A 55051-nucleotide genomic window follows, 5' to 3' on the forward strand; every position below is an offset into this window, starting at 1 on the left:
TCCCGCGCGGCGGGGCACTGGGGTTCGGCGGCGATGTACGCGTTCAACACCATCGGCAAGCTGGAGGAATGCGGTATCCGCGACCGCAACCTCTGGCAGATCCAGAAGCTGATGGCGGTGGAGTTGCGCAAGCTGCATGCGAGCGGGTGACACCGGCGGGAGCGCCGCCATGCGCGCGAATCGCGGGCAAGGTCCGCTCCTGCAGGGCCGGCGCATCCTGGCCGTCGCTGCGCTTTCTTCAGGTGGTGCCGTTGGGCGCAATGGCATCGGTCTTTCCTCTTGCGCCAGCACGCGCAGGCAAAGCGCATTCCTGCTTGTTGATGCCGATCAAGAACGCAGGGTTGGCCGTCGGTAGTATCGAAGATGCACGGAACGGACTGGATGCCTGCAAGTGCAGGGCGGTGGTTCCCCGCACTGCCGTCCTCGTGTGCCCCGGTTCATCCGGGGTGCACTGCTTGCCGCAGCACAGCCGTTCTTTCGCCGCGCAAAGCTCCATGCATCGCGTGCCCGTGGATCCGGTACGCGCTCGCGCAAGGCCAGCGGATGGCATTCGCCACAAGGTCCGGAGGCCTCCCATGAAAGCCACCTGTCTTGCTCTCGCAGTGCTGTTCAGCGCGCCTTTCTGCCTTGCGGCCTCACCGGATGGGGCCACCCTCTACCGCGACAACTGCAGCCAGTGCCATGGGGCGGGCGGCATGGGCGGCAGTATCCAATTGGGCATTGCAAAGCGCGGCGCGGGCGGCCTGATGAATGGCCCGGACACCCCGTCGGCAACGGGCCCGGGCAAGATGCCGATCCAGGGACCGAAACTGGTCGGCAAGGCCTCCGACTGGACGACGGAACTCTTCGAGCGTGCCGTGCTCAAGGGCGTCGACGACAACGGCAACCCGCTGAGCGGGGAGATGCCGCACTGGGGCTCGTCGGGATTCAGCCAGGACCACGGCAAGTTGCCGACCAAGTCGGAAGTCGAGGCGATCCAGAAGTACCTGCAGGTACTGAACTAGCGCACGCGGCAAACTCGTAGCCACCCCGTAGGAGCGGATCTCATCCGCGAAATCACCCGCACAGAGCGCCGTGCCTGCGGTGCGCAGAGCCCATGCAGCATGGGATTCGCTGCGCCCATCCCATCCTACGGCGCCAGCTTGCTGCCTGGTTTGCGGCGTTGGCCCTTGCGCTCCAGGGCCTTGCTGGCTGCAGCCCTGACCAGGCGCTGGAAGGTCGGGCATTCGGCGTGGCTGGGCGCCGGGCAGGCGGCGGCGTGGCGCAGGCCGCGGCTCATGGCTTGCAGGCGGCGGATGCTGGCGTCGAGTTCGTCGGCCTTGGCCGCGAGCAGCTTGCGGTCGAGGTCCGGGGTGCCGCCCGGGCCGAACATCGCGCGGATTTCCTCGAGGCTGAAGCCGGCCGCCTGGCCGAGGGAGATCAGCGCCAGCTGGTCGAGGATGTGCGGGCCGAAGTAACGCCGCTCGCCGGGCTTGGCGAGGGAGACGATCAGGCCCTTTTCCTCGTAGAAGCGCAGGGTCGAGGCCGGTACTCCGGAGCGTCGGGCCACCTGTGCGATATCCATCGAATACCTCTTGACCTCAAGTTCACTTGAACTTGTAGCTTGATCCCGAAAGCCCGCAACGGTCAATCGGAACGAGGTGTCCCATGGCTTCCATCATGCAATTCATCCTGCATTCCACACTCATCGGCATCGGCGCCACCGCTGTCATGGACGCCTGGCTGATGTTCCTCAAACGCGTCGGCGTGCAGACACTGAGCATGGCCTTCATCGGCCGCTGGGTCGGTCACGCGCTGCGCGGCCAGGTACGGCACACCGCCATCGCCCGCGCCGAGCCGGTGCGCGGCGAGCTCGCGCTGGGCTGGCTGATGCACTACGTCACCGGCATCGCCTTCGCCGCCCTGCTGCTGGCCATCGAAGGCCTGGCCTGGGGGCGCAGTCCGACCCCGTTGCCGGCTCTGATCGTCGGCCTGGCCACTGTCGCCGTGCCGCTGCTGCTGATCCAGCCGGCCATGGGCGCCGGCCTGCTCGCCCGCAAGACGCCGACGCCACGCGCCAACTGCCTGCGCAGCCTGGCCAACCACGGCGTGTTCGGCCTCGGCCTGTACCTCGCCGCCCTGCCCTGCGCCTGGTTGCTGGCCTGAACCCTCGCTCGTCCCACCCCATCGGAGTTTCGCCATGAAGCAAGTCGCCGTGATCTACCACAGTGCCCAAGGGCACACCCAGCACATCGCCGAACACATAGCCGCTGGCCTCGAGGAAACCGGCTGCGTCCGCGCACACCTGTTGCCGGCGCAGGCCACCGAAGCGGATGCGCTGCTGCGCTTCGACGGTTTCATCCTCGGCTCGCCCACCTACCTGGGCGGCGTGTCCGCACCGTTGAAGGCCTTCATGGACTCCACCGGGCGCCTGTGGAGCAAGCAGCTGCTGCAGGGGCGGCTGGCCTCCGGCTTCACCGTTTCGGCGCTGCCGGCCGGTGACAAGCAGTCGACGCTGATGTCGCTGTTCACCTTCTGCATGCAGCACGGGATGCTCTGGGTCGGCAACCCGATCCTGCCCGAGCAGCACCTGGGCGTGCCTTACGAGGAAGCGGCCAACCGCCTCGGTTCCTGGACCGGGCTGATGGCCCAGGCCGACAAGGGCTCGCCGGGGCATGCCTTCCCCGCCGGGGATATCCGCACGGCGCGGCTGTTCGGCCGCAACTTCGCCGACACCTTGATGCGCCTGCACCAGGGCCAGCCCGCCGGGATCGCCCAGGAGGTGCTGGCATGATCGCCCGTCGCTACGCGCCGCTGCTGTTCGCGCTGATTCTCTCGGGGGTGATGTCGCTGATGGTCAGCGGCGTCGCCACCTTCCGTACGATGGGCCTGGTGCCGAACTTCGCGAGCCTGTGGATGGGTGGCTGGCTCTCGGCGTGGGCGCTGGCCTTTCCGCTGGTGCTGCTGATCTCGCCGCTGACCCGGCGGCTGGTGGAGAGGCTGGTGCGGCCGGCGTGAGGCGGGTTGGCGCATAACGCATAGCGTTATTCGCCCTACGGAAGCACCGGTGCTGCGTAGGGCGAATAACCACGAGGTGGTTATCCGCCTTCCGTGGACATTGTAGGAGCGCGCCATGCGCGCGAATCACGGGCATGGCCCGCTCCTACAGCGAGGGTTCAACGCGCGATCCCACAGGGAGATTCAGGCGCCGCCCTTGGCCTGGTCTTCCAGGTGCGCCTGCAGCGTCGGGTCCAGCCCCAGCTGGTAGGCCAGTTCGTCGAGGTAGTTGCGTTCGGCGTCCTGCTGGTCGTCCACCAGCATCACGCTGGCCAGGTACATCTCGGCGGCGAGGCCCGCTTCGCCCTGTGCGGCCTGGGCCACGTCGGCGGCATCGAGGGGCTTCTGCACTTCTTGATCGAGCCAGGACTGCAGTTCGGGCTCGCCGGCATGGCGGTTGATCTCGGCGTAGATCGCCTGTTTTTCCTTGTCGTCGATGCGCCCATCGGCTTTGGCGGCGGCGATCAGGGCGATAAGGATGGCGTGGCTGTGGGCTTCGGCGTCGTCGCCGGAAAGTTGGTCGACGGTGCGTGGCGCCTGTTGCGGCGCGGCCGACTGCTGTTGCCGCTGCCAGCTCTGGTAGGCCTGGAACGCCATCATGCCTAGGGAGGCGAGCATGGCGTAGTTGGTGCCACCGCCTGACGAGCGCCCCTGTGGGCTGCCACCTCCGCCCAGCACGCTGCCAAGTACGTCGCCCAGCCCTCCGAGGCCGCCACTCGAACCGCCACCGCCGGAAGCGCCGCCCAGCAAACCACCGAGCAACCCGCCAAGGCCGCCCATTCCGCCGCCTCCGCCGCCCTGTTGCGCCATCGAGCCCTGGCCGGCTTGCAGAAGTTGTTCGAGCAGATCGGTGGTGTTCATGGCGGCGCCCTCGCCGTGGTTGCGGTCAGGCAACGATAGTCCCGGCTGGCGTTTGCGCCATGACCGTCCAGCCGGGGCTCGCAGCTCAGCCCTGGGCGGCTTGCAGGGCGCGGCTGGCCTGGCTTTCCAGCTCGGCCTTGAGGGCCGGGTCGAGGCTCAGCTGGCGCGCCAGTTCGTCGAGGTAGGCGCGCTCCATGTAGCTTTCCTCGTCGACCATCAGCAGGCTGGCCAGGTACATCTCGGCGGCCATTTCGCCGCTGCGCGCGGCACGCGCCACCTCGCGCGGGTCGAGCGGCTTGGCCAGCTCGCGGTCGAGCCAGTCCTGCAGTTGGCCGTCGCTGGTGAGCTTGGCGATCTCGCCGTCGATGAGCTGGCGTTCGCGCGCGTCTATATGGCCGTCGGCCTTGGCCGCTGCCACCAGCGCAGTGAGGATCGCCTGGCTGTGCACTTCCACTTCCGCCGGCGGCAGGCGGTCGAGGGTCTGCGGTTCGCCGCGCGGCGCGCTGGCCTGCTGGCGCTGCCAGTTGCCGTAGGCCTTGTAGGCAAGCACGCCCAGAGCGGCCAGGCCGCCGTAGGTGACGACCTTGCCGCCGACCTTGCGCGCCTTCTTGCTGCCCAGCAGCAGGCCGAGGGCGCCAGCCGCCAGGGCACCGCCACCGGCCCCGGTGAGCAGGCTGGAAACATCCAGGCCCTTGCCTGGCGAGCGGCGGTCCTCGGACTGGCCGAGGGCCTTGTTCTGCAGCAGGTCCTGGCCGGATTTGAGCAGTTGGTCGAGCAGGCCACGGGTGTTCATGGCGATCTCCTGGGTCGAGGGTCGAAGCCTTCGACTCTAGCCGCCACCACGGCATGCCCCCAGGCGCAGTGTGCTTCGGGATATTGCTGATAGGGGCTTAGGCCCATTCAGACGCATCTCTGTAGGAGCGAGGGGGACGCCCAGTTCTTGCTCGCGAACCTGGGCCTGGCAGCGCGACCGTTCGCGAGCAAGCTCGCTCCTACGAAGAGCAAACCCGCCGCGATATGCGGACGGAAGCGCTGCTCGGAATCAGCGCTTTCATTCGATTAAAAAGAATGCTCCTATAGATTTTCGATAAAGCCTAATAACCAAGCCTGGAGTGCCGCCCGCGATGGCGGCATTCTGCCCACACCTCGTCAGCGGCCCCGCCACCATGATGACCCTGCGCCAGATCCGCCATTTCATCGCCGTCGCCGAGACCGGTTCGATCTCTGCCGCCGCGCAGGCGGTGTTCATTTCCCAGTCGACCCTGACCCTGGCCATCCAGCAGCTGGAGGAAGAGATCGGCGTCCGCCTGTTCGAGCGCCACGCCAAGGGCATGACCCTGACCCACCAGGGTCACCAGTTCCTGCGCCAGGCGCACCTGATCCTCGCCACGGTGGAGAACGCCAAGCGCAGCCTGCAGCAGAGCACCGACCAGGTCGCCGGGCACCTGACCATAGGCGTGACCAGCCTGGTCGCCGGCTATTACCTGGCCGACCTGATCAACCGCTTCCAGCGTGCCTACCCCAACGTGCAGACCCGCGTGGTAGAGGACGAGCGCCCCTATATCGAACACCTGCTGGTAAGCGGCGAGATCGACGTCGGCGTGCTCATCCTTTCCAACCTGGAGGACCGCCACGCGCTGCAGACCGAGGTGCTGACCCACTCGCCGCACCGCCTCTGGCTGCCGGCGCAGCATCCTTTGCTGGAGCGCGACAGCATCAGCCTGGCGGACGTTGCCGGCGAACCGCTGATCCAGCTCAACGCCGACGAGATGGGCCTGCACACCCAGCGCATCTGGTCGCGCGCCGGCCTGATCCCGCAGGTGACGCTGCGCACCGCCTCCGTGGAAGCCGTGCGAAGCCTGGTGGCGGCCGGCCTGGGCCTGTCGATCCAGCCCGACATGACCTACCGCCCCTGGTCGCTGGAAGGCGACATCATCGAGGCGCGCCCGCTGGTGGACCTGAGCGAACCGCTGGACGTGGGCCTGGCCTGGCGTCGCGGCACCGCGCGCCCGGCACTGGTCGACCCCTTCCTTACCGTCGCCCGAGAACAACCGAACGCCAAGCGGCCTTCGATCTAGCAGCATTCGATTTAATCGAAGGCCACTTTCAGTATTTAGAATTTGTCGACCTCAAGCCCGGACTCTAGTCTCTCGTTCCATATAAAAGGGCCTATTCCGGGCAGCCCGACCGGAGCACAAGCATGGCCCCCGACAACAAGACCGAGAAGAAAAGAGCCGCGAAGATGAATGCCGCTGCGACTATCCCGACCCTGCACACCGAGCTGCTGATCGACGGTCAGCTGACGGTCGGCCAGGGCATGGCAGAGGCCATCCTCAACCCCGCCAGCGGCGACACCCTGGTCGCCGTCGCCGACGCCTCGCTGGAGCAGCTGGAAAGCGCCATCGAAGCGGCGAACCGCGCCTTTCCTTCCTGGTCCCGCACCACCCCCGCACAACGCTCCGCCGCGCTGCTGGCCATCGCCGATGCCATCGACAAGCGCGCCGACACCCTCGCCCGCCTCGAAGCCCTGAACTGCGGCAAGCCGCTGCACCTGGCGCGGCAGGACGACATCCCCGCCACCGCCGACGTGTTCCGCTTCTTTGCCGGCGCTGTGCGCTGCCAGCAAGGCCAACTGGCCGGCGAATACATTCCCGGGCACACCAGCATGGTGCGCCGCGACCCGGTCGGCGTGGTGGCCTCCATCGCGCCCTGGAACTACCCGCTGATGATGGCGGCGTGGAAGATCGCCCCGGCCCTGGCCGCTGGCAATACGCTGGTGTTCAAGCCGTCCGAGCACACTCCGCTGTCGATCCTGGCGCTCGCGCCGGCGCTGGCCGACATCCTCCCGCCCGGCGTGCTCAACATCGTCTGCGGCGGCGGCGAGAGCGTCGGCAGCCACCTGGTCAGCCACGCCAAGGTGCGCATGGTCTCGCTGACCGGCGATATCGTCACCGGGCAGAAGATCCTCCAGGCCGCCGCGCGCACCCTCAAGCGCACCCACCTGGAACTGGGCGGCAAGGCGCCGGTGATCGTGTGCAACGACGCCGACCTCGAAGCCGTGGTCCAGGGCATCCGCACCCACGGCTACTACAACGCCGGCCAGGACTGCACCGCCGCCTGCCGCATCTATGCCCAGGCCGGCATCCACGACCGCCTGGTGGCCGAACTCGGCGACGCCGTATCGGGCATCCGCTTCGCCCGCAAGCGCGACCAGGACAACGAGATCAGCCCGCTGATCAGCGCCCGTCAGCGCGACCGCGTGGCCAGCTTCGTCGAACGCGCCCTCGGCCAGCCGCACATCGAGCGCGTCACCGGCGCCGCCGTGCATTCCGGCCCCGGCTACTACTACCAGCCGACCCTGCTGGCCGGCTGCAAGCAGCAGGACGAAATCGTCCAGCGCGAGGTGTTCGGCCCGGTGGTCACCGTGACCCGCTTCGACCAGCTGGAACAGGCGGTGGACTGGGCCAACGACTCCGAATACGGCCTGGCTTCCTCGGTGTGGACGCAGAACCTGGACAAGGCCTTCCAGATCGCCAACCGCCTGCAGTACGGCTGCACCTGGATCAACACCCATTTCATGCTCGCCAGCGAGATGCCGCACGGCGGCCTGAAGCGCTCGGGCTACGGCAAGGACCTGTCCAGCGACTCGCTGCAGGACTACAGCGTGGTGCGCCACATCATGGCCCGCCACGGCGACCGCCTGGATTGAACGACCCGGCGGGCACGCCCGCCGGCACACAAAAACGCCCGACGGCCCGGCCGGACGAGGCGAGTTGCTCGATTGATCACTGCCCCACCAATAGAGACAACAACGAGGGAGTTCCACATGCGCAAGACAGCACTGCTCAGCGCCATCACCACCGCCCTGCTGGCCAGCGCCGGCGTACAGGCGGCCGACGCCGCCAAGGCCGTCGGTGCCGGTGAAGGCCGCCTGGACATCATCGCCTGGCCGGGCTACATCGAACGCGGCCAGTCCGACAAGGCCTACGACTGGGTCACCCAGTTCGAGAAGGACACCGGCTGCCAGGTCAACGTGAAGACCGCCGCCACCTCCGACGAGATGGTCAGCCTGATGGCCAAGGGCGGCTACGACCTGGTCACCGCCTCGGGCGACGCCTCCCTGCGCCTGATCTACGGCAAGCGCGTGCAGCCGATCGACACCTCGCTGATCCCCAACTGGAAGAACGTCGACCAGCGCCTGCAGAACGCGCCCTGGTACACCGTCAACGGCAAGACCTACGGCACCCCGTACCAGTGGGGCCCGAACGTGCTGATGTACAGCACCAAGGTCTTCCCGAAGGCGCCGGACAGCTGGGCCGTGGTCTTCGAGCCGCAGAACCTGCCTGACGGCAAGCCGAACAAGGGCCGCGTGCAGGCCTACGATGGCCCGATCTACATCGCCGACGCCGCCCTCTACCTGAAGGCCACCCAGCCGGCCCTGGGCATCCAGGACCCCTACCAGCTGACCGAAGCGCAGTACAGCGCGGTGCTCGACCTGCTGCGCAAGCAGCACTCGCTGATCCACCGCTACTGGCACGACGCGACCGTGCAGATGAGCGACTTCAAGAACGAAGGCGTGGCCGCTTCCGGCTCCTGGCCGTACCAGGTCAACTCGCTGAAAGGCGAGAAGCAGCCGATCGCTTCGGTCTTCCCGAAAGAAGGCGCCACCGGCTGGGCCGACACCACCATGATGCACGCCGAAGCCGCACACCCGAACTGCGCCTACAAGTGGATGAACTGGTCGCTGGAACCCAAGGTCCAGGGCGACGTCGCCGCCTGGTTCGGCTCGGTCCCGGCCGCGCCCGAAGGCTGCAAGGCCAGCACCCTGCTGGGCGCCGAAGGCTGCGCCACCAACGGCTTCGAGCAGTTCAGCAAGATCGCCTTCTGGAAAACCCCGCAGGCCGAGGGCGGCAAGTTCGTCCCGTACAGCCGCTGGACCCAGGACTACATCGCGATCATGGGCGGCCGTTAAAAGTCATCCAGGTAGCTGCTGTGCGGCCCTGATCCGCGCCCGGGCAGTGCTCGGAATCCTCACGTACTGAAGTACGCTGCGGTTCCTGTGCGCTGGCCGGACGCGGCTGAGGGCCTGCTCGCGACGCTCCCTGAACGACTTTTCGTCTCTCCGATTCAATTCGTTTCACCCGTAATCAGATTCACGGGCAGGGCCTTCGCGCGCCGACGTCCTGCCCCTTGGAGCGTGCACCATGACCACCCCCGCTGTTCAATTCACCCAGGTCTCCCGCCAGTTCGGCGACGTGAAGGCTGTTGACCAGGTGTCCATCGACATCAAGGACGGCGAGTTCTTCTCCATGCTCGGCCCTTCCGGTTCCGGCAAGACCACCTGCCTGCGCCTGATCGCCGGTTTCGAGCAACCCACCGCAGGCTCCATCCGCATTCATGGCGAGGAGGCCGCCGGCCTTCCGCCCTACCAGCGCGACGTCAACACCGTGTTCCAGGATTACGCGCTGTTCCCGCACATGAACGTGCTGGAGAACGTCGCCTACGGCCTGAAGGTGAAAGGTGTCGCCAAGGCCGAGCGCCTGGCCCGCGCCGAAGAGGCCCTGGGCATGGTCGCCCTCGGCGGCTACGGCAGCCGCAAGCCGGCCCAGCTCTCCGGCGGCCAGCGCCAGCGCGTGGCCCTGGCCCGCGCCCTGGTGAACCGTCCGCGCGTACTGCTGCTGGACGAACCGCTCGGCGCACTGGACCTCAAGCTGCGCGAGCAGATGCAGAGCGAACTGAAGAAGCTGCAGCGCCAACTCGGCATCACCTTCATCTTCGTGACCCACGACCAGGGCGAAGCGCTGTCCATGTCCGACCGCGTGGCCGTGTTCAACAAGGGCCGCATCGAGCAGGTCGACACCCCGCGCAACCTCTACATGAAGCCGGCCACGCCCTTCGTCGCCGAATTCGTCGGCACCTCCAACGTGCTGCGCGGCGACCTCGCCACCCTGATCGCCGGCAACCCGCAGCCCTTCTCCATCCGCCCCGAGCACATCCGTTTCGCCAGCGGCGAGCGCAGCGCCTCGGACGTGGAGATCAGCGGCCTGCTGCACGACATCCAGTACCAGGGCTCGGCCACCCGCTACGAGATCCGTCTCGACAACGGCCAGAACCTCTGCCTGAGCCAGGCCAACAACCAGTGGAACGCCGCCACCCTCGCCCACCAGCCGGGGCAGCGCGTGACCGCACGCTGGGCGCGCGAGGCCATGGTGGCCCTGCACGAGGGCGCGTGAGATGGAACTGACGCTCAACGCCGAGCGGCCAGTAGCGGGCAACGGCCCGCTGCGCCGGCTGTCGAACCTGCTCTACCGCAAGCCCAACCTGTACCTGTCGCTGCTGCTGGTGCCGCCGCTGCTGTGGTTCGGCGCGATCTACCTGGGCTCGCTGCTGACCCTGATGTGGCAGGGCTTCTACACCTTCGACGACTTCACCATGACGGTGACGCCGGACCTGACCTGGGCGAACTTCGCCAACCTGTTCAACCCGGCCAACTTCGACATCATCCAGCGCACCCTGGTGATGGCGGTCGCGGTGTCCATCGCCAGCGGCGTGGTGGCCTTCCCCATCGCCTACTACATGGCGCGCTACACCACCGGTAAAACCAAGGCGTTCTTCTACATCGCCGTGATGATGCCGATGTGGGCGAGCTACATCGTCAAGGCCTACGCCTGGACCCTGCTGCTGGCCAAGGGCGGCGTCGCCCAGTGGTTCATCCAGCACATGGGCCTGGATGGCCTGCTGAACCTGCTGCTGGGCCTGCCGGGCGTGGGCGGCAACACCCTGTCGACCTCGCACCTGGGACGCTTCCTGGTGTTCGTCTACATCTGGCTGCCGTTCATGATCCTGCCGATCCAGGCCTCCCTGGAGCGCCTGCCGCCGTCGCTGCTGCAAGCCAGCGCGGACCTCGGCGCGCACCCGCGGCAGACCTTCTTCCAGGTCATCCTGCCGCTGTCGATCCCGGGCATCGCCGCCGGCTCGATCTTCACCTTCAGCCTGACCCTGGGCGACTTCATCGTGCCGCAGCTGATCGGCCCGCCCGGCTACTTCATCGGCAGCATGGTCTACGCCCAGCAGGGCGCGATCGGCAACATGCCGATGGCCGCCGCCTTCACCCTGGTGCCGATCGTGCTGATCGCCGTCTACCTGTCCATCGTCAAACGCCTGGGGGCCTTCGATGCACTCTGAGAAAGCTTCCTTCGGCCTGAAAGCGGCCGCCTGGGGCGGGCTGGTGTTCCTGCACTTCCCGATCCTGATCATCTTCATGTACGCCTTCAACACCGAAGACGCCGCGTTCAGCTTCCCGCCGCAGGGCTTCACCCTGCACTGGTTCAGCGTCGCCTTCGCCCGCCAGGACGTGCTGGAGTCGATCACCCTGTCGCTGAAGATCGCCTGCATCGCCACGCTGATCGCCATGGTGCTGGGCACCCTGGCCGCGGCCGCGCTGTACCGCCGCGACTTCTTCGGCAAGGAAGGCATCTCGCTGATGCTGATCCTGCCGATCGCCCTGCCCGGCATCATCACCGGCATCGCGCTGCTGTCGGCGTTCAAGACCCTCGGCATCGAGCCGGGCTTCCTGACCATCGTCATCGGCCATGCGACCTTCTGCGTGGTGATCGTCTACAACAACGTGATCGCGCGCTTCCGCCGCACCTCGCACAGCCTCATCGAAGCCTCGATGGACCTGGGCGCCGACGGCTGGCAGACCTTCCGCCACGTGATCCTGCCGAACCTCGGCTCGGCGCTGCTGGCCGGCGGCATGCTGGCCTTCGCGCTGTCCTTCGACGAAATCATCGTGACCACCTTCACCGCCGGCCACGAACGCACCCTGCCGATCTGGCTGCTCAACCAGCTGACCCGCCCGCGCGACGTCCCGGTGACCAACGTGGTGGCCATGCTGGTGATGATGGTGACCATGCTGCCGATCCTCGGCGCCTACTACCTGACCAAGGGCGGCGAAGGCGTGGCCGGGAGCGGCAAGTAAGAACCCCTCAGGTTGGCCGGTCAGTTGTCCGGCCAGCCCCCTACAAGAACGATAACGACGACCTTGCACCCTGCTCCTGAAAGAGGACCGATCCCATGCAAACCAAACTGCTGATCAACGGCCAACTGGTCGCCGGCGAAGGCGAGAAACTCGCCGTCCTGAACCCCTCCCTGGGCACCGCCCTGGTGGAGATCGCCGAGGCCACCACCGCCCAGGTCGATGCCGCCGTGCTGGCCGCCGACGCCGCCTTCGACAGCTGGTCGCAGACCGCCCCGAAAGACCGCTCCCTGCTGCTGCTCAAGCTGGCCGACGCCATCGACGCCAACGCCGAAGAACTGGCCCGTCTGGAATCGAACAACTGCGGCAAGCCCTACAGCGCCGCGCTGAATGACGAGCTGCCGGCCATCGCCGACGTGTTCCGCTTCTTCGCCGGCGCCAGCCGTTGCCTGCAAGGTTCCGCCGCCGGCGAATACCTGCCCGGCCACACCTCGATGATCCGCCGCGACCCGATCGGCGTGGTCGCCTCCATCGCGCCGTGGAACTACCCGCTGATGATGGTCGCGTGGAAACTCGGCCCGGCCCTGGCTGCCGGCAACACCGTGGTCCTCAAGCCCTCCGAGCAGACCCCGCTGACCGCCCTGCGCCTGGCCGAACTGATGGCCGAGATCTTCCCCGCCGGCGTGGTCAACGTGGTCTTCGGCCGCGGCCCGACCGTCGGCGAGCCGCTGACCACCCACCCGAAAGTGCGCATGGTCTCGCTGACCGGCTCGGTCGCCACCGGCAGCCGCATCATCGCCGGCACCGCCGACACCGTTAAGCGCATGCACATGGAACTGGGCGGCAAGGCCCCGGTGATCATCTTCGACGACGCCGACATCGACGCCGCCGTGGAAGGCATCCGTACCTTCGGCTTCTACAACGCCGGGCAAGACTGCACCGCCGCCTGCCGCATCTACGCGCAGAAAGGCATCTACGCCAAGTTCGTGCAGAAGCTCGGCGAGGCCGTCGCCAGCATCCAGTACGGCGAGCAGGACGACCCGAACACCGAGCTCGGCCCGGTCATCACCGAGCAGCACCTGGAGCGCGTCATCGGCTTCGTCGAGCGCGCCCGCCAGCAGCCGCACATCGAAGTGGTCACCGGCGGCAAGCGCGCCGACCGTCCGGGCTTCTTCTTCGAGCCGACCGTTCTCGCCGGCGCCCGCCAGGACGACGAAGTGGTCCGCCGCGAAATCTTCGGCCCGGTGGTTTCGGTCACCGAGTTCGACGACGAAGCCCAAGCCCTGGCCTGGGCCAACGACTCCGACTACGGCCTGGCCTCCTCGGTGTGGACCAGCGACATCGGCCGCGCCCATCGCCTGGCCGCGCGCCTGCAGTACGGCTGCACCTGGGTCAACACCCACTTCATGCTGACCACCGAGATGCCGCACGGCGGCATGAAGCTCTCCGGCTACGGCAAGGACATGTCCATGTACGGCCTGGAGGACTACACCGCCATCCGTCACGTGATGTTCAAGCACTGAGTTCCATCCGGTGCGTCCACGGGGCCGGCACCTGCCGCTCCCGTGGGCCAACCGGCGCACGGTGCGGCGCGTAGGCCGCGCCCCCGAAGCAGGGGAGCTTCGGGTGATTCACCTGGCGGGTCGCCATTCGGGCCTCGCCGGCTAACCAAGCTCGACAACAAGAACAGCCCGCAGGGGCACAGGCAGACGATCTCGTCGGCCGGTCACCACCGCCAACGCTGCCTTCCTAAACGAGGGAAAACGAATGAGCACGCCATCCGCAGCCGATCGCGACGCAGAACAACTGCGCGCGCTGGGCTACACGTCCAACTTCAATCGCACCATGAGCCTGTGGGAGAACTTCGCCCTGGGCTTCACCTACCTGTCGCCCGTCGTGGGCGTCTACACCCTGTTCGGCCTGTGCCTCGCCGCAGGCGGCCCGCCGATGTTCTGGTCGTACCTGCTGATCGGCCTCGGCCAGCTGCTGGTCTGCCTGGTCTTCGGCGAAGTGGTTTCGCAGTTCCCGATCTCCGGCGGCGTCTACCCCTGGGCGCGTCGTCTGGTCGGCAAGCGCTGGGCCTGGATGGTAGGCTGGATCTACGCCTGCGCCCTGTGCGTGACCATCGCCGCGGTCGCCGTCGGCGCCGGCCCGTACATCGCCGCCATGCTCGGCTTCGCGCCCAGCTCGACGACCAACATCTACGTCGCCCTGGTGCTGACCCTGCTGGCCACGCTGATCAACCTCAGCGGCACCAAGACCCTGGCGCGCATCGCCATGTTCGGCTTCCTCTGCGAACTGGCCGGCGCCGTCGTGGTTGGCGTGTACCTGCTGCTGTTCGAACGTCACCAGCCGTTCAGCGCGCTGTTCGACACCTTCGGCATCGGCTCGGCTGAAGGTTCCTACCTGCCGGCGTTCCTCACCGCCTCCCTGGCCGGGATGTTCCTGTACTACGGCTTCGAGGCCTGCGGCGACGTCGCCGAGGAAACCCCGAACCCGAGCAAGCGCATTCCCAAGGCCATGCGCATGACCATCTACATCGGCGGCGTGGCGGCGATGTTCGCTTGCCTGGCGCTGATCCTGGCCGTGCCGGACATGGCTGCGGTGATCTCCGGCAAGGACACCGACCCGGTCGGCACCATCCTCAACAACGCCTTCGGCCCGATCGGCTCGCGCGTGGTGATGGCCGTGGTGACCGTGTCCTTCGTCTCCTGCGTGATCAGCCTGCAAGCCGCCGCCAGCCGCCTGCTCTACGCTTATGCGCGGGACGAGATGGTGATCGGCAGCGGCCTGCTCAAGCGCCTGTCGCCCAACACCCACGTGCCGGTGCCGGCGCTGATCACCTGCGGCGTGATTCCCGCAGCGATCATCGCCCTGGGCTTCGTGCTGGAGGACGCCGTGGCGACCATCGTCAGCTTCGCTGCCATCGGCATCTACCTGGCCTTCCAGATGATCGTCGCCGCCGCGCTCTTCGCCCGTGCCCGCGGCTGGGTGCCGAGCGGCCAGTTCACCCTCGGCAAGTGGGGCACGCTGGTCAACATCGGCGCCCTGCTCTATGGCGTGGGTGCGATCGTCAACATGGCCTGGCCGCGTAGCCCGGCTTCGCCCTGGTACATCAACTACGCGATGGTCCTGACTACGCTGATCGTGATCGGCGCAGGCCTGGTGTACATGTGGCTGCGCAAGCCGTACGACCGTGGCAACGCCCCCGCCGGCGACGCCTGGAAAGTCAGCGGCCGCACTACCGCCAAGGGTGCCGGCGCGGCCGAAGCCGCCTGATGCACCCGCCGCCGGCCGCGTGAGAGCGTGGCCGGCGGCAGCGTTCCAGGTGCGCCGGCACGCAGTAATGCCGGCGCGCCGAACCCGGGCCAAAGGCCCAACACCCGCGGGCGGTGCCCGCAACGGAGGCAAGCATGCGTCACCTCATCAGAGCGCTCTACCTGCTGTCGCTGTTCACCCTCGCCGGCGTCGCCCAAGCGGCCCAGACGCCCAAACAGATCGTCGACGCCTACATGGCCGCGTGGAACGCCCACGATGCCGAGAAGGCGGCCAGCTACATGGCCAAGGACGTGGAGTACTTCGACGTCACCGTCGGCACCCCGCAGAAAGGCCATGACGCCGCGCGCGACAACGTGATCAAGGTATTCGTCAACGCCGTCCCGGACCTGAAGTGGAAAATGAACGGCACGCCCATCGTCAGCAAAGACGGCATCGCCTTCCAGTGGACCTTCAGCGGCACCAACACCGGCGCCTGGGATGCCCAGACTCCGGCCACCAACAAGCCGCTGTCGTTCGACGGCGTGAGCTTCGTGAAGGTCAAGGGCGGCAAGATCGTCTACCAGGGCGATTACTACGATGCCCTGGGACTGCACAAACAATTAGGCTGGTAAGCCTTCGGCTGGCGGGGCGACACGCCCGTTCCGCCACCTTCGCAATCGGCCGCTCAGGCTTTTGCCAGAGCGGCCGACACATTCATAACAGCGTGATTTCCTCGCCTGCCGCCACAGACGCCCATCGACAGCCAACGCAGTAACCCATCATGCAGAGCACCCTCGTACGCCCCGCTGCGGCCAAGCCGGCAGCCACCGATGAAACCCGCTCGACCATCGACCAGGTCAAGCTGCTGATCGCCGACCTCAACCTGCGCTGGACCGAGATCAGCAAGGTCTCCGAGGTCATCAAGCAGATCGCCAAGAACACCAACCTGGTGGCGCTCAACGCCGCCATCGAAGCCGCCCGCGCCGGCGAGAGCGGCCGCGGCTTCGCCGTGGTCGCCGACGAGGTGCGCCGCCTGGCCACGCAATCGGCCAACGCCACCGCCGACATCGGCAACGTGGTCGCCTCGATCCGCAGCGAGAGCGCCAAGGCCCTCTCCGACGTCGAGCGCGCCGAGCACTCCAGCCTGCTGGATACCGCGCAGGTGCTGCTCTCCAGCGAGGCGCAGCGCCTGGAGGCGCGCTTCTCGAACATGGCCACGGCGCTCTATGGCCTGAAGAACTTCATCGTCGGCATGAAGAGCCGCAACCTCGGCCCGCAACGCGAGCAGGTGGACGCGGTGATGCAGGAATACCTGAGCCGTAATCCCGACCTGCTGGCCTTCGCCTGCGGTTGCGAGCCCAATGCCCTGGACGGCCGCGACGCCGAGTTCGCCGGCGCCAGCGGGCATGACGCCACCGGCCGGCTGATGGCCTACTGGCACCGCGGCAGCGGCCTGCCGCAGCGCGAATGCCTGGTCGGCTACGACCGCGCCGACGGCTCCGGCGACTGGTACCAGGTGCCGCGCGACAAGGGCCGCGATGTGTTCATGGAACCCTACGAATACGCCGTCGGCGGCTCCACGGTGCTGATGACCTCGTTCATGACGCCGATGTACGCCAATGGCCGTTTCCTCGGCATCCTCGGCGCCGACTACACCCTGCAGCAACTGCAGGAAAGCCTGGCGCCGCTCACGCCCATGGGCAACGGCCACTACCAGCTGCTGTCCAACGCCGGCACCTGGGTCAGCCATCCCGAGGCCGCACGCCTGGGCGGAAAGGCCAACGACCTTCCGGCCGAAGCCTTCGCCGCCATCGCCCAGGGCCGCGCCTGGCAACAGCAGAAAGGCAGCCACGTCGACATGCTGCAACCGATCCGTGTCGGCGACTGCGACCTGCCCTGGGCGCTGCGCCTGAGCTTCGAACTGGCGCAAGCCGGCGCTTGATCCAGGCCTGGTCGCTGCCGTGCAAAGCGCGGCGGCGATCAGGCGCCCTCCTGCCTCCGTTCCTCCTCCCGTGACTCCGCAGTCACCCGCGCCAGCCCTCGCCCGCCCCTGCGCAAAAGCGGCCGCGCCTGGCAGATACGGGAAAAGTCCTACGCATCATGGGAACATTTCCTTCTGACGTTTCGTGGACATTACGCCGGCAAAAGACACCTCAAGTGTCAGACCTTTCATTCACCTTGCCTGCGTTGCACCGATGCCCACTCGAATCATTCTCGTCGACGACCACCCCATCACCCTCATCGGCATGCGCTGCCTGCTGGAAGCCGACCCGCGCCTGACCATCGTTGGCCAGGCGCAGGACGCCGATGGCCTGCAAGCGCTGCTCAAGACCCATGCCTGCGACCTGCTGATCACCGACCTCATGCTCGCCGGCGCGCAGCAGGCCGACGGCCTGCAGATGATCCAGCGCGTCCGCCGGCACTATCCGCAGCTGCCGGTCATAGTGGTGACCATGCTCGATCACCCGGCGCTGGTGCGCGCCCTGCTCGACCTGGGCCTGCGCGGCCTGGTGAGCAAGCGCGGTCTGCTCACCGACCTGCCCCGGGCCATCCTCAACAGCGAGCGCAAACCCTTCCTCTCGCACAGCTTCGAACAGCAATTGCGGCGTGTCGCCGACCAGACCGGCGAGACGCCGGTCTGCACCACGCTCTCGCCGCGCGAAGTGGAGGTGCTGCGCCTGTATGGCGGCGGCCTGACCGTGGGCGAGATCGCCGGACGCCTGAACCGCAGCAAACAGACCATCAGCTCGCAGAAGTGCAGCGCCATGCGCAAGCTCGGGCTGGATACCAACGCCGCGCTCTACCTCTATCTCCAGGAAAGTGGACTGGCCCATGCGCCCGCTTGCTGAGCGCGTCGCCTGCGATTTGCCGGCCGGCAGCCTTGCGGTGTTGCTGCCACTGAGCGCCGGCGCGCTGTTCACCCTGGCGCATGTGCCGAACACCCTGCTCCCGGAGTTTCCCTGGCAGCCGCTGTCCGACGCTGCGCTGGTCATCTCGGCCCTCGCGCTGATCTGGCGCCGTAGACGACCAGAGTGCGAGACAGCCCGGCGCAAGTCCCTCATGTACGAGGCCGGTTTCGACCTGGACCACCTGAGCGGCCTGAATGCCGACCCGCATTGGCTCGCGCAGCTGCTCGGCGCGCTGCGCCACAACCTCATCGAGGAGCGCCAGCGCCTGCAGTCGGCGGCTCAATGGCACGAACCCCTGCAGCAGGCGCTGCACCGGCTCAGCGGGCTCGCCTGCACCATAGATGCCCCGGGGTTGCTGCGCGCCTGCCAGGACGTGGAGCAGGCGCTGGAGTGCAATCCGGCCGGCATCGGCGAGCAACTGGAGCGACTGCGGGCCTGCCTGGGTGCGCTGCTCGAAGACGTCGAACGCCGCCTGGCCGATCCGATCTAGGCGCCGGGCGATTTCCAGACGCGTCCAATGGGCGCTCCAACGCCCCTGCGGCAGACTGCCGCCTCCGTCGCACCGGCCAGCGTGTGCATCCGTGTCCCCCACGCAGGCCGGTGCGGCGGCTCCCGAACGGGATCAGTCGTGGCTGGGCAGTTCGGTGATGTGGATTTCCGTGAGCACCGGCTGCGGCTTCACGCCGGTGCGCTTGAGCAGCGGGCAGAAGCGCGCCAGGCTGCCGATCAGCTGCCACTGGGTATCGAGGTCGGCGGCCAGGTGGCCGATGTCGTTCACCGCGCGCTGGCCGACCTGCTGCAGGTGCGGATCGGTGCTGCGACCGAGCTCCAGGGAAAGCTGGCCGAGCAAGGTGCTGATGGCGGACATGTTGCGGGTCGCCAGGGCCAGGATGTTCGCCAGGAGGGCGATCTCCGACTCCGGCATGGCGGAGGGTGGGGTGCGGGCGTCCATGCTCTTCCTAGGGGCTAGTGCGTCATCCTGACGCGATGCCGGGGAGGATAGCAGCAAAATGGCATTACGTGACGCCCCTCACAGTTTCCGACAGGGGATTCGCAGGGGGCCGTCCGACGAACGGCCCCTGCCCCTTCTCAGGACTCGCCGAAGGGTTTGCGCGCCGGCGTGCCGCGATGGGCCGCGCGCAGGTACTGCGCCGGCCAGGGCACCTGCTGGCCGCCCAGCTCATCGGCGGCATTCAGCGGCCAGTAGGGCTCGCGCAGCAGCTCGCGCGCCAGCAGGATCAGGTCGGCCTGGCCAGTGCGCAGGATGTGCTCGGCCTGCACCGGCTCGGTGATCATCCCGACGGTGCTGCTGGCGATCTCCGCTTCCTTGCGCACGCGCTCGGCGAACTGGGTCTGGTAGCCGGGACCCACCGGGATCTCGGCGTTCACCGCAGTGCCGCCGGAAGACACGTCGATCAGGTCGACACCCAGCGCCTTCAGGCGTCGCGCCAGCTCGACGGTTTCGTCCGGGTTCCAGCCGTCCTCCACCCAGTCGGTGGCCGACAGGCGCACCAGCAGCGGCAGTTCCGCCGGCCAGACCTCGCGTACCGCCTGGGTCACTTCGAGCAGGAAGCGGATGCGGTTCTCGAAGCAGCCACCGTACTGGTCTCGGCGCTGGTTCGACAATGGCGAGAGGAACTGATGCAGCAGGTAGCCGTGCGCGGCATGCACCTCGACCACCTTGAAACCAGCGGCCAGGGCCCGCTCGGCGGAGCGCACGAAAGCCTGCACCACGCCGGCCATCTGCTCTTCGGTCAGCGGTGTGGGCGTGGTGTGCTTGGGATCGAAGGCAATGGCCGAAGGCGCCACCGGCACCCAACCGCCCTCGCTCACCGGCACGCTGCCGGGCTTGGCCAGCCAGGGCGCATAAGTACTGGCCTTGCGCCCGGCGTGAGCCAGCTGGACGCCGGCCACCGCGCCCTGCGACTCGATGAAACGGGTGATCCGCCGCAACGGCTCGACCTGTTCATCCTTCCACAGGCCCAGGTCTCGATCGGTGATGCGCCCTTCCGGCACCACGGCGGTGGCCTCGACCAGGACCAACCCGGCGCCACCCACGGCGCGGCTCCCAAGGTGTACAAGGTGCCAATCGTTGGCGAGGCCGTCCTCGGCGGAGTACTGGCACATGGGGGAAACGCCGATGCGGTTGGGCAGGGTCAATTGGCGCAGGGTCAGGGGCTCGAACAGCTGGCTCATGGCTACACTCCCTCGGTTCTTTCAACGAATGATCGACACTTCAACTGTAGTCGGACGTTTCGTTCAGCTGGGAGAAAAAGCGGACGACGGTGTAGGAGCGGATCTTATCCGCGAACTCCTGGCACGGTGCCTTCCTGTAGGAGCGGATTCATCCGCGATCTTTTCGCGGACAAGGGCTAGGCGCCCCCGTCGCTCCTACAGTAACGCGCGATATTTCCCTTCACGTCTTCCCCGCGAACGCGGGGATCCAGAAAGCGGATTTCCAGAGGAGCTTCCGCACGCGCCAGGCCGCCCCTTACAGAAGGCCGAGCGAAACCCGGGCTGAGGAGGTCATGCGACATGGATGTCGCTAGAGCCCCGATCTGTACAGGGACGTACTGTCGGGGCGTGCCTCCGGTGCGCGGGAGTTCGCGAGGGTAGCCCGGCCTCATCGGGCCCGTATGTCGGGGCAAGCGTTCTTGGTTACTTCTTAGGCGTTTGTAAGAAGTGACTCGCCGAGAGGCGAAACAAGAAACACCCGAACAAACCGAAGCGGCGCGTTACACCCAATCAAGATTCTGGGTCGCCGCGTTCGCGGGGATGACAAGAACGTGTAGGAGCGGACCTTGTCCGCGAAAAATCGCGGATGAATCCGCTCCTACAGGGGGGCACCATTCGCGGATGGGATCCGCTGGGAATCCACCGCCCTCAGCGCGGCGCCAGGTGCACCACCATCAGCTGCACGCTTTCGTTGCCGCGGTATTCGTTGACGTCCAGCTTGTAGGCCATCTCCGCCCAGCGCACGGTCGGGTTCGGCCAGACCTCGCGGTCGACGTTGAAGGCGATGCCGTCAAGTTGCAGCGAGCCGCATTCGGTCTTGAGCACCAGTTTCAGGTGGCGCTCGCCGACGATGCGCTGCTGGACGATCTGGAACACCCCGTGGAACAGCGGCTCGGGGAAGTGCTGGCCCCAGGGGCCGGCCTGGCGCAGGGCGCGGGCAAGTTCCAGGTGGAATTCCGGCAGGCCGAGTTGGCCGTCGGAGAGGATGCGCCCGGTGAGGTCGTCCTCGTCGAGCTGGCGGCGCACCTCGGCGTCGAAGGCCGCGGCGAAGGCGCCGAAGTTTTCCTGCGGCAGCGACAGGCCGGCCGCCATGGCGTGGCCGCCGAACTTGCTGATCAGGCCGGGATGCCGCGCTGCCACCGCGTCCAGCGCGTCGCGGATGTGCAGGCCATTCACCGAGCGGGCCGAGCCCTTGAGCAGCCCATCGCCGGCGTCGGCGAAGGCGATGGTCGGGCGGTGGTAACGCTCCTTCAGGCGCGAGGCGAGGATGCCGATCACACCCTGGTGCCAGTCCGGGTCGAACAGGCACAGGCCGAAGGGCATTTCCTCTTCCGGCAGTTCCTTGAGCTGGGCCAGCGCCTCGCGCTGCATACCCTGCTCGATGGCCTTGCGGTCCTGGTTGAGCTGGTCGAGTTGCACCGCCATGTCGCGGGCGACGGCCTCGTCCTCGCAGAGCAGGCATTCGATGCCCAGCGACATGTCGTCCAGGCGCCCGGCCGCGTTCAGGCGTGGGCCGAGGATGAAGCCGAGGTCGGTGGAGGTGATGCGCCGGGCGTCGCGGCCGGCCACTTCGAGCAGTGCGCGCAGGCCCGGCCGGGCCCGACCGGCGCGAATTCGCGCCAGGCCCTGGTGCACCAGGATGCGGTTGTTGGCGTCCAGCGGCACCACGTCGGCGACGCTGCCCAGGGCCACCAGGTCGAGCAGTTCGGCGAGGTTCGGCTCGGGGGTGCCGCTGCGGGCGAACCAGTCCAGCTCGCGCAGGCGGGCGCGCAGGGCAAGCATCACGTAGAAGATCACGCCGACCCCGGCCATGGCCTTGCTGGGGAATTCGCAGCCCGGCTGGTTGGGGTTGACGATGGCGTCGGCGGCCGGCAGTTCGTGGCCAGGCAGGTGGTGGTCGGTGACCAGCACGCGCAGTCCGGCGGCCTTGGCCGCGGCGACGCCCTCGATGCTGGAGATGCCGTTGTCCACGGTCACCAGCAGGTCCGGACGCTTTTCAAGCGCCACGGCGACGATTTCCGGGGTCAGGCCGTAGCCGTATTCGAAGCGATTCGGCACCAGGTAATCGACCCAGGCCGCACCGAGCATGCGCAGGGCCAGCACGCCGACGCTGCTGGCGGTGGCGCCGTCGGCATCGAAGTCGCCGACGTAGAGGATGCGCTGGCGCTTCTCCAGCGCCTCGACCAGCAGCTCCACCGCCGCGTCCACGCCCTTGAGCAGCTTGTACGGGATCAGCCGCGCCAGGCCCTTGTCCAGCTCGTCGGCGGACTTCACGCCACGGGCGGCGTACAGGCGGGTCAGCAGGGGCGGCAGGTTGCCGAGGTCGGGCAGGGTTGCGGGGAGCGGGCGGGGGTCGATGCGCATCGGGGGTCCAATCGATTCTTTTTGACCAGTCTTCGCGCCTTGCGAGCTAGAGCACGGCAAGGCGAGAACAGGCATGGGCGCGGAGTTTACAGCTGTAAATGAGCAAGCCCGGGCCTGTTCTCAACGCAGCCGGGCCGACGCGCAGCTAGCGCGAATCAGCGCTCGCCCATCAGCCATTCCAGCTGCAATTCATGCTGGCCGTTCTCGTCGGTGACGAAGATCGTCCCCTCGCTGATCATCACGGTCCAGTTGATCGAGCGCGGCAGGTCCTTGGCCAGGGCCTCCAGCGGCTCCTGGGGCACGGCGGCGACGTTTAGGTTCTTCAGGTGGCGCACGCCGTCGAGGACCTTGGTGGTCCACACGCGCAGGTTGCCGTAGGCCAGCAGCGAGAGCTTCTCGCAGCGGCGCGAGCACCAGACCAGGCGGTCGCTGTCCGGCTGGCCGACTTCGATCCAGTGCAGGATGCGGTCGTCCAGGCTCTTTTCCCACAGCGACGGTTCTTCCACGTCCGACAGACCACGGCCGAAGGACAGCCGCTCGTTGTACCAGATCACGTAGCCCAGCAGGCGGACGGCCAGGCGCTCCTCGGTTTCCGAGGGGTGGCGCGCGACGGTGAAGCGCAGCGTCTCGTAGACCCCGCGATCGAGGTCGGTGAGGCTGATGTCGGCTTTGTAGGGGGTGGCGGAGAGGGCCATGGTCTATCCCGGCGATGCGAAGGCGGCAAGTCTACTCCGATTGCGCTGACATCGCTGCCAACTCGCGTCAGACACGTCCCTCGGATTCCGGCCCGGGCGCCGACAATTCAATGCGGTTGCGGCCCTTGGCCTTGGCCCGGTAGAGCGCCTGGTCGGCCAATGCGAGCAGGTGCGCAAGCCGGTAGCCGCCATGCTCGCTGGTGACCACGCCTATGCTCACGCTGAGCACCCCCTCGCCGATGAACGGCAGTTCGGCGAACTCGCGGCGAATACGCTCGGCCACCTGACAGGCGGCCTCGGTGCCGGCCTCGGCCAGCAGGCAGGCGAACTCCTCGCCGCCGATACGGCCGAACACGTCCTGGCGGCGCATGCGCGAGGCGGTGATGCGGCTGAATTCGAGCAGCGCGCGGTCGCCGGCGGGATGGCCGAAGGAGTCGTTGAGCCGCTTGAAGTTGTCCAGGTCGCAAACCAGCAGGGCCACCGGCTCTTCGCGCTCGGCGCACAGGCGCAGCAGGCGCTCGCCCTGTTCCATGAAGGCCCGGCGGTTGCCGATGCCGGTCAACGGATCGCTCAGCGCGGCGACGCGCAGCTTCAGCTCGGCGCGGTCGCGAACCATGGTCAGGGTGGTAAAGGCCATGCCGACGCTGACCAGCAAGGTCTCGAACACCAGCACCGCGAAGAAGGTGGCCTCTATACCGGTGCTCGCTTCGCTCGGCAAGCCCGGATCGAACAGCAGCCGGACGAAGTAGAAGCAGGCGTTGAACAGCAGCAGGCCGAGCGACGGCCACAGCGTGACTTCGAGCGCGCGCCGGCTGCGCCACAGCTCGCTGGCCGCCAGCAGGCAGTAGATGACGGCCAGCAGCGAATAGAACTTCACCCGCAGCGGCAGCGAGGCCATGAAGCCCGGCCAGAGGCAGGCCAGCAGCCAGAGGCCGGCGCCGGCGCAGATGCCGAGCACTGACGCCTCGCGCCCGGCGAAGCGGCGCATGCCGGTCCAGAGCAGCCCGTAGGACAGCATCATGAGCGTATTGCCGAGCACCACCGCCGGGGTTACCAGCTCGAAGGCGCGCAGGCTGATGATCAGCGTGGCCAGGGCGCCGATCAGCTGCACCGCGCCGAGGTAGCCCAGGGTCGGCTCGCGACGGCCGCCACGCCAGGCGACCAGCATGAGCGCACCGACCAGGATGAGGACGAACAGCTCGGCGAGGAGCAGCGTCGGTACGCTCAGTTGCATGCGCCCTCCTCCCCATGCCGCAACGAGAGCGACGGGCAGCCTGCAGGCAGGGCGGAAGCGAAAGCGGACATGGACGCGATACCGGGCCGGACGGTCGGAAAATACGGAAGGAATGTTCTTACTCTACGCGCCAGACCGGGGTTGCGGAAATGCCTTTGCAGCCAAACGGCCGGGCTACCCGACCCGCCTGGCTCGCGCTAGAGTCGCGCCACTGCCTGACCAATGGACATCCCGATGAACGCCATCCAGAAGCCACTCGCCGGACTCAAGGTCGTGGAGCTCGGCACCCTGATCGCCGGCCCCTTCGCCTCGCGCCTTTGCGCGGAGTTCGGCGCCGAAGTCGTCAAGATCGAATCGCCCGACGGCGGCGACCCGTTGCGCAAGTGGCGCAAGCTCTACGAAGGCACCTCGCTGTGGTGGTTCGTGCAGGCGCGCAACAAGCGCTCGCTGACCCTCAACCTCAAGCACGAATCCGGCCGCGAGGTGCTGAAGAAACTGCTGGCCGAGGCGGACATCCTGATCGAGAACTTCCGCCCCGGCGTGCTGGAAAAGCTCGGCCTGGGCTGGGATGTGCTCCACGCGCTGAACCCGAAGCTGGTGATGGTGCGCCTGTCTGGTTTCGGCCAGAGCGGCCCCTACAAGGACCAGCCGGGCTTCGGCGCGGTCGGCGAGTCCATGGGCGGCCTGCGCTACATCACCGGTTTCGAGGACCGCCCGCCGGTGCGCACCGGCATCTCCATCGGCGACTCCATCGCCGCGCTCTGGGGCGTGATAGGCGCGCTGATGGCGCTGCGTCATCGCGAGGTCAACGGCGGCCAGGGCCAGGTGGTGGACGTGGCGCTCTACGAAGCGGTGTTCGCCATGATGGAGTCGATGGTCCCGGAGTTCGACGTGTTCGGCTTCATCCGCGAGCGCACCGGCAACATCATGCCCGGCATCACACCCTCCTCGGTGCACACCACGGCCGACGGCAAGCACGTGCAGATCGCCGCCAACGGCGACGCCATCTTCCGCCGCTTCATGCAGGCCATCGGCCGCCAGGACCTCGCCGAGGATCCGCAGCTGGCCGACAACGCCGGGCGTGATTCGCGGCGCGACGAGCTCTACGGGGTAATCGACCGCTGGGCGCGCTCGGAGTCGCTGGAGAACGTGTTGAAGGTGCTGAATGCCGCCGAGGTGCCGGCCAGCCGTATCTACTCCGCCGAGGACATGTTCGCCGACCCGCAATTCCTCGCCCGCGAGATGTTCCTTTCGGCGAAGCTGCCCGACGGCAAGCCGTTCAAGATGCCCGGCATCGTGCCCAAGCTATCGGAGACGCCGGGCTCCACCGAATGGATCGGGCCGAAGCTGGGCGAACACACCGACGCAGTACTGGCCGAACTGGGCTACGACGCTGCGCAGATCGCCGCGCTGCGCCGCGACGGCGCGGTCTGACCAGAAAGGCTCCTACAGGGTCTGCCGACCTGGCCGGCAGACTTCGCTCGGAAAACCCGCTACCTGATCCTCACGGCGCCCATCCCGGGCGCCTCGCCGAGGAACAACGCCATGGATACCCACTCGCAAAACCTCGACCTGTTGCGCCAGTTGGCCAACGGCACCGATCCGCGCAACGGCATGCCACTGCCAACCGGCGATGCCTGCCAGGCGCCGGAGGTGATCCGCGCACTCTTCCACGCCATCCGCCTGCTGGAGAAGCACAAGGACAAGCCAGCAGCGGTGCAGGCAGGCAAACCGTGGGACGAGGAAGAAGAGCAGGCGCTATTGCAGCGCTACGACGCCGGCGACGCCGTAACCGCCATCGCCCGCGCTCACGGCCGCACCACTGGCGCGATTCGCGCACGCCTGGCGCAGTGCGGTCGGCTGTAGCTCGGGCACCAAACGAAAACGCCGCCCAGTGGGGCGGCGTTTTCGTTTGTGCTGCTGGGAGCCTCAGTAGCTGAGCACCTGGGCCGCGCGCAGGCGGAAGGCTTGGATGACATCCTCGCAGATGCGTCCTTCCTGCACTGCCATGTCGCGGGCGATGGTTTCCAGGGCTTCCTGGCAGCGGTCGTCGTTGGCCAGTTGTTCACCGGTCAGGACGCGTCGCAGAACGACCTCGCCGGCATCGTTGCTCAGGCTCAACACCCGGCCGCCATCGGGTCGGGCCGGCCCGAGTTCCCGGGCGTATTGGCTGAAAAGGGCTGCAAGCAGCGCGTTCAGTCGATCCATGGGTTTCTCCTGTCAGAACGGCAAAGGCACAGGGGAAATGACCACCATTGCGTTAGGAAAGTTCAACTTCCTCAACAACTTGCTGCCTGGAAACGAAAAAGCCCGCCATTGGGCGGGCTTCTTCATAGCTACGGCTTAGAGCGGTTTGCCGCGATTGCCGTGGGCGCTGACGAAGGCCTGGACCTTGGCCAGTTCGTTCGGCAGCACGGTGCAACGCTCTTCGCGCTGGAACAGGTCGGCCAGGTGCGCCGGCAGCGCCGGAACCGCTTCGATGCCAGCCTTTTCCACGGCTTCCGGGAACTTGACCGGATGCGCGGTACCCAGGGTGACCATCGGAATGGCCAGGCTGCGACGGCATTCACGCGCGGCGCGCACACTGATGGCAGTGTGCGGGTCGAGCAGTTCGCCACACTCGGCGTAGACCTCGGCGATGGTTTCGCAGGTCTGCTCGTCGTTCACCGCCAGGGAGTCGAACAGGCGACGGGCTTCGGTCCAGCGGTCGTCCTCGACGGACAGCTTGCCGGTGGCCTTGAAGGTGTCCATCAGCTCGGCGATCGCCTTGCCGTCGCGGCCGTGCAGGTCGAACAGCAGGCGCTCGAAGTTGGACGACACCATGATGTCCATCGACGGCGACAGCGACGCGTGCAGGGTGTCCTTGTCGTAGCGGTTGCCGGACATGAAGCGGTGCAGGATGTCGTTGCGGTTGGTCGCGACGATCAGCTGGCTGACCGGCAGGCCCATGTTGCGCGCCAGGTAGCCGGCGAAGATATCGCCGAAGTTGCCGGTGGGCACCGAGAAGGCCACGGAACGGGCCGGCGCGCCCAGCTGGATGGCGGCGTGGAAGTAGTAGACGATCTGGGCCATGATCCGCGCCCAGTTGATCGAGTTGACCGCCACCAGACGGGTGCCTTTCAGGAAGCCCTGGTCGGCGAAGCTGGCCTTGACCATCTCCTGGCAGTCGTCGAAGTTGCCTTCGATGGCGATGTTGTGGATGTTTTCGCCGAGGATGGTGGTCATCTGCCGGCGCTGCACCTCGGACACACGGTTGTGCGGGTGCATGATGAAGATGTCGACGTTCTCGCAGGCCTTGCAGCCTTCGATGGCCGCCGAGCCGGTGTCGCCGGAGGTGGCGCCCATGATCACCACGCGCTCGCCGCGCTTGGACAGCACGTGGTCGAGCAGGCGGCCGAGCAGCTGCAGGGCGAAGTCCTTGAAGGCCAGGGTCGGACCGTGGAACAGCTCCAGCACCCACTCGTTGCCGTTGAGCTGGCGCAGCGGCGCCACGGCGTTGTGGGCGAAGACGCCGTAGGTTTCCTCGAGGATCTTCTTGAAGTCGGCGTCGGAGATGCTGCCGGCAACGAACGGGCGCATCACGCGGAAGGCCAGCTCGTGGTACGGCAGGCCGGCCCAGGAGGCGATCTCCTCGACGGTGAAGCGCGGCAGGTTTTCCGGGACGTAGAGGCCGCCGTCGCTGGCGAGGCCCGCCAGCAGCACGTCTTCGAAGTTCAGCGCGGGGGCCTGGCCGCGGGTACTGATGTAACGCATGGTGTGAAACCTTCGGGTTGGCGGCGCCGCCCGCAGGCAGCGCCGCGTTCGATTCAGTTCAGTTGTTCGACGCGGATGCGTACGACATTGCCGACCACGTCATCCAGCGCTTCCATCGCGGTGATGGCTTCGATGATGCGGGACTCGAGCACGCGGTGGGTAACCAGGATCATCGGCACCAGACCGTCATGCTCTTCGACTTCCATCTGCATGATCGATTCGATGTTGATGCCGCGCTCGGAAAGGATGGTCGCCACCTGGGCCAGTACGCCCGGGTGGTCCTTGGCCTGGATGCGCAGGTAGTAGGCGCTTTCGCAGGCTTCGATCGGCAGGATCGGGTGGTCGGAGAGCGAGTCCGGCTGGAAGGCCAGGTGCGGCACGCGGTTCTCCGGGTCGGCGGTCATGGCGCGAACCACATCCACCAGGTCGGCGACCACCGAGGAAGCGGTGGGCTCCATGCCGGCGCCGGCGCCGTAGAACAGCGTCGAACCAGCGGCATCGCCGTTGACCATGACGGCGTTCATCACGCCATTCACGTTGGCGATCAGGCGGTCGGCCGGGATCAGGGTCGGGTGTACGCGCAGTTCGATGCCCTTGTCGGTGCGACGCGCGACGCCCAGGTGCTTGATGCGGTAGCCCAGCGCTTCGGCGTAGTTGACGTCGGCGGTGGTCAGCTGGGTGATGCCTTCGGTGTAGGCCTTGTCGAACTGCAGCGGGATGCCGAAGGCGATGGACGCCAGGATGGTCAGCTTGTGCGCAGCATCGATGCCTTCGACGTCGAAGGTCGGATCGGCTTCGGCGTAGCCCAGGGCCTGGGCTTCCTTCAGCACGTCGGCGAAGGCGCGGCCTTTCTCACGCATCTCGGTGAGGATGAAGTTGCCGGTGCCGTTGATGATGCCGGCCAGCCAGTTGATGCGGTTGGCAGCCAGGCCCTCGCGGATCGCCTTGATTACCGGGATGCCACCGGCCACGGCGGCTTCGAAGGCGACGATCACGCCCTTCTCGCGAGCCTTGGCGAAGATCTCGTTGCCGTGCACGGCGATCAGCGCCTTGTTCGCGGTGACCACGTGCTTGCCGTTCTCGATGGCCTTGAGCACCAGCTCGTGGGCCAGGGTGTAGCCACCGATCAGCTCGATGACCACGTCGATTTCCGGGTTGTTCGCCACGTCGAAGATGTCGGCAGTGATGGGGGTGCTGCCGGTTTCACACTTCGGATTGGGGCGACGGGCGGCAATCTGCGCAACCTCGATACCGCGCCCGGCGCGGCGGGCAATCTCCTCGGCGTTGCGTTTGAGCACATTGAAGGTACCGCCACCGACGGTCCCCAACCCACAGATTCCCACTTTCACCGGTTTCACGCTGAAACTCCCCATCATCGCGGCATCGGAGCGCTCCCCGAATGCAACAGGCCCGCACGATGAAGCGCGCGAGCCGGAGTCGGGGAGTGCCGAACGAAGGCCGGGCGACTGCCCGGCCTCTTGGTTAAAGGAACCGCACATTACGAAGCGGTTCCCTATTAGTCAAATCGAGCGCAAAGCCCGGATTACTTGGCGTCCAGCACCAGCTTGGCGAGTTCGCCGGCCGGCTGGTAGCCCGGCAGCATCTGGCCGTTGGCGAGGATGATCGCCGGGGTGCCCTGCACGCCGACCATCTGGCCCAGTTCGAACTGCTTGTCGACCGGGTTGGCGCACTGCGCGGCCTTGATTTCCTTGCCGTGGAACATGTCGGTCATGGCCGCCTGGCGGTCTTTCGAGCACCACACCGCCTGCAGCTGCTGGTCGCCGGCCGACTTCGGCCCCTGGCGCGGGAAGGCCAGGTAGCGCACTTCGATGCCGCGCTTCTGCAGCTCCGGCACTTCGGCGTGCAGTTTCTGGCAGTAAGGGCAGGTGGTGTCGGTGAACACGGTGATGTGCGCCTTGGCTTCACCCTGGGCCGGGAACACCACCATCTCGCTGGCCGGGATGGCGTTGATGGTCTTGGCCACGCCCGATGCTTCAGCGACTTCGGTGAGGTTGGTGGCTGCGCCGTCCTTCACCTGATAGATGTTGCCTTGCACGACGAACTGGCCGTCGGTGCTGGCGTAGAGCACGCGGCCGCCTTTCAGGTGGACTTCGGAAAGACCCTGGATGGGGCTGGCGCTGATGCTTTCGATGGGCAGGTCCGGCTGCAGCGATTGCAGGGTCTTGCGGATCGTCTGGTCAGGTTCGGCGGCCAGTACGAGGGTGCTGGCGAGGCCCAGTGCCGCGACAGCCAGGATACGGGACAGACGCATGGAAAACTCCTGTGGATGAACCCGGAAGACTACCACAGCGTGGCACCCGGCCGAACCGCGAGCTTGTAGCACGAGGCTTCCGGACGGACCGTTGGTCGAATGGGAGAAGGTTTGCGCCTGCTTCTGGATCCCCGCGTTCGCGGGGACGACGGCGGGATAGAACGCTTTAATCGTCCTCCCCGCGAACGCGGGGACCCGGTAAAGGCCTACCCCCGCGGATGGTGCTGCGCGTGCAGCTCTTGCAGACGCGCACGGGCGATGTGGGTGTAGATCTGCGTGGTCGACAGGTCGCTGTGGCCGAGCAGCATCTGCACCACGCGCAGGTCTGCGCCGTGGTTGAGCAGGTGCGTGGCGAAGGCGTGCCGCAGGGTGTGTGGCGACAGCGATTTGCCGATCCCGGCGACCTTGGCGTGGTGCTTGATGCGGTGCCAGAAGGTCTGCCGGGTCATCTGTTCGCCACGCAGGCTGGGGAAAAGCACGTCGCTCGGCCTTCCACCGAGCAGGTCGCCGCGCGCGTTGCGCATGTAGCGCTCGATCCACAGGATCGCCTCCTCGCCCAGCGGCACCAGGCGCTCCTTGCTGCCCTTGCCGAGCACCCGCACCACGCCCTGGCGCAGGTTCAACTGTTCGAGCGTCAGCCCGACCAACTCGCTCACCCGGAGCCCGCAGGCGTAGAGCACTTCGAGCATGGCGCGGTCGCGCAGGCCGAGCGGGTCCTCGGTTTCCGGCGCCGCCAGCAGCGCCTCGACATCCGCCTCCGACAGCGACTTGGGCAGCGGCTTGCCCAGTTGCGGCAGCTCCACCAGCAGGGTCGGGTCCTCGGCGATCAGCGCCTCGCGCAGGCAGTAACGGTAGAAGCCGCGCAAGCCCGACAAGAAGCGCGCGGTGGAGCGCGCCTTGTAGCCCTCGGCCAGGCGCCAGGCCAGGTGGTCGAGGATGAGGTCGCGTCCCGCCGCTTCCAGCTTCACGCCGCGCTCGTCGAGCCAGCCGTTGAACAGCGCCAGGTCGCTGCCGTAGGCCGCGCGGGTATTGTCGGAAAGCCCCTTCTCCAGCCAGAGGGCGTCGAGGAAGCGGTCGATGAGCGGATGCGGGAGCGGCGACATGACGAGGAAGGATTCTGCGGCGATAAAGGCGCGGCTAGTCTTTCACAGGCCATTGATTCGAAACCAGTCGCACCCCGCAACAAGGAACCCCTGCCCGGAAGAAAACAGCATCCTGCTTGCCATCGGCAGCACGGCCCTGCTCTGCCAATGGCTGGCCTGGCGCCTGCGCATGCCGGCGATTCTCGTCCTGCTCGTAGCCGGGATTCTCGCGGGCCCGCTGCTGGGCCTGCTCGCCCCGCAGAAGCTGTTCGGCCCGCTGCTGTTTCCGCTGGTCTCCCTGTCGGTGGCGATGATCCTGTTCGAGGGCAGCCTGACCCTGCGCTTCGCCCGCGATCCGACGGGCTGGATGCACGTGGCCAGCACCACGCAGCCGCCGAAACCGACCGTCGGCTGGTTGCTGATTGCCCTGATCGAAAATTCGCCAGATGATGAACGAACCCAGTGCGACCGGCAGTCGGAGGAATCCCGGACGACCTGAGGATTCGTCCGTCAGCCTATCCTTCGATGGGTGACAGACGGCCATGGACGGACAATGATTGCACTGCGCCATCACTCACTTTGCCAGCAGCGGTCGCACCATGCCCAACACCCAGAACTCCCGCCTTGGTCAGATCCTCATCAACAAGGGGCTGATCAGCTCCGCCCAGCTGGACCAGGCTGTCCAGCTGCAATTGCGCAACGGCCTGCGCCTGGGCGAAACCCTGGTGAGCCAGGGCTGGATCAGCGAACGCCAACTGAACAGGGCACTGAAAAAGCAAAACAACCTACGCCTGGCCGCCACCCTGGTGGCGGCCCTGCTCGCGCCCTTCCAGATGGCGAGCGCGGACATCCAGCGCCAGCAGCTCCCGGCGAGCTATACCCGCCAGGAATCGCCCAAGGGCCTGCGTCCGATGAGCGACGGCGAAATGAGCGATGTCAGCGCCCAGGGCTTCGACGAAACCTTGCAGGGCTTGTTCGTCAGCGCCGAGAAAGGCGATGGCGTGGGCACGGTCAAGCAGTTGGCGCGCCTGGTGATGCCGGTGCTGGACAGCCTGCAGGCGGAAACCTCGATGAAGGACGTGGTCTACGACACCGACCACATGGCCAGCAGCGTCAATCCCGACGGCTCGATCAACCTGCGCCTGCCCAGTTCCATCGGCGAGATGCACTTCGACAACATCCGCGTCGCCGGCGCTCCACAGAGCCAGAGCATGGGCAACCTGAGCCTGCAGAACATCGACCTCTCCGGCGCCTCGCTGCGCGTCAGCCTGCACCACTGACGCCGCGCGCCTCAGGCCGCGGCAAACCCTGGCAATACCGGCACCGGGCGTTTCGCCTCGTCGATGGCGACGAAGCTGAACAGCCCGTGGATGGCCTTTTCGCGGCCGTCAGCGGACATGCTCTCGACGAAGACTTCCACTTCTACCTTGAGGCTGGTGTTGCCGACCTTCACCACCCGGCCGATCAGCTCGACGATGGAGCCGGCGGGAATCGGGTGCTTGAAGTCGATACGGTCGGTAGAGACGGTCACCAGCGGCAGGCGGCAGAAGCGCGTCGCGGCGATGAAGGACACTTCGTCCATCCAGGCCAGCGCGGTGCCGCCGAACAGGGTGTCGTGGTGATTGGTGGTAAAGGGGAACACCGCCTTGGTCACGCGGGTTTCCGAAAGCTGGGTACGGCGAAGAATTTCCTGATCACGAGGGCTCATGCCACTGCTACCTGATGCATTGAGGGTGGCTGCCGGTGCTGCGGATGTTGTGCTTGTTGTGCGCTGCCGGGAGGCAGTAGAGGGAACGCCGGCCACTGAATGGCAGGCAAGAAAAAAGCAGCCCGTGGGCTGCTTTTTTCGGGAACGACCGGCGAATTAGGCCAGTTTTTCCTTGATGCGAGCTGCCTTGCCGGACAGGTCGCGGAGGTAGTACAGCTTGGCCTTGCGCACGTCGCCGCGACGCTTGACGCTGATGCTGTCAACCAGCGGGCTGTAGGTCTGGAAGGTACGCTCTACGCCAACGCCGTTGGAGATTTTGCGAACGGTGAAAGCGCTGTTCAGGCCGCGGTTACGCTTGCCGATCACGACGCCTTCGAAGGCCTGCAGACGCGAACGGTCGCCTTCCTTCACCTTCACTTGCACGATTACGGTGTCGCCGGGGGCGAACGCCGGAATCTCTTTGTTCATCTGTTCAGCTTCGATCTGCTGAATGATCTTGTTGGTCATGTCAGTGCTCCTAAGACAAGCGCTCGGCGCTCGCCATCGATACGTTAACTATCGTCCCGCTGGCGGATGTATTCCTCCAGCAGCTTCTTCTCTTCTCCAGAAAGCGAGCGGCAATCTAGAAGATCGGCGCGTCGTTCCCAGGTCCTGCCTAGGGCCTGCTGCAAACGCCATCGCCGGATGTGTTCGTGGTTGCCGCTGAGCAGCACCTCAGGAACACGTTTGTCTGCGTACACCTCAGGTCGGGTGTAGTGCGGACAGTCGAGCAGGCCGTCGGTGAACGAATCCTCCTCTGCGGAATCCGCGTGGCCCAATGCACCGGGCAACAAGCGCGTGACCGCGTCAATCAGTACCATCGCCGGAAGCTCACCCCCGGACAACACGTAGTCTCCAATCGACCATTCCTCATCGACATGCTCTTCAATGAAGCGCTCGTCGATGCCTTCGTAACGCCCGGCGATCAGAATCAACCGTTCTTCGTTCGCCAGTTCCTTCACGGCCGCCTGCGTCAACTTGCGACCTTGCGGCGACAGGTAGATCACCTTCGCCGGTCCGCCTGCGGCTTGTCGGGCATCGCCCAGTGCGCCTTCGAGCGGCTTGATTTTCATCACCATGCCGGGACCACCGCCAAAAGGCCGGTCGTCCACCGTCTGGTGACGATCCTCGGTGTTGCTCCGTGGGTTGAAGCATTGAAGCTGAATCAGCTCCTGCTTTACCGCACGACTCGTGATGCCGTAGTCGCTGATGGCGCGAAACATCTCGGGAAAGATGCTGATTACCCCTATCCACATGGGTTAGAAGTCCGCGTCCCAGTCCACCCGAATCTCACCGGCTTCCAGGTCTACCGATTGCACGCACTGGTCCGTATACGGCAACAGGCGTTCACGGTCGTCCAGGCTGCCTGCGCAGGGCTTGACCACCATCACATCGTTGGCGCCGGTCTCCAGCATGTGGTCGAGAATCCCGAACAGTTGCCCGTTCAGATCGATCACCTTGAGACCTTCCAGCTGGCTCCAGTAGTACTCGCCGTCGTCCAGCTCCGGGAGCTCGCTGCGCGGTACCAGGATCTCGAAATCCGCATAGGTGCGGGCGACTTCGCGATCGTCCAGTCCCTTCAGCTTCGCTACCAGGACATTGCCCTGAACGCGGCCACTGACCAGCTCAGCCTGTCGAACCTCGGTGCCACGCTTGAGCGTCCAGCGCCGGTAATCCAGCAGGTTGTCCAACGGGTCGGTAAAGGAATACACCTTCACCTCACCACGAATGCCATGCACGGAAACTATCTTGCCGAGAACGATCATTTCCTCGGCGGCAGGCATCGTGTTCATCGACTTCAGGCAGCCTTGGCGGCTTCCTTGATCAGCTGAGCAACACGCTCAGACGGTTGAGCGCCTTGGCTCAGCCAGTAGTTCAGACGCTCCTGGTTGACCGACAGCTTAACTTCGGCGCCAGTGGCGACAGGGTTGAAGAAACCGACGCGCTCGACGAAACGGCCGTCGCGAGCGTTGCGGCTGTTGGTCACGGTCAGGTGGTAGAACGGGCGCTTTTTGGAGCCGCCACGAGCCAGACGAATGGTTACCATGCGTACGTTGTTCCTATGGTTTGCTTGCAAAAAAGAAATGCAGCCCCCGGGCACAGAGCCCGAAAGGCCGCATATTCTATGAGCTAAAGCCCCGCGCCGCAAGCCGCAGCACGTCGGCCCGCCGGGTGGGCGGGCCTGCGGGATCACATCTTCGGCATGCCGCCGCCGGGGAACATGCTCCCCATGCCGCGCATCATCTTCGCCATGCCGCCCTTGGCGGTGACCTTCTTCATCATCTTCTGCATCTGCTTGTGCTGCTTGATGAGACGGCCGACGTCCTGCACCTGGGTGCCGGAACCCAGGGCAATACGACGCTTGCGCGAACCGCTGATCACTTCCGGATCGCGACGTTCGCCAGGGGTCATGGAGTTGATGATCGCCTCCATCTGCTTGAACTGCTTCTCCGCCGCGTTCTGCGCGTTGCCCATCTGCGACAGGTTGACGCCGCCGAGCATCGGCAGCTTGTCCATCAGGCTGCCCAGGCCGCCCATGTTCTTCATCTGTTGCAGCTGGTCGCGGAAGTCTTCGAGATCGAAGCCCTTGCCCTTCTTGATCTTCTTCGCGAGCTTCTCGGCCTTCTCGCGGTCCATGTTCTGCTCGGCCTGTTCGATCAGGCTGAGCACGTCGCCCATGCCGAGGATGCGCGAGGCCACGCGGTCCGGGTGGAAGGGGTCGAGCGCTTCGGTCTTCTCGCCCATGCCGAGGAACTTGATCGGCTTGCCGGTGATGGCGCGCACCGAGAGCGCGGCACCGCCACGGGCGTCGCCGTCGACCTTGGTGAGGATCACGCCGGTCAGCGGCAGGGCTTCATTGAAGGCCTTGGCGGTGTTGGCGGCGTCCTGACCGGTCATGGCGTCGACCACGAACAGGGTTTCCACCGGCTTGATCGCCGCGTGGACCTGCTTGATCTCGTCCATCATCTCGGCGTCGATGTGCAGACGACCGGCGGTATCGACGATGACCACGTCGATGAATTTCAGCTTGGCTTCGCGGATCGCCGCTTCGGCGATGGCTACAGGCTTCTGGCTGGCATCGGAGGGGAAGAAGCTCACCTCGATGTCGTTGGCCAGGGTTTCCAGCTGCTTGATCGCCGCCGGGCGATAGACGTCGGCGGAAACCACCAGCACGGACTTCTTCTTGCGCTCTTTAAGGAAGCGCGCCAGCTTGCCGGCGGTGGTGGTCTTACCGGCGCCTTGCAGGCCGGCCATCAGGATGACTGCCGGCGGCGCGGCGTTGAGCGCGAGGTCTTCGTTGGCCGCGCCCATCAGCTCGACCAGTTCGGCCTGGACGATCTTCACGAAGGCCTGGCCCGGGGTCAGGCTCTTGGACACCTCGGTGCCGACCGCGCGCTCCTTGATCCGGTTCACGAAGTCCTTGACCACCGGCAGGGCCACGTCGGCCTCGAGCAGGGCCATCCGCACTTCGCGGAGCGTGTCCTTGATGTTGTCCTCGGTCAGCTTGGCCTTGCCGGTGACCTGGCGCAGCGTTTGCGAGAGACGATCTGTAAGGTTTTCGAACATGCGCGTTCCTATCGGGCCTTGGCCGGCCGGGGTGGGCGTTGCAGCAAGCGCGGGATTATAACCAAGACCGCGGCGGCGAACACCGCCGATGATCCACCCGTGCAACGTCATACGGCGCAAAAGCGACGCATTCCCGGCTGCTTTCTCGGCACGGCCTTTATATGCCAAACTCAGCGCTTTTCGACGGACCCTCCAAGGACCTATGCACCCTCTGTTGCCCAGCCTGCTCGCCGCCGTCCTCTACCTCGGCGCCACGGCCCATCACGGCATCCAGCTGGCCCGTCGCGCGGCGCCGCTCAAACCCCTGATCCTGCTCCTCGGCCTGCTGGCGCTGCTGGCACAGGGCCTGAGCCTGTCGCAGCAGCTGATCACCCCGGCCGGCCTCGTACTGGACTTCTTCAACGCCGCGAGCCTGATCTCCGCCGCCATCATCGCCCTGACCCTGCTGGCCTGCCTGCGCATCCCGGTGGAGAACCTGCTGCTCTTCCTTTATCCGCTGGGCGCGCTGACCACGCTGCTGGCCACCCTGGTGCCACACGGCACGCTGGAGCCGATCAACGAGCAGCCCGGCATCCTCGCCCACATCCTGCTCTCGGTGCTGGCCTACGGCCTGCTCACCATCGCGGTGGTCCAGGCGCTGCTGCTGCTGGTCCAGGACCGGCGCCTGAAGCAGAAGCATCCGGCCGGCTGGATACGCAGCTTCCCTCCGCTGCAGACCATGGAAAGCCTGCTGTTCGGTTTCCTCTGGGGCGGTTGGGTGCTGCTCTCGGCGTCGCTGATCTCCGGCTGGCTGTTCCTCGACAACCTGTTCACCCAGCACCTGGCGCACAAGACCATCCTGTCCTGCTTCGCCTGGGTGGTCTTCGCCGTACTGCTATGGGGACGTCACCAGCTCGGCTGGCGCGGCCACAAGGCAATCCGCTGGACCCTCGCCGGATTCTGCCTGTTGATGCTGGCCTACTTCGGCAGCAAGCTGGTCAAGGAATTCATCCTCCATATCTGATCGAGGGGCAGCACGCCACGCATGGACGATATCCAACCCGGCTACCTGGTCGGTCTGCTGATCTTCCTGCTGTTCTGCTCGGCGTTCTTCTCCAGCGTCGAGACCGGCGTGCTGAGCATCGACCGCTATCGTCTGCGCCACCTGGCCAAGCAGGGCAACCGCGCGGCACGGCGGACCAGCTGGCTACTGCTGCGCACCGATCGCCTGCTCGGCACCATCCTGATCGGCAACAACCTGGTCAACGTGATCGCTTCGTCGCTGGCCACCCTCCTCGCCCTGCGCCTATGGGGCGACTTCGCGGTGGCGCCGACCGCGCTGGTGCTGACGCTGATCCTGCTGATCTTCGGTGAGATCACCCCCAAGACCTACGCCACCCTGCGCCCCGAGCGCGTGGCCTTCCCCGCCAGCCTGCCTCTGCTCTGGCTGCAGCGCCTGTTCAGCCCGCTGCTGTGGCTGATGAACGGCGTGAGCAACAACATCCTGCGCCTGTTCGGCCTGGACGCCACCCAGCGTAAGAGCAAACCGCTGAGCAGCGAGGAGCTGCGCAGCGTGGTCAGCGACTCCAGCGAAAAGCTCAGCGGCAACCGCCAGGACATGCTGCTGAGCATCCTCGACCTGGAAAAGATCACCGTGAACGACCTCATGGTGCCGCGCAACGAGGTTCAGGGCATCGACCTGGACGGCGAGCTGGAAAGCATCATCAGCCAGCTGCGCAACACCACCCACACGCGCCTGCCAGTGTTCCGCAACGACATCAACCAGATCGAGGGCATCGTCCACATCCGCCAGATCGCCCGCCTGCTGACCCACGACCAGTTGACCAAGGAAAGCCTGCGCGCCGCCTGCCTCGAGCCCTACTTCATCCCGGAAAGCACGCCGCTGACCACCCAGCTGATCAACTTCCAGAAGCAGAAACGGCGCATCGGCATCGTCGTCGACGAATACGGCGAGGTGATCGGCATCATCACCCTGGAAGACATCCTCGAGGAGATCGTCGGCGAGTTCAGCAACGCCGACGCACTGCGCAACCCGGACATCCACCCGCAGAGCGACGGCACCTACGTCATCGACGGCTCGGCGAACCTGCGCGAGCTCAACCGCACCCTCGGCTGGCAGTTGCCCAGCGAAGGGCCCAAGACCCTCAACGGCCTGGTCACCGAAGCCCTGGAGCAGATTCCGGACTGCCCGGTTTGCCTGCGCATCGGCCCCTATCGCCTGGAAATCCTGCAGTCCGGTGAGAACCGTGTGAAGAGCGTGCGGGTCTGGCTCACCGGGCGCGCCGCTGCGCCCCTGCAGGACAGCCCCGACGAGCTTGCCTGAGCGCGCCGCGACCGCCCTATAATCGCCGCTCTGCTTACCCAGCATCCCGCCCCCGGCCCACACTACCCGCGTGACCGCCGCGGCCCGTCAAGCGCCCACCCGAGCCCGGCCCCACGCCTGCGCCCGGTGAAGCACACGGCCTCGCCCGAACCGGCGCGAGCCCCTTCCCTGCCCGCACCCGGGCGGTGCTTCGCGCCAGGACGACACCACCTTCGCCGCCGGACGCGCCCACAGAGCCGCGCCGGCCCCGACAGACAGGGATATCCCATGAGCACCGCCAGCCTTGCCGCCGCCTCCGAACAGGCGCCCGTCAACTCCACCGCACGGGTCGCGGTCGCCAGCTTCATCGGCACCGCCATCGAGTTCTACGATTTCTACGTCTATGCCACCGCCGCCGCGCTGGTGATTGGTCCGGTGTTCTTCCCGCAGACCGATCCCACGGCGCAGATGCTCAGCGCCTTCGTCACCTTCGGCATCGCCTTCCTCGCCCGGCCGCTGGGCTCGGCGCTGTTCGGCCACTTCGGCGACCGCATCGGGCGCAAGTCGACCCTGGTCGCCTCGCTCCTGCTGATGGGCCTGTCGACCACCCTGATCGGCCTGCTGCCGGGCTACGACAGCATCGGCGCCTGGGCCCCTGCCCTGCTCTGCCTGCTGCGCTTCGGCCAGGGCCTGGGGCTGGGCGGCGAATGGGGCGGCGCCGCACTGCTCGCCACCGAGAATGCCCCCAAGCACCGCCGCGCCTGGTTCGGCATGTTCCCGCAGATGGGCCCGTCGATCGGTTTCCTCTGCGCCAACGGCCTGTTCCTGAGCCTGGCGATGCTGCTCAGCGAGGAGCAGTTCCGCAGCTGGGGTTGGCGTGTACCCTTCATCCTCAGCGCCCTGCTGGTGGTGGTCGGCCTCTATGTGCGCCTGAAGCTGGCGGAAACCCCGGTGTTCGCCAAGGCCATGGAACGCCAGGAACGCTCCAGCCTGCCGATCGCCGAGCTGTTCGCCCACCATTGGCGCCCGGTGGTCCTGGGCGCGCTGGCAATGGTCGTGTGCTACGCGCTGTTCTACATCTCCACTGTGTTCTCGCTGAGCTTCGGGGTCACCAGCCTCGGCTACACCCGCGAGCAATTCCTCGGCCTGCTGTGCTTCGCCGTGCTGTTCATGGCCGCCGCCACACCGATTTCCGCCTGGCTCAGTGACCGCTTCGGCCGCCGCCCGGTGCTGATCGCAGGCTGCCTCGCAGCGATCCTCTCCGGCTTCGCCATGCAGCCTCTGCTGAGCCAGGGCTCGTCCGTGGAAGTGGCGATTTTCCTGGCGCTGGAGCTGTTCCTCATGGGGGTGACCTTCGCCCCCATGGGTGCGCTGCTGCCGGAGCTATTCCCCACCCGCGTGCGCTACACCGGCGCGTCGGCTGCCTACAACCTGGGCGGCATCCTCGGCGCTTCACTGGCGCCCTATGCGGCGCAGAAGCTGGTGAGCATGGGCGGGCTGAGTTGGGTGGGCGGGTATGTCTCGGTCGCGGCGGCAGTCAGCCTGATTGCCGTGCTGTGCCTGCATGAGACGCGGGAGCAGGAGCTCTAATCGCGGACGAAGTCCGCTCCTACACGGTGTTACGGCACGAACGCAGGAGCGGATTCCATCCGCGATCCGCCGTCAGGCTCGGTCCGCGGCTACCAGCCACTCCGCCAGATGCTCGCCCCAGACCTGATAGCCCAGCGCCGAAGGGTGATAACCGTCGATGGCCAGGTACTGCGGCTGCATTTCCAGGCCGACCGCACAGAACCCGGCGCCTGCAGTTGCAGCGAGCGCCTGGAGCTGACGATCCAGCAGCGTCGCACGCCAACCGAGCAACTGCCGCAGCAGCCAGGGCAAGGCCGTGAAGTGCTGCAACGGCGGCACGGCGGTGCAGACCACTCGTGCGCCACTCGCCTGGAAGTGTTCGATCAGCTGCTGCATCGATGCCAGCCAGCGCTGGCTGGAGCTGAAATGGGTGGTGTCGTTGACGCCGAAGACCAGCGCTACAAGGTCGTAGCGAGCATCGGCGCCAGGCAACAAACGTTCGCAAGCCTCACCGGCGGTGATGCCGTTCTCGCCCAGCGCGCGCCAGGCCACCGGCCGTTGCAGGCGTGACGCCAAGGCCAGCGCCAGGCGCCCAGCGAGAGCGAAATCCAGGCAGGAAGCGCCGACACCCGCCACCGTCGACTCACCGAGCAGCAGCAGGCGCAACGCTTCTCCGGAAAATTCCGCGCCGGCCAGCCCTTCGCAGGCACCGGCGGCGGGAGACAGGCGCAAGGCCGTGCGCCGGGTGCGCACGGCCAGTGGCAGGACCAACGGCATGAGCGGCAGCGCTGCCGCCCACCACGCCAGCCCGGCCAGTCGGCTCACAGCTCGATGACCACCGCTTCGGCCGAACGGGTCGCTTTGGCCCGCGCCTCTTCGATCGACTCGGCACGCGCCAGAGACACGCCCATGCGGCGCTGGCCGGAGACTTCCGGCTTGCCGAACAGGCGCAGGGCGCTGTCCGGCTCGGCCAGGGCGGCCCCCAGGTTGCCGAAGCTGACCTGCTGCGACTCGCCATCGACCAGGATCACCGCCGAAGCCGAGGGACCGAATTGGCGGATCGCCGGAATCGGCAGGCCGAGGATGGCCCGCGCGTGCAGGGCGAACTCGGAGAGATCCTGGGATATCAGCGTCACCAGGCCAGTGTCGTGCGGACGCGGCGAGACTTCGCTGAACCACACCTGGTCGCCCTTCACGAACAACTCGACGCCGAACAGGCCACGGCCGCCCAGGGCCTCGGTGACCGCCTTGGCGACGCGCTCGGACTCGGCCAGCGCTTTCGGGCTCATGGCCTGCGGCTGCCAGGACTCGTGGTAGTCGCCCTTCACCTGGCGGTGGCCGATGGGCGCGCAGAAGGTGGTGCCGCCGATGTGGCGAACGGTCAGCAGGGTGATTTCGTATTCGAAGTCGATGAAGCCTTCGACGATCACCCGGCCCTTGCCGGCGCGGCCGCCTTCCTGGGCGTAATCCCAGGCGGCTTTCAGGTCGGCGTCGGACTTGAGCACGCTCTGGCCCTTGCCGGAGGAGCTCATGATCGGTTTGACCACGCAGGGGTAGCCGACCGAAGCCGCGGCTGCAGCGTAATCCTCGTAGGTATCGGCGAAGTGGTACGGCGAGGTCGGCAGGCCCAGCTCCTCGGCCGCCAGGCGGCGGATGCCTTCGCGGTTCATGGTCAGCTGCGCGGCGCGTGCGGTGGGCACCACGGTGTAGCCTTCGGCCTCCAGCTCGACCAGGGTCGCGGTGGCGATGGCCTCGATTTCCGGGACGATGTAGTGCGGCTTTTCCTGCTCGATCACTGCGCGCAGGGCAGCGCCGTCGAGCATGCTCAGCACGTGACTGCGGTGGGCTACCTGCATGGCCGGCGCGTTGGCGTAGCGGTCGCAGGCGATCACTTCGCAGCCCAGGCGCTGCAGCTCGATCACCACTTCCTTGCCCAGCTCGCCGGAGCCGCAAAGCAGTACACGGGTCGCCGTCGGCGACAGGGGGGTTCCAATACGGGGCATAGCGTCGGACCTCGGGAAGGGGAAGTTCTGTGGCGCGCTAGATCAGCACGCCCTGTTCGCGGGCGCGCTCGGCGCAACGCTGCAGCACCAGGCGGCGCTCGTCGTTGTCCATGCGGCCCCAGCGGGTGATCTCGTCTGCCGTGCGCTGGCAACCCAGGCACACATCGGCATCGTCCAGCGCGCAGACGTGCACGCAGGGCGATGCGACCGGGCGTTCCTGGGTCATTCCTCGTCCTGCTCGGCGAGGTCGCGGGCGTAGCGCTGGGCGTTGTGCACGTAGTGGGCGGCGCTGGCCTCGAGCATCTTCTTCTGCTGCTCGGTCAACTCGCGCACCACCTTGCCGGGCGAACCCATGACCAGCGAGCCATCGGGAATCACCTTGCCCTCGGGGATCAGCGAATTCGCGCCGATGATGCAGTACTTGCCGATCTTCGCGCCGTTGAGCACCACGGCGTTGATGCCGATCAGGCTGTAGTCGTCCACCGTGCAGCCATGCAGCATCACGTTGTGGCCGATGGTCACGCCCTTGCCGAGGGTCAGCGGGAAGCCCATGTCGGTGTGCATCACGGTGCCGTCCTGGACGTTGCTGTTCTCGCCGATGTGGATCAGCTCGTTGTCGCCGCGCAGCACCGCGTTGAACCAGACGCTGGCGCCTGCATCCAGGCGCACCTTGCCGATCACCGCGGCGTTCGGCGCGATCCAGCTGTCGGGATGGGTTTCGACTCGGGCCTGGCCCAGGCGGTATTTCATCGGAAGGTCCTCAGGCATCTCTTGTAATGAGGCTCGCTGCTTCAGCTGAGCTTGATGAATTGCGGCGGCGCTTGGTGCAGGTCGATGTGGTCATCGAACAGCAGGTTGACCAGTTCAACGACCATGATCGCCGACAGGCCCCAGATCTTGTACTCGCCGAAACGATAGCTGGGCACGTACCAGCTGCGGCCGAAGTAGTCGATGCGGTGGGTCATCTCGCGCGGATCGCCGCGGAAGAACTCCAGCGGCACCTTGAACACGGCGGCGATCTCGCCGTCGTTGGGCTTGTACTCGACGAAGTCGGGGACGAAACCGACGAATGGGGTCACCTTGATCCCGTGGCGCGAGACCAGGTCGCTCAGCGGACCGACCACATCCACCAGGCTCGGCGGCAGGGCGATCTCCTCTTCCGCCTCGCGCAGGGCGGTGTGGATCAGGTCGACGTCGTCCGGATCGCGGCGCCCGCCGGGAAAGGCGACCTCACCGCTGTGGGTGGACAGGCCGGTGGCGCGCAGGGTCAGCACCAGCTCTTCGCTGCGGGTGACAGGCAGCAGCACCGCCGCCTCCGGGAGGCCTTGCTCGCTGTTCAGTTCGAGGGGGGTGTGCGCCGTGATGCGCCGGCGCAGCTCGTCCAGCATGCGGACATCCTGCATGTAAGCCGTTCAATCAATTGCGGAATCATGGCACGAAAGGCTCCCCTGCCCAAGCCCCACCCCTTGCTGGCCGGGGGCCCGGACGAGCAAGATGACGACAATCCAGATCGGGGACAGGGCATGAAATTCTGCAGTCAGTGCGGCGCCAGCGTGAGCCTGCGCATTCCCAGCGGCGACAACCGGCCGCGCTACGTGTGCGACAGCTGCCAGACGGTTCACTACCAGAACCCGCGGATCGTCGCCGGCTGCCTGCCGGTCTGGGAAGGCCGCATCCTCCTCTGCCGCCGCGCTATCGCGCCGCGCCAGGGTTACTGGACGCTGCCGGCCGGCTTCATGGAGAACGGCGAGACCATGGAGCAGGCCGCCGCCCGCGAAACCCTGGAAGAAGCCTGTGCGCGGGTCAGTGGCCTGCAGCTGTATACGCTCTTCGACCTGCCGCACATCAGCCAGCTGTATGTGTTCTTCCGCGCCGAGCTGACCGACCTGGACTTCGCTGCCGGCGAAGAGAGCCTGGAGGTGCAGCTGTTCGACGAGTCGGAGATTCCCTGGTCGGAGCTGGCTTTCCCCACCGTGGGCCGTACCTTAGAATGCTACCTCGGCGACCGGCGCGAGCAGGACTTCCCGGTACGCAACGAGACCATTGCACCGATGCAAGGTCATAACAAGAAGACCTGATCACTTTTCATACAGCCGTCGTTCGCGGCGCTTTATCGAACACCCGGGGGATTCCGTTCCATGCGCTGGCTGCTTGCCTTTCTGTGCCTGACCTTTGCCACCTTCACGCAGGCGAACGCAACGCCGACGCTGCAAGGCCCGATCGACAAGGTCCTGGTCCTCAAGTCCGAGCACAAGCTGCACCTGCTGAGCAACGGCAAGATCCTCAAGAGCTATCGCATCTCCCTGGGCAAGAGCCCGCGCGGCCCCAAGCTGGCCGAGGGCGACAACCGCACGCCGGAAGGCTTCTACTGGATCGACTGGCGCAAGACCAGCGACAAGTTCAACCTGTCGATCCACATCTCCTACCCCAACGCCCGTGACGTCGCTCGCGCCCGCGAGAAGGGCCTGGCGCCCGGCGGCATGATCATGATCCACGGCACGCCGCTGAGCGACGAATACCCGGAGTGGTACTTCTCCACGCTGGATTGGACCAATGGCTGCATCGCCATGACCAACGACGACATCCGCGAGCTCTGGGGCCTGGTGAAGGACGGCACGCTGATCGAAATCCGCCCCTGAGGGTGCGGCAACGAAAAAGGCGCCTGAGGGCGCCTTTTTCATGGGTAGCGATTCAAAACACCATGTCTGACAGTCGCCAGACCTCGAAAGCTGGCGTCTCGTAGGGATGCGCCGCCTTCAGCGCCTTGACCGAGTCGTGGATCAGCTCGTCGGCCACCACCATCTCGACCTTCCATTCGGCCACTCGCTCGACCTGGCCGGCCTGGCCAAGGAACGGATTGCTGCCCTGCAGCGGGCGGAACTGGCCTTGGCCCAAGGCTTGCCAGCAACAACTGTCATAAGCACCGATGCGTCCTGCACCTGCGGCGAACACCGCCTTCTTCACCGTCTCCAGGTGAGTTTCGGGAACGTAGAAACACAGTTTGTACATCGGACGCTCCGAGTCGGAAGACTGAACCGGGTTGGGAGTCGAGTGCGAATGCTGCCACAGGTAATGGCACATTGCCTCTACAAACCCACGGGTCACATGCAGAAAATTTCGACAGCGCGAATGTCTTCACGTTCTGAATGCCAGAGTGGCGCTGCGAGAAATGTGACGGACAGCCGATTCAGGCGAATTCACTCTCCGATAAAGCGACGCCAGCGGGCAGCCCAACCTTTGGCGGGTGGCGCATGACTACCGTCGCAAAACGGCAGGCTGGCGGAGCGACCGCAGCGGCAGAGCAACAGCAGGCGTTCGCGCGCCACGTTCAGCTCTAGCGCCTCGCTGCAGTCGGCTGGGCAGTCAGGCAACGTAGAGGAGCGTCCGCAACGGCACAGGCGCTGCGGCTGGCCGGGTTCGACGCGGCGGACTTCGGGGAGGATATCCACAGGCCTTCCTTTCCTTGACCAACCGGAGGCAGAACGAAAAAGGGGAAGGCATGAGCCTTCCCCTTTTCCTCGCCCAGGTACGGCCTTAGCCCACCCAGACGCGCGCGTTGCGGAACATGCGCATCCAACCGGCGTCTTCCTGCCACTCGTCCGGGCGCCAGGAGTTCTGCACGGCACGGAACACACGCTCCGGGTGCGGCATCATGATGGTCACGCGGCCGTCGCGGCTGGTCAGGCCGGTGATGCCACGCGGCGAACCGTTGGGGTTGGCCGGGTAGCTCTCGGTGACCTTGCCGAAGTTGTCGACGAAGCGCAGCGCCACGCAGCCGGACAGGTCCGACTCGAGCAGTGCTTCCTCGCTCTCGAACTCCGCATGGCCTTCGCCGTGGGCGATGGCGATTGGCATACGCGAGCCGGCCATGCCCTGCAGGAAGATCGACTGCGACTCCTGCACCTGGACCATCGCCACGCGCGCCTCGAACTGCTCGGAGCGGTTGCGCACGAAGTGCGGCCAGAACTCGGTGCCAGGGATCAGCTCGTGCAGGTTGGACATCATCTGGCAGCCGTTGCACACGCCGAGGGCGAAGCTGTCCTTGCGCTCGAAGAAGGCCTGGAAGCCATCGCGGGCACGGGCGTTGAACAGGATCGACTTGGCCCAGCCTTCGCCGGCACCCAGTACGTCGCCGTAGGAGAAGCCGCCGCAGGCCACGAGGCCCTTGAAGTCTTCCAGGCTGACGCGTCCGGCGAGGATGTCGCTCATGTGCACGTCCACCGCGGCGAAGCCGGCGCGGTCGAAGGCCGCAGCCATTTCCACCTGGCCGTTGACGCCCTGCTCGCGGAGGATCGCCACCTGCGGACGCACGCCTTTCTTGATGTAGGGCGCAGCGATGTCTTCGTTGACGTCGTAGCTGAGCTTGATCGACAGACCGGGGTTGTCTTCCTGCAGCAGGCCGTCGAACTCCTGGTCGGCGCAGTCGGCGTTGTCGCGCAGGCGCTGGATCTGGTAGCTGGTTTCGCTCCAGATGCGCTGCAGTAGACGACGCTCGGCGCTGTAGACGCCTTCGCCATTGAAGCTCAGGTCGATGCGATCACCGACGACCGGCTGGCCGATCACCGCCACGCATTCGCCGAGGCCGGCAGCGCTGAATTGCGCCAGCACTTCCGGGGTTGCGTCTTCGCGAACCTGGATAACCGCGCCCAGCTCTTCGCTGAACAGCGCGGCGGCCAGCTCTTCACGGCTGGCGGCCAGCGCGTCGAGGCGCAGGGCCAGGCCACAGTGGCCGGCGAAGGCCATTTCCAGTGCGGAGGCCAGCAGGCCACCGTCGGAACGGTCGTGGTAGGCCAGCAGGTGGCCGTCGGCGTTCAGGCCCTGGATCACGGCGAAGAAGGCCTTGAGGTCTTCAGCGTCGTCGACGTCGGGAACCTGCTGGCCGAGCTTGCCGTAGGTCTGCGCCAGGATCGAACCGCCCAGGCGGTTCTTGCCGCGGCCGAGGTCGATCAGGATCAGGTCGCTGTCACCCTTGTCCAGGCGCAGCTGCGGAGTCAGCGACTGGCGCACGTCGGTCACCGGGGCGAAGCCGGAGATGATCAGCGACAGCGGCGAGGTCACGCTCTTCTCCTGGTTGCCATCCTGCCAGCGGGTCTTCATGGACATGGAGTCCTTGCCCACCGGGATGGTGATGCCCAGCTGCGGGCACAGTTCCATGCCGACTGCCTTGACGGTGTCGTACAGGCGCGCGTCCTCGCCCGGGTGGCCGGCGGCGGCCATCCAGTTGGCCGACAGCTTGATGTCGGAGATTTTCTCGATGCGCGCGGCGGCCAGGTTGGTGATGGTCTCGCCGATCGCCATGCGGCCGGAGGCCGGGGCGTCGAGCAGGGCCAGCGGAGTGCGCTCGCCCATGGCCATGGCTTCACCGGTGTAGACGTCGAAGCTGGTCGCGGTGACGGCGCAGTCGGCCACCGGTACCTGCCAGGGGCCGACCATCTGGTCGCGGTTGACCAGGCCGGTGATGGTGCGGTCGCCGATGGTGATCAGGAAGTTCTTGCTGGCCACGGCCGGGTGACGCAGCACGCGCTCGGTGGCTTCGCCGATGTTCAGCGCGGAAGCGTCGAAGTCGTCGCCGATTTCGGCTTCACGGGCGACCGAACGGTGCATACGCGGCGGCTTGCCGAGCAGCACGTCGAGCGGCATGTCCACCGGCTTGTTGCCGAAGTGGCTGTCGGCGACGGTCAGGTGCGGCTCGGCGATGGCTTCGCCGACCACGGCGAACGGGCAGCGCTCACGCTCGCAGATGGCTTTGAAGGCTTCGAAGTCGGCGGCGTCCACGGAGAGCACGTAGCGCTCCTGGGACTCGTTGCACCAGATCTCCAGCGGGCTCATGCCCGGCTCGTCGTTGGGCACCGCGCGCAGCTCGAAGCGGCCACCGCGGCCACCGTCGTTGATCAGTTCCGGCAGGGCGTTGGAGATGCCGCCGGCGCCGACGTCGTGGATGAACTTGATCGGGTTGTTGTCGCCCATCTGCCAGCAGCGGTCGATGACCTCCTGGCAGCGGCGTTCCATTTCCGGGTTCTCGCGCTGCACCGAGGCGAAGTCCAGGTCGGCAGCGGAAGCGCCGGTGGCCATGGAGGAGGCCGCACCGCCGCCCAGGCCGATCAGCATCGCCGGGCCGCCGAGCACGATCAGCTTGGCGCCGACCGAGATCTCGCCCTTCTGCACGTGGTCTTCACGGATGTTGCCCAGGCCGCCGGCGATCATGATCGGCTTGTGGTAGCCACGGACTTCCTCGCCGCGCGGCGTGGTGATGGCCTGCTCGAAGGTACGGAAGTAACCGGTCAGGTTGGGGCGGCCGAACTCGTTGTTGAACGCGGCGCCGCCCAGCGGGCCTTCGATCATGATGTCCAGCGGGGTGACGATGCGCTCGGGCTTGCCGTAGGGCACTTCCCAGGGCTGCTCGAAACCGGGGATGTTCAGGTTGGAAACGGTGAAGCCGACCAGGCCGGCCTTGGGCTTGGCGCCGCGACCGGTCGCGCCTTCGTCGCGAATCTCGCCGCCGGAGCCAGTGGAGGCGCCGGGGAACGGGGCGATGGCGGTCGGGTGGTTGTGCGTCTCGACCTTCATCAGGATGTGCACCGGCTCTTGGCTGGCGGCGTACTGACGGGTCTGCGGATCGGGGTAGAAGCGTCCGGCGACCGAGCCGGTCATGACCGCGGCGTTGTCCTTGTAGGCGGACAGCACGCCTTCGCGGTGCATTTCATAGGTGTTCTTGATCATGCCGAACAGGCTCTTTTCCTGAGCCTGGCCGTCGATGTCCCAACTGGCGTTGAAGATCTTGTGGCGGCAGTGCTCGGAGTTGGCCTGGGCGAACATCATCAGCTCGACGTCGTGCGGGTTGCGGCCCATCTCGACGAAGCTCTTCACCAGGTAGTCGATCTCGTCTTCGGCCAGGGCCAGGCCCAGTTCGACGTTGGCCTTTTCCAGGGCTGCGCGGCCACCGCCGAGGATGTCGACGGCGGTCAGCGGCTTGGGCTGGGCATGGCTGAACAGGCCCGCGGCCTCTTCCAGTTGCGCCAGCACCAGCTGGGTCATGCGGTCGTGCAGGCGGGCAGCGACCAGTTGCGCGTCGGCTTCGCTCAGCTCACCGCTGACGTAGAAGGCGATGCCGCGCTCGATGCGCTCGATCTTGGCCAGGCCGCAGTTGCGGGCGATGTCCGATGCCTTGCTCGACCACGGCGAGATGGTGCCGAAGCGCGGTACGACCAGGAACAGCCGCCCTGCGGGCTCCTGCACGGGTACGCTCGGGCCGTATTTCAGCAGGCGGGCGAGGACCTGTTCTTCCTCGGCGTTGAGGGCTCCGGTGACCTCGGCGAAGTGCGCAAACTCGGCATACAGCCCGGTTACGGCGGGCACATGCTGGGTCAGCAGGTCGAGCAGTTTGCCGTGGCGGAAAGCGGAAAGGGCGGGAGCACCGCGCAGGATCAGCATTGTCGGAACAGCCTCTGGAGACAGGGGAAATCGCAGAGCCGGGAGGGCCGGCCCGCAGAGGCCGTGCATTCTACCGTAAAGCGAGGGCCGGCGGCACCCGCAGCTCGGCTGATCACACCCCCTTTCGGCCATTTCTCGTGCAGCGACCGCCAGCGATCTTCGAAGGGCTTCGAGGATGGCGCCCGAGCACGCGCCAGAGCCCCGTCGGTGGCGCACTGCGCGAATCCGCGTGCGCCGGGAAGCCGACGGCTAGCAGAGATGCCCCGGACTGTCCAGATATTGGGCCGGGTAACCTTGTCGTATACTGCGTCGATGTTTGCCCACAACGTGTCCCGCGCGCGCTCCGCCGTATGGATCCTGGCGACCTTTATCTTTCTGCTGCTCTCCGGCTGTAGCGAGGCGAAAACGCCTACGGTCCTGGAGAAGGTGCAGAAGGACGGTGTGCTGCGCGTGATCACCCGCAACAGCCCTGCCACCTACTTCCAGGATCGCAATGGCGAGACCGGCTTCGAATACGAGCTGGCCAAGCGCTTCGCCGATCGCCTGGGCGTGAAGCTGGAAATCCAGACCGCCGACAACCTCGAAGACCTCTACGCCAAGCTCGGCAAGGCCGGCGGTTCCGACCTGGCTGCCGCCGGCCTGACACCGGGTGGCGAGTACGCCGGGCAAGTGCGTTTCTCGCACGCCTACCTCGACGTCACCCCGCAGGTCATCTACCGCAATGGCGCGCCGCGCCCGACCCGCCCGGAAGACCTCGTCGGCAAGCGCATCGTCGTGCTCAAGGGCAGCAGTCACGCCGCACAACTCGCCGAACTGAAGAAGCGCTACCCGAAGCTGGACTACAAGGAGTCCGACGCCGACGAGATCGTCGACCTGCTCGGCCAGGTGGACTCCGGCGACATCGACCTGACCCTGGTCGACTCCAACGAACTGGCGATGAACCAGGTCTACTTCCCCAACATTCGCGTCGCCTTCGACCTCGGCGACACCCGCGGCCTGGCCTGGGCCCTGCCGGGCGGCGACGACAGCAGCCTGTACGACGAGGTCAACAAGTTCCTCGACCAGGCCAAGCAGGACGGCACCCTGCAGCACCTGAAGGATCGCTACTACGGCCACGTCGACGTGCTCGGTTACGTCGGTGCCTATACCTTCGCCCAGCACCTGCAGCAACGCCTGCCGCGCTACGAGCAGCCGTTCCGGCAGATCGCCCAGAGCCTGCAGATGGACTGGCGCCTGCTCGCCGCCATCGGCTACCAGGAGTCCATGTGGCAGCCCGACGCCACCTCCAAGACCGGCGTGCGCGGCCTGATGATGCTGACCAACCGCACCGCGCAGGCCATGGGCGTGTCCAACCGTCTCGACCCGAAACAGAGCATCCAGGGCGGCGGCAAGTATTTCGACCAGATTCGCGACGAGCTGCCGGATAGCATCAAGGAACCGGACCGCACCTGGTTCGCCCTCGCCGCCTACAACATCGGCGGTGCGCACCTGGACGACGCGCGCAAGCTGGCCCAGCAGGAAGGCCTGAACCCGGACAAGTGGCTGGATGTAAAGAAGATGCTGCCGCGCCTGGGACAGAAGCAGTGGTACCGCAAGACCCGCTACGGCTATGCACGCGGCGGCGAAACCGTGCACTTCGTGCAGAACATCCGCCGCTACTACGACATCCTGACCTGGGTGACCCAGCCGCAGATGGAAGGCGGCCAGCTCGCCGAGAGCGGCCTGCACCTGCCGGGGGTGAACAAGACCCGGCCGAACGAGAATCCCGACGAGAAGCTCTGACGCGCTTCGTACGGATCAAACGGACAATCATGACTTTCCGTAGGAGCGGACCTTGTCCGCGACTCGCGCGCATGGCGCGCCCCTACAGGGAGAGATCGGCGCGGAGATTTTCGCGGATGAGATCCGCTCCTACGCTGCTTCCGGAGAGCCAGAAGACACCGAGCGTTCAGCCCTTGCGCCGCGCCTTGAAGAAGGCCGAGAGCATCGCACTGCACTCCTCCGCCAGCACGCCACCTTCCACCAGAACCTTGTGGTTGAGGAAGTCCTGGGCGAAGAACGCGCCGCGACTGATCACCACTCCCGACTTGGGCTCGGTGGCCGCGTAGACCAGGCGCTGGATGCGCGCGTGCACCAGCAGGCCCGCGCACATGCTGCACGGCTCCAGGGTCACGTAGAGCGTACTGCCGGGAAGCCGGTAGTTGCCGGCCGCCGTGGACGCCTCGCGGATAGCCACCATCTCGGCGTGGGCGCTCGGGTCGTGCGCGGTGATCGGCTGGTTGAAGCCGCGGCCGATGATCTGCCCGTCCAGCACCAGCACCGCGCCTACCGGCACCTCACCCAGCGCCGCGCCCTGCTCCGCCAGGCGCATGGCCTCGCGCATGAACTCGCGGTCGCGACTGCGATCGATCACCGGGACCAATCCCTTCACCGTCGGGTGGCCCTTGCTGTTGGTCAGCCGCACCAGGCATCTCCTACGGCGATGGTGCCCATCAAGCCGGTCTCCATGTGATCGATGACGTGGCAGTGGAACATCCACAGCCCCGGGTTATCCGCCACCAGCGCCACGCGGGCGGTCTCGTTCTTGCCCAGCAGGTAGGTGTCGCTGTAGTACGGGATGATCTTGCGCCGGTTGGAGTCCAGCACCTTGAAGGTCATGCCGTGCAGGTGGATCGGGTGCTGGTACTGGGTCATGTTGCGCAGGGTGAAGATGTAGCTCTTGCCGAGCTCCAGCTTAGCCAGCGGCGGACCACTGTGCTTGTGCTCTTCGCCGCCCTGCCAGGCTACGCCGTTGATCTGCCACAGCGACGGGGCCTGCTGACCCTGCGAATAATCGGTCATGGCGCCGACCCACTCGAACTTGAAGTTGATGGTCTCGGCCTTCTCCAGGTCCGGCTCGCTTACCGGGTTGGCCGGCAGCGCGGCCGGCCAGTCGGCGGAACCGGCCTTGGTCGGCTCGACGCCACGGATGGTCGCCAGGCGCACCACGCCATCGCGCATCGACAGTTCCTGGCCAGCCGCCGGACCACGGATCGCCAGCTCCAGGCGCATCCCCGGGCCGATCCAGTACTGGTCGACGAAGTCGCGCGGCTCGACCGGGTGGCCGTCGATGGCGTAGATCTTCGCCTCGCAACCCGGCAGGTTCAGGCGGTAGGTCACGGTGTTGTCGAGGTTCAGCAGGCGCAAGCGGGTGACCTGCCCGGCCGGCAGCTCGATTACCGGCGTGGCCACGCCATTGATGGTCGACAGGCTGCCGCGGGTGCCTTCGCGAGCGGCCTCGCGCGGCACGCTGAACGGGGTGAAGGCGCCCTGCTCGTCCACGTGCCAGGTCTTCAGGCAGAGGATCTTTTCCTGGGTGAAGCCGCTCGGCTCGCGCTCGTCGATGATCAGCGGGCCGACCAGGCCACGGCCGAGCTGCTCGCTGCTCATCAGGTGCGGGTGATACCAGTAGCTGCCGGCGTCCGGGGTCTTGAACTGGTAGATGAAGCTCTGCCCCGGCGGGATCGGCGGCTGCGAGATGTAGGGCACGCCGTCCATCTCGATCGGCAGGCGGATGCCGTGCCAGTGGATGGTGGTCGGCTGATCCAGCTTGTTGGTGAAGCGCACGCGCAGCCAGTCGCCCTGGCGACCGCGGATCTCGAAGCCGGGGAAGCGGTGGCCGTAGACCAGCGCCGGCGTCTGGTGGCCGGGCACCAGTTCCAGGTCCATGGGAGCAGCGATCAGCTCGTAGTCGTGCTCGGCGGCCACTTGCGGGCGCGCCAGCCAGATGCGCGCGCCACCGGCGCCGAGGCCGACCACGGCGAGGCCGGCGATGCCGCCAAGAACTTGTCTGCGGGTAAAGCCCATGTAATCCCCCGGAAAAAGCCACTGCATGGAAATGATAGATTTTCTCATTTTCATCCACGCAAGGCGAGCCACGGAATGCCGCAGCCGATCGGCACCAGATGCGACAAGGGCAGCCAAAGCTGCCCTTGTCGTCGAGAGGTCCGCTAACGCGGCCCCATCATTCCCACTCGATGGTCGCCGGCGGTTTGCTCGACACGTCGTAGGTGACGCGGGAGATGCCTTCGATCTCGTTGATGATGCGGTTGCTGACCTTCTCCAGCAGCTCGTAGGGCAGGTGCGCCCAGCGTGCGGTCATGAAGTCGATGGTCTCCACTGCGCGCAGGGCCACGACCCAGGCGTAGCGACGGCCGTCACCGACCACGCCGACCGATTTCACCGGCTGGAAGACCACGAAGGCCTGGCTGGTCTTGTGGTACCAGTCGAAGTTGCGCAGTTCTTCGATGAAGATGTGGTCCGCGCGACGCAGCAGGTCGGCGTATTCCTTCTTCACTTCGCCGAGGATGCGCACGCCCAGGCCCGGGCCCGGGAACGGGTGGCGGTAGACCATGTCGTAGGGCAGGCCCAGCTCCAGGCCGATCTTGCGGACTTCGTCCTTGAACAGCTCGCGCAGCGGCTCGACCAGTTCGAACTGCATGTCTTCGGGCAGGCCGCCGACGTTGTGGTGCGACTTGATCACGTGGGCCTTGCCGGTCTTGGCGCCCGCCGACTCGATCACGTCCGGGTAGATGGTGCCCTGGGCGAGGAACTTCACGTCCTGCAGCTTGGTGGCTTCCTCGTCGAAGACCTCGATGAAGGTCTTGCCGATGATCTTGCGCTTCTGCTCCGGGTCGGCGACGCCGGCCAGGCGGCCGAGGAACTTCTCTTCGGCATTGGCGCGGATCACCTTGACGCCCATGTTCTCGGCGAACA

The 55051-nt window shown here is 66.3% G+C and carries 55 protein-coding genes, 1 other RNA gene and 3 pseudogenes (2 of these 59 only partly in view); 29 read left to right on the forward strand and 30 right to left on the reverse strand.

All coding sequences use genetic code 11. The annotated features are described in order from the left end of the window. Both ACA097_RS06915 and ACA097_RS06920 read left to right on the forward strand, forming a co-directional pair. Positions 1 to 150, forward strand: partial view of a gamma-glutamylcyclotransferase gene (locus ACA097_RS06915; RefSeq protein ID WP_371369339.1) — the final stretch only. 531 nt of this gene lie to the left of the window's left edge; only the last 150 of its 681 coding nucleotides appear in the window; the start codon falls outside the window, past its left edge; the stop codon is at positions 148 to 150. Between the two features lie 425 nt (positions 151 to 575). Next, positions 576 to 1004 carry a cytochrome c gene (locus tag ACA097_RS06920; RefSeq protein WP_371369341.1) on the forward strand — a complete coding sequence of 143 codons (429 nt, stop codon included), beginning with the start codon at positions 576 to 578 and terminating at the stop codon, positions 1002 to 1004. 125 nt (positions 1005 to 1129) lie between these two features. On the opposite strand, the gene ACA097_RS06925 is transcribed toward ACA097_RS06920, so the two are convergent. Then, positions 1130 to 1564, reverse strand: coding sequence for a helix-turn-helix domain-containing protein (locus ACA097_RS06925; RefSeq protein ID WP_043249733.1), 435 nt, complete (start codon positions 1562 to 1564; stop codon positions 1130 to 1132). An 83-nt stretch (positions 1565 to 1647) separates the two neighbouring features. Between ACA097_RS06925 and ACA097_RS06930 the strand changes: the two genes are divergently transcribed. The 3 genes from ACA097_RS06930 to ACA097_RS06940 are packed head-to-tail and all read left to right on the forward strand — an operon-like array spanning position 1648 to position 2997. Beyond that, a complete protein-coding gene (locus ACA097_RS06930; RefSeq protein ID WP_371369343.1) occupies positions 1648 to 2145 on the forward strand; it encodes a DUF2938 domain-containing protein in 498 nt (165 codons plus the stop codon). 34 nt (positions 2146 to 2179) lie between these two features. Beyond that, positions 2180 to 2773 (forward strand): flavodoxin family protein, encoded by a 594-nt coding sequence (locus ACA097_RS06935; protein WP_043249731.1) that lies wholly within the window; start codon positions 2180 to 2182, stop codon positions 2771 to 2773. Next, positions 2770 to 2997 (forward strand): DUF2798 domain-containing protein, encoded by a 228-nt coding sequence (locus tag ACA097_RS06940; RefSeq protein ID WP_043249730.1) that lies wholly within the window; start codon positions 2770 to 2772, stop codon positions 2995 to 2997. The genes ACA097_RS06935 and ACA097_RS06940 overlap by 4 nt, the downstream gene beginning before the upstream one ends. Positions 2998 to 3180: 183 nt before the next feature. On the opposite strand, the gene ACA097_RS06945 is transcribed toward ACA097_RS06940, so the two are convergent. Both ACA097_RS06945 and ACA097_RS06950 read right to left on the reverse strand, forming a co-directional pair. After that, positions 3181 to 3897 carry a DUF533 domain-containing protein gene (locus ACA097_RS06945; protein WP_371370489.1) on the reverse strand — a complete coding sequence of 239 codons (717 nt, stop codon included), beginning with the start codon at positions 3895 to 3897 and terminating at the stop codon, positions 3181 to 3183. Between the two features lie 85 nt (positions 3898 to 3982). Further along, the gene (locus tag ACA097_RS06950) at positions 3983 to 4690 is read right to left on the reverse strand and encodes a tellurite resistance TerB family protein (protein ID WP_371369346.1); all 708 of its coding nucleotides are present in this window, start codon (positions 4688 to 4690) and stop codon (positions 3983 to 3985) included. 373 nt (positions 4691 to 5063) lie between these two features. Here ACA097_RS06950 and ACA097_RS06955 point away from each other — a divergent pair, with 373 nt between their 5' ends. The 14 genes and pseudogenes from ACA097_RS06955 to ACA097_RS07020 all read left to right on the forward strand — a co-directional run bounded on the left by ACA097_RS06955 (position 5064) and on the right by ACA097_RS07020 (position 18532). Next, the gene (locus ACA097_RS06955) at positions 5064 to 5975 is read left to right on the forward strand and encodes a LysR family transcriptional regulator (RefSeq protein WP_371370490.1); all 912 of its coding nucleotides are present in this window, start codon (positions 5064 to 5066) and stop codon (positions 5973 to 5975) included. A 122-nt stretch (positions 5976 to 6097) separates the two neighbouring features. Further along, a complete protein-coding gene (locus ACA097_RS06960) occupies positions 6098 to 7606 on the forward strand; it encodes a gamma-aminobutyraldehyde dehydrogenase (protein WP_052355186.1) in 1509 nt (502 codons plus the stop codon). Positions 7607 to 7723: 117 nt separating this feature from the next. Beyond that, entirely contained in the window at positions 7724 to 8869 is a 1146-nt protein-coding gene (gene ydcS, locus ACA097_RS06965; RefSeq protein ID WP_160285977.1) for a putative ABC transporter substrate-binding protein YdcS, read from the forward strand. Between the two features lie 61 nt (positions 8870 to 8930). Next, a non-coding RNA gene (locus ACA097_RS06970) (sX9 sRNA) lies at positions 8931 to 9006 on the forward strand. 95 nt (positions 9007 to 9101) lie between these two features. After that, the gene (locus ACA097_RS06975; RefSeq protein ID WP_371369348.1) at positions 9102 to 10130 is read left to right on the forward strand and encodes an ABC transporter ATP-binding protein; all 1029 of its coding nucleotides are present in this window, start codon (positions 9102 to 9104) and stop codon (positions 10128 to 10130) included. A 1-nt stretch (position 10131) separates the two neighbouring features. Next, entirely contained in the window at positions 10132 to 11082 is a 951-nt protein-coding gene (locus tag ACA097_RS06980) for an ABC transporter permease (protein WP_371369350.1), read from the forward strand. Then, positions 11072 to 11878 (forward strand): ABC transporter permease, encoded by an 807-nt coding sequence (locus tag ACA097_RS06985; RefSeq protein WP_160285975.1) that lies wholly within the window; start codon positions 11072 to 11074, stop codon positions 11876 to 11878. Before ACA097_RS06980 ends, ACA097_RS06985 begins: the two co-directional genes overlap by 11 nt. Positions 11879 to 11973: 95 nt before the next feature. Continuing rightward, complete coding sequence (locus ACA097_RS06990; protein ID WP_371369352.1) at positions 11974 to 13398, forward strand: gamma-aminobutyraldehyde dehydrogenase; 1425 nt, start codon at positions 11974 to 11976, stop codon at positions 13396 to 13398. Between the two features lie 244 nt (positions 13399 to 13642). Beyond that, a complete protein-coding gene (locus ACA097_RS06995) occupies positions 13643 to 15154 on the forward strand; it encodes an APC family permease (protein ID WP_052355185.1) in 1512 nt (503 codons plus the stop codon). A 134-nt stretch (positions 15155 to 15288) separates the two neighbouring features. After that, positions 15289 to 15765, forward strand: coding sequence for an ester cyclase (locus tag ACA097_RS07000; RefSeq protein ID WP_160285972.1), 477 nt, complete (start codon positions 15289 to 15291; stop codon positions 15763 to 15765). 149 nt (positions 15766 to 15914) lie between these two features. Continuing rightward, positions 15915 to 16208, forward strand: a pseudogene (locus ACA097_RS07005) (methyl-accepting chemotaxis protein); the annotation flags it as partial. Further along, the gene (locus tag ACA097_RS07010) at positions 16209 to 17075 is read left to right on the forward strand and encodes a cache domain-containing protein (protein WP_236658399.1); all 867 of its coding nucleotides are present in this window, start codon (positions 16209 to 16211) and stop codon (positions 17073 to 17075) included. It begins immediately after the preceding pseudogene. A 253-nt stretch (positions 17076 to 17328) separates the two neighbouring features. Continuing rightward, a complete protein-coding gene (locus ACA097_RS07015) occupies positions 17329 to 17982 on the forward strand; it encodes a response regulator (RefSeq protein WP_043249710.1) in 654 nt (217 codons plus the stop codon). Then, positions 17966 to 18532, forward strand: coding sequence for an Hpt domain-containing protein (locus tag ACA097_RS07020; protein ID WP_371369355.1), 567 nt, complete (start codon positions 17966 to 17968; stop codon positions 18530 to 18532). Before ACA097_RS07015 ends, ACA097_RS07020 begins: the two co-directional genes overlap by 17 nt. Positions 18533 to 18664: 132 nt before the next feature. Here ACA097_RS07020 and ACA097_RS07025 read toward each other — a convergent pair whose 3' ends face one another. The 5 genes from ACA097_RS07025 to ACA097_RS07045 form a co-directional block, all read right to left on the reverse strand. After that, a complete protein-coding gene (locus tag ACA097_RS07025; RefSeq protein ID WP_043249704.1) occupies positions 18665 to 18994 on the reverse strand; it encodes a hypothetical protein in 330 nt (109 codons plus the stop codon). Positions 18995 to 19131: 137 nt separating this feature from the next. Next, complete coding sequence (locus ACA097_RS07030) at positions 19132 to 20238, reverse strand: NADH:flavin oxidoreductase/NADH oxidase (RefSeq protein ID WP_043249702.1); 1107 nt, start codon at positions 20236 to 20238, stop codon at positions 19132 to 19134. Between the two features lie 687 nt (positions 20239 to 20925). Continuing rightward, the gene (recJ, locus tag ACA097_RS07035) at positions 20926 to 22641 is read right to left on the reverse strand and encodes a single-stranded-DNA-specific exonuclease RecJ (RefSeq protein WP_043249701.1); all 1716 of its coding nucleotides are present in this window, start codon (positions 22639 to 22641) and stop codon (positions 20926 to 20928) included. 155 nt (positions 22642 to 22796) lie between these two features. Continuing rightward, complete coding sequence (locus ACA097_RS07040) at positions 22797 to 23336, reverse strand: YaeQ family protein (RefSeq protein ID WP_043249699.1); 540 nt, start codon at positions 23334 to 23336, stop codon at positions 22797 to 22799. A gap of 67 nt (positions 23337 to 23403) precedes the next feature. After that, entirely contained in the window at positions 23404 to 24570 is a 1167-nt protein-coding gene (locus ACA097_RS07045; protein ID WP_371369359.1) for a diguanylate cyclase, read from the reverse strand. A 215-nt stretch (positions 24571 to 24785) separates the two neighbouring features. Between ACA097_RS07045 and ACA097_RS07050 the strand changes: the two are divergent. Next, positions 24786 to 26004: pseudogene (locus ACA097_RS07050) on the forward strand (CaiB/BaiF CoA transferase family protein). Positions 26005 to 26115: 111 nt separating this feature from the next. Next, on the forward strand, positions 26116 to 26436 hold the full coding sequence (locus tag ACA097_RS07055) for a hypothetical protein (protein WP_371369361.1): 321 nt from the start codon (positions 26116 to 26118) through the stop codon (positions 26434 to 26436). Positions 26437 to 26499: 63 nt separating this feature from the next. Here the strand turns inward: ACA097_RS07055 and ACA097_RS07060 are convergent, their stop codons facing one another. From ACA097_RS07060 to xerD, 5 genes are all read right to left on the reverse strand, one after another. Continuing rightward, positions 26500 to 26778, reverse strand: a complete 279-nt coding sequence (locus ACA097_RS07060; RefSeq protein ID WP_043249689.1) for a DUF3509 domain-containing protein — start codon at positions 26776 to 26778, stop codon at positions 26500 to 26502. A 135-nt stretch (positions 26779 to 26913) separates the two neighbouring features. Then, a complete protein-coding gene (gene thrC / locus ACA097_RS07065; RefSeq protein WP_371369364.1) occupies positions 26914 to 28323 on the reverse strand; it encodes a threonine synthase in 1410 nt (469 codons plus the stop codon). 53 nt (positions 28324 to 28376) lie between these two features. Further along, positions 28377 to 29681 (reverse strand): homoserine dehydrogenase, encoded by a 1305-nt coding sequence (locus tag ACA097_RS07070; protein WP_043256957.1) that lies wholly within the window; start codon positions 29679 to 29681, stop codon positions 28377 to 28379. Between the two features lie 185 nt (positions 29682 to 29866). After that, complete coding sequence (locus ACA097_RS07075) at positions 29867 to 30595, reverse strand: thioredoxin fold domain-containing protein (protein ID WP_160285963.1); 729 nt, start codon at positions 30593 to 30595, stop codon at positions 29867 to 29869. 206 nt (positions 30596 to 30801) lie between these two features. Then, positions 30802 to 31698: a site-specific tyrosine recombinase XerD gene (gene xerD, locus ACA097_RS07080; protein WP_043249683.1), complete on the reverse strand. Its 897-nt coding sequence runs from the start codon at positions 31696 to 31698 to the stop codon at positions 30802 to 30804. 55 nt (positions 31699 to 31753) lie between these two features. On the opposite strand from xerD, the pseudogene ACA097_RS07085 reads away from it, so the two are divergent. Both ACA097_RS07085 and ACA097_RS07090 read left to right on the forward strand, forming a co-directional pair. Next, positions 31754 to 32107, forward strand: a pseudogene (locus ACA097_RS07085) (hypothetical protein); the annotation flags it as partial. Positions 32108 to 32276: 169 nt separating this feature from the next. Continuing rightward, on the forward strand, positions 32277 to 32957 hold the full coding sequence (locus ACA097_RS07090) for a hypothetical protein (RefSeq protein ID WP_160288880.1): 681 nt from the start codon (positions 32277 to 32279) through the stop codon (positions 32955 to 32957). 11 nt (positions 32958 to 32968) lie between these two features. Here ACA097_RS07090 and ACA097_RS07095 read toward each other — a convergent pair whose 3' ends face one another. From ACA097_RS07095 to ffh, 6 genes are all read right to left on the reverse strand, one after another. Continuing rightward, positions 32969 to 33385: an acyl-CoA thioesterase gene (locus ACA097_RS07095; protein WP_371369367.1), complete on the reverse strand. Its 417-nt coding sequence runs from the start codon at positions 33383 to 33385 to the stop codon at positions 32969 to 32971. A gap of 156 nt (positions 33386 to 33541) precedes the next feature. Beyond that, positions 33542 to 33892, reverse strand: coding sequence for a 50S ribosomal protein L19 (rplS, locus tag ACA097_RS07100; protein WP_043249673.1), 351 nt, complete (start codon positions 33890 to 33892; stop codon positions 33542 to 33544). 44 nt (positions 33893 to 33936) lie between these two features. Beyond that, on the reverse strand, positions 33937 to 34680 hold the full coding sequence (gene trmD, locus ACA097_RS07105; RefSeq protein ID WP_043249672.1) for a tRNA (guanosine(37)-N1)-methyltransferase TrmD: 744 nt from the start codon (positions 34678 to 34680) through the stop codon (positions 33937 to 33939). A gap of 3 nt (positions 34681 to 34683) precedes the next feature. Continuing rightward, positions 34684 to 35217: a ribosome maturation factor RimM gene (gene rimM, locus ACA097_RS07110; protein WP_043249668.1), complete on the reverse strand. Its 534-nt coding sequence runs from the start codon at positions 35215 to 35217 to the stop codon at positions 34684 to 34686. A 5-nt stretch (positions 35218 to 35222) separates the two neighbouring features. Next, positions 35223 to 35471 carry a 30S ribosomal protein S16 gene (gene rpsP / locus ACA097_RS07115; RefSeq protein ID WP_024766882.1) on the reverse strand — a complete coding sequence of 83 codons (249 nt, stop codon included), beginning with the start codon at positions 35469 to 35471 and terminating at the stop codon, positions 35223 to 35225. Positions 35472 to 35614: 143 nt separating this feature from the next. After that, entirely contained in the window at positions 35615 to 36991 is a 1377-nt protein-coding gene (gene ffh, locus ACA097_RS07120; protein WP_371369371.1) for a signal recognition particle protein, read from the reverse strand. A 202-nt stretch (positions 36992 to 37193) separates the two neighbouring features. Here ffh and ACA097_RS07125 point away from each other — a divergent pair, with 202 nt between their 5' ends. The 3 genes from ACA097_RS07125 (at position 37194) to ACA097_RS07135 (ending at position 40883) form a co-directional block, all read left to right on the forward strand. Beyond that, positions 37194 to 37994, forward strand: coding sequence for an inner membrane protein YpjD (locus ACA097_RS07125; protein WP_371369373.1), 801 nt, complete (start codon positions 37194 to 37196; stop codon positions 37992 to 37994). Between the two features lie 21 nt (positions 37995 to 38015). Further along, positions 38016 to 39314, forward strand: a complete 1299-nt coding sequence (locus ACA097_RS07130) for an HlyC/CorC family transporter (RefSeq protein WP_371369375.1) — start codon at positions 38016 to 38018, stop codon at positions 39312 to 39314. 267 nt (positions 39315 to 39581) lie between these two features. Continuing rightward, a complete protein-coding gene (locus ACA097_RS07135; RefSeq protein WP_371369377.1) occupies positions 39582 to 40883 on the forward strand; it encodes an MFS transporter in 1302 nt (433 codons plus the stop codon). Between the two features lie 72 nt (positions 40884 to 40955). Here the strand turns inward: ACA097_RS07135 and ACA097_RS07140 are convergent, their stop codons facing one another. Genes ACA097_RS07140 through ACA097_RS07160 form a run of 5 tightly spaced genes read right to left on the reverse strand, consistent with a single transcriptional unit; the run spans position 40956 to position 44253 of the window. Next, positions 40956 to 41687, reverse strand: coding sequence for an SGNH/GDSL hydrolase family protein (locus tag ACA097_RS07140; protein WP_371369379.1), 732 nt, complete (start codon positions 41685 to 41687; stop codon positions 40956 to 40958). Beyond that, entirely contained in the window at positions 41684 to 42865 is a 1182-nt protein-coding gene (purT, locus tag ACA097_RS07145; RefSeq protein ID WP_371369381.1) for a formate-dependent phosphoribosylglycinamide formyltransferase, read from the reverse strand. The genes ACA097_RS07140 and purT overlap by 4 nt, the downstream gene beginning before the upstream one ends. Before the next feature lie 37 nt (positions 42866 to 42902). Continuing rightward, positions 42903 to 43091: a DUF1289 domain-containing protein gene (locus ACA097_RS07150; RefSeq protein WP_371369383.1), complete on the reverse strand. Its 189-nt coding sequence runs from the start codon at positions 43089 to 43091 to the stop codon at positions 42903 to 42905. Next, entirely contained in the window at positions 43088 to 43615 is a 528-nt protein-coding gene (locus ACA097_RS07155) for a gamma carbonic anhydrase family protein (RefSeq protein WP_043249648.1), read from the reverse strand. The genes ACA097_RS07150 and ACA097_RS07155 overlap by 4 nt, the downstream gene beginning before the upstream one ends. A 41-nt stretch (positions 43616 to 43656) precedes the next feature. Continuing rightward, complete coding sequence (locus tag ACA097_RS07160) at positions 43657 to 44253, reverse strand: CoA pyrophosphatase (RefSeq protein WP_043249646.1); 597 nt, start codon at positions 44251 to 44253, stop codon at positions 43657 to 43659. Positions 44254 to 44388: 135 nt separating this feature from the next. On the opposite strand from ACA097_RS07160, the gene ACA097_RS07165 reads away from it, so the two are divergent. Next, positions 44389 to 44943: an NUDIX hydrolase gene (locus ACA097_RS07165; RefSeq protein WP_160285961.1), complete on the forward strand. Its 555-nt coding sequence runs from the start codon at positions 44389 to 44391 to the stop codon at positions 44941 to 44943. A gap of 60 nt (positions 44944 to 45003) precedes the next feature. Further along, positions 45004 to 45504, forward strand: coding sequence for a murein L,D-transpeptidase family protein (locus ACA097_RS07170; protein WP_043249643.1), 501 nt, complete (start codon positions 45004 to 45006; stop codon positions 45502 to 45504). A 52-nt stretch (positions 45505 to 45556) separates the two neighbouring features. Here ACA097_RS07170 and ACA097_RS07175 read toward each other — a convergent pair whose 3' ends face one another. From ACA097_RS07175 to purL, 3 genes are all read right to left on the reverse strand, one after another. Beyond that, complete coding sequence (locus ACA097_RS07175; protein ID WP_043249641.1) at positions 45557 to 45874, reverse strand: YqfO family protein; 318 nt, start codon at positions 45872 to 45874, stop codon at positions 45557 to 45559. Positions 45875 to 46062: 188 nt separating this feature from the next. Beyond that, the gene (locus ACA097_RS07180) at positions 46063 to 46500 is read right to left on the reverse strand and encodes a CDGSH iron-sulfur domain-containing protein (protein ID WP_371369387.1); all 438 of its coding nucleotides are present in this window, start codon (positions 46498 to 46500) and stop codon (positions 46063 to 46065) included. After that, complete coding sequence (gene purL / locus ACA097_RS07185; RefSeq protein ID WP_371369389.1) at positions 46400 to 50296, reverse strand: phosphoribosylformylglycinamidine synthase; 3897 nt, start codon at positions 50294 to 50296, stop codon at positions 46400 to 46402. The genes ACA097_RS07180 and purL overlap by 101 nt, the downstream gene beginning before the upstream one ends. Before the next feature lie 312 nt (positions 50297 to 50608). Here purL and mltF point away from each other — a divergent pair, with 312 nt between their 5' ends. Next, the gene (gene mltF / locus ACA097_RS07190; protein WP_371369391.1) at positions 50609 to 52078 is read left to right on the forward strand and encodes a membrane-bound lytic murein transglycosylase MltF; all 1470 of its coding nucleotides are present in this window, start codon (positions 50609 to 50611) and stop codon (positions 52076 to 52078) included. 166 nt (positions 52079 to 52244) lie between these two features. Here the strand turns inward: mltF and tadA are convergent, their stop codons facing one another. The 3 genes from tadA to guaA form a co-directional block, all read right to left on the reverse strand. Further along, positions 52245 to 52763 (reverse strand): tRNA adenosine(34) deaminase TadA, encoded by a 519-nt coding sequence (gene tadA, locus ACA097_RS07195; RefSeq protein WP_043256952.1) that lies wholly within the window; start codon positions 52761 to 52763, stop codon positions 52245 to 52247. Next, a complete protein-coding gene (locus ACA097_RS07200; protein ID WP_371369393.1) occupies positions 52751 to 54142 on the reverse strand; it encodes a multicopper oxidase family protein in 1392 nt (463 codons plus the stop codon). Before ACA097_RS07200 ends, tadA begins: the two co-directional genes overlap by 13 nt. A 157-nt stretch (positions 54143 to 54299) precedes the next feature. Further along, positions 54300 to 55051: the 3' portion of a glutamine-hydrolyzing GMP synthase gene (gene guaA, locus ACA097_RS07205; protein ID WP_043249631.1), read on the reverse strand. The gene runs 826 nt beyond the window's last position; 752 of the gene's 1578 nt are visible here — the last part of the coding sequence; the start codon falls outside the window, past its right edge; it ends in the stop codon at positions 54300 to 54302.

Source organism: Pseudomonas sp. QL9 (genome assembly GCF_041409665.1).
GTDB lineage: Bacteria > Pseudomonadota > Gammaproteobacteria > Pseudomonadales > Pseudomonadaceae > Pseudomonas > Pseudomonas knackmussii.

What these genes read in the sequence shown, in the direction of transcription:
- ACA097_RS06920 (WP_371369341.1), top strand. Translation starts at nt 576, where the DNA reads ATGAAAGCCACCTGTCTTGCTCTCGCAGTGCTGTTCAGCGCGCCTTTC.
- ACA097_RS06925 (WP_043249733.1), bottom strand. Translation starts at nt 1,564, where the DNA reads ATGGATATCGCACAGGTGGCCCGACGCTCCGGAGTACCGGCCTCGACC.
- ACA097_RS06930 (WP_371369343.1), top strand. Translation starts at nt 1,648, where the DNA reads ATGGCTTCCATCATGCAATTCATCCTGCATTCCACACTCATCGGCATC.
- ACA097_RS06935 (WP_043249731.1), top strand. Translation starts at nt 2,180, where the DNA reads ATGAAGCAAGTCGCCGTGATCTACCACAGTGCCCAAGGGCACACCCAG.
- ACA097_RS06940 (WP_043249730.1), top strand. Translation starts at nt 2,770, where the DNA reads ATGATCGCCCGTCGCTACGCGCCGCTGCTGTTCGCGCTGATTCTCTCG.
- ACA097_RS06945 (WP_371370489.1), bottom strand. Translation starts at nt 3,897, where the DNA reads ATGAACACCACCGATCTGCTCGAACAACTTCTGCAAGCCGGCCAGGGC.
- ACA097_RS06950 (WP_371369346.1), bottom strand. Translation starts at nt 4,690, where the DNA reads ATGAACACCCGTGGCCTGCTCGACCAACTGCTCAAATCCGGCCAGGAC.
- ACA097_RS06955 (WP_371370490.1), top strand. Translation starts at nt 5,064, where the DNA reads ATGATGACCCTGCGCCAGATCCGCCATTTCATCGCCGTCGCCGAGACC.
- ACA097_RS06960 (WP_052355186.1), top strand. Translation starts at nt 6,098, where the DNA reads ATGGCCCCCGACAACAAGACCGAGAAGAAAAGAGCCGCGAAGATGAAT.
- ydcS (WP_160285977.1), top strand. Translation starts at nt 7,724, where the DNA reads ATGCGCAAGACAGCACTGCTCAGCGCCATCACCACCGCCCTGCTGGCC.
- ACA097_RS06975 (WP_371369348.1), top strand. Translation starts at nt 9,102, where the DNA reads ATGACCACCCCCGCTGTTCAATTCACCCAGGTCTCCCGCCAGTTCGGC.
- ACA097_RS06980 (WP_371369350.1), top strand. Translation starts at nt 10,132, where the DNA reads ATGGAACTGACGCTCAACGCCGAGCGGCCAGTAGCGGGCAACGGCCCG.
- ACA097_RS06985 (WP_160285975.1), top strand. Translation starts at nt 11,072, where the DNA reads ATGCACTCTGAGAAAGCTTCCTTCGGCCTGAAAGCGGCCGCCTGGGGC.
- ACA097_RS06990 (WP_371369352.1), top strand. Translation starts at nt 11,974, where the DNA reads ATGCAAACCAAACTGCTGATCAACGGCCAACTGGTCGCCGGCGAAGGC.
- ACA097_RS06995 (WP_052355185.1), top strand. Translation starts at nt 13,643, where the DNA reads ATGAGCACGCCATCCGCAGCCGATCGCGACGCAGAACAACTGCGCGCG.
- ACA097_RS07000 (WP_160285972.1), top strand. Translation starts at nt 15,289, where the DNA reads ATGCGTCACCTCATCAGAGCGCTCTACCTGCTGTCGCTGTTCACCCTC.
- ACA097_RS07015 (WP_043249710.1), top strand. Translation starts at nt 17,329, where the DNA reads ATGCCCACTCGAATCATTCTCGTCGACGACCACCCCATCACCCTCATC.
- ACA097_RS07020 (WP_371369355.1), top strand. Translation starts at nt 17,966, where the DNA reads ATGCGCCCGCTTGCTGAGCGCGTCGCCTGCGATTTGCCGGCCGGCAGC.
- ACA097_RS07025 (WP_043249704.1), bottom strand. Translation starts at nt 18,994, where the DNA reads ATGGACGCCCGCACCCCACCCTCCGCCATGCCGGAGTCGGAGATCGCC.
- ACA097_RS07030 (WP_043249702.1), bottom strand. Translation starts at nt 20,238, where the DNA reads ATGAGCCAGCTGTTCGAGCCCCTGACCCTGCGCCAATTGACCCTGCCC.
- recJ (WP_043249701.1), bottom strand. Translation starts at nt 22,641, where the DNA reads ATGCGCATCGACCCCCGCCCGCTCCCCGCAACCCTGCCCGACCTCGGC.
- ACA097_RS07040 (WP_043249699.1), bottom strand. Translation starts at nt 23,336, where the DNA reads ATGGCCCTCTCCGCCACCCCCTACAAAGCCGACATCAGCCTCACCGAC.
- ACA097_RS07045 (WP_371369359.1), bottom strand. Translation starts at nt 24,570, where the DNA reads ATGCAACTGAGCGTACCGACGCTGCTCCTCGCCGAGCTGTTCGTCCTC.
- ACA097_RS07055 (WP_371369361.1), top strand. Translation starts at nt 26,116, where the DNA reads ATGGATACCCACTCGCAAAACCTCGACCTGTTGCGCCAGTTGGCCAAC.
- ACA097_RS07060 (WP_043249689.1), bottom strand. Translation starts at nt 26,778, where the DNA reads ATGGATCGACTGAACGCGCTGCTTGCAGCCCTTTTCAGCCAATACGCC.
- thrC (WP_371369364.1), bottom strand. Translation starts at nt 28,323, where the DNA reads ATGCGTTACATCAGTACCCGCGGCCAGGCCCCCGCGCTGAACTTCGAA.
- ACA097_RS07075 (WP_160285963.1), bottom strand. Translation starts at nt 30,595, where the DNA reads ATGCGTCTGTCCCGTATCCTGGCTGTCGCGGCACTGGGCCTCGCCAGC.
- xerD (WP_043249683.1), bottom strand. Translation starts at nt 31,698, where the DNA reads ATGTCGCCGCTCCCGCATCCGCTCATCGACCGCTTCCTCGACGCCCTC.
- ACA097_RS07090 (WP_160288880.1), top strand. Translation starts at nt 32,277, where the DNA reads ATGCCCAACACCCAGAACTCCCGCCTTGGTCAGATCCTCATCAACAAG.
- ACA097_RS07095 (WP_371369367.1), bottom strand. Translation starts at nt 33,385, where the DNA reads ATGAGCCCTCGTGATCAGGAAATTCTTCGCCGTACCCAGCTTTCGGAA.
- rplS (WP_043249673.1), bottom strand. Translation starts at nt 33,892, where the DNA reads ATGACCAACAAGATCATTCAGCAGATCGAAGCTGAACAGATGAACAAA.
- trmD (WP_043249672.1), bottom strand. Translation starts at nt 34,680, where the DNA reads ATGTGGATAGGGGTAATCAGCATCTTTCCCGAGATGTTTCGCGCCATC.
- rimM (WP_043249668.1), bottom strand. Translation starts at nt 35,217, where the DNA reads ATGAACACGATGCCTGCCGCCGAGGAAATGATCGTTCTCGGCAAGATA.
- rpsP (WP_024766882.1), bottom strand. Translation starts at nt 35,471, where the DNA reads ATGGTAACCATTCGTCTGGCTCGTGGCGGCTCCAAAAAGCGCCCGTTC.
- ffh (WP_371369371.1), bottom strand. Translation starts at nt 36,991, where the DNA reads ATGTTCGAAAACCTTACAGATCGTCTCTCGCAAACGCTGCGCCAGGTC.
- ACA097_RS07125 (WP_371369373.1), top strand. Translation starts at nt 37,194, where the DNA reads ATGCACCCTCTGTTGCCCAGCCTGCTCGCCGCCGTCCTCTACCTCGGC.
- ACA097_RS07130 (WP_371369375.1), top strand. Translation starts at nt 38,016, where the DNA reads ATGGACGATATCCAACCCGGCTACCTGGTCGGTCTGCTGATCTTCCTG.
- ACA097_RS07135 (WP_371369377.1), top strand. Translation starts at nt 39,582, where the DNA reads ATGAGCACCGCCAGCCTTGCCGCCGCCTCCGAACAGGCGCCCGTCAAC.
- purT (WP_371369381.1), bottom strand. Translation starts at nt 42,865, where the DNA reads ATGCCCCGTATTGGAACCCCCCTGTCGCCGACGGCGACCCGTGTACTG.
- ACA097_RS07150 (WP_371369383.1), bottom strand. Translation starts at nt 43,091, where the DNA reads ATGACCCAGGAACGCCCGGTCGCATCGCCCTGCGTGCACGTCTGCGCG.
- ACA097_RS07155 (WP_043249648.1), bottom strand. Translation starts at nt 43,615, where the DNA reads ATGAAATACCGCCTGGGCCAGGCCCGAGTCGAAACCCATCCCGACAGC.
- ACA097_RS07160 (WP_043249646.1), bottom strand. Translation starts at nt 44,253, where the DNA reads ATGCTGGACGAGCTGCGCCGGCGCATCACGGCGCACACCCCCCTCGAA.
- ACA097_RS07165 (WP_160285961.1), top strand. Translation starts at nt 44,389, where the DNA reads ATGAAATTCTGCAGTCAGTGCGGCGCCAGCGTGAGCCTGCGCATTCCC.
- ACA097_RS07170 (WP_043249643.1), top strand. Translation starts at nt 45,004, where the DNA reads ATGCGCTGGCTGCTTGCCTTTCTGTGCCTGACCTTTGCCACCTTCACG.
- ACA097_RS07175 (WP_043249641.1), bottom strand. Translation starts at nt 45,874, where the DNA reads ATGTACAAACTGTGTTTCTACGTTCCCGAAACTCACCTGGAGACGGTG.
- purL (WP_371369389.1), bottom strand. Translation starts at nt 50,296, where the DNA reads ATGCTGATCCTGCGCGGTGCTCCCGCCCTTTCCGCTTTCCGCCACGGC.
- mltF (WP_371369391.1), top strand. Translation starts at nt 50,609, where the DNA reads ATGTTTGCCCACAACGTGTCCCGCGCGCGCTCCGCCGTATGGATCCTG.
- ACA097_RS07200 (WP_371369393.1), bottom strand. Translation starts at nt 54,142, where the DNA reads ATGGGCTTTACCCGCAGACAAGTTCTTGGCGGCATCGCCGGCCTCGCC.